This window comes from Desulfurivibrio nitratireducens (assembly GCF_044068515.1).
Classification (GTDB): domain Bacteria; phylum Desulfobacterota; class Desulfobulbia; order Desulfobulbales; family Desulfurivibrionaceae; genus Desulfurivibrio.
This window is the reverse complement of record NZ_JBIPKI010000003.1, coordinates 54,039-98,815: the sequence shown is the minus strand read 5'-3', so window position 1 is coordinate 98,815 and position 44,777 is coordinate 54,039. Positions and strand designations below refer to the sequence as shown.

The 44,777-nt window shown below is 60.6% G+C and carries 39 protein-coding genes (1 of these 39 only partly in view); 30 read left to right on the top strand and 9 right to left on the bottom strand.

Annotated elements, in window-relative coordinates; translation table 11 throughout:
* Positions 1-94 precede the first annotated feature (94 nt).
* Positions 95-1,288 carry a multiheme c-type cytochrome gene (locus ACHHTY_RS02640; protein ID WP_395492502.1) on the bottom strand — a complete coding sequence of 398 codons (1,194 nt, stop codon included), beginning with the start codon at positions 1,286-1,288 and terminating at the stop codon, positions 95-97.
* A 605-nt stretch (positions 1,289-1,893) separates the two neighbouring features.
* Complete coding sequence (locus ACHHTY_RS02635) at positions 1,894-3,192, bottom strand: porin family protein (RefSeq protein ID WP_395492501.1); 1,299 nt, start codon at positions 3,190-3,192, stop codon at positions 1,894-1,896.
* A gap of 551 nt (positions 3,193-3,743) precedes the next feature.
* On the opposite strand from ACHHTY_RS02635, the gene ACHHTY_RS02630 reads away from it, so the two are divergent.
* On the top strand, positions 3,744-4,595 hold the full coding sequence (locus ACHHTY_RS02630) for a universal stress protein (protein ID WP_395492500.1): 852 nt from the start codon (positions 3,744-3,746) through the stop codon (positions 4,593-4,595).
* Between the two features lie 137 nt (positions 4,596-4,732).
* The gene (locus ACHHTY_RS02625) at positions 4,733-6,886 is read left to right on the top strand and encodes a SulP family inorganic anion transporter (RefSeq protein ID WP_395492499.1); all 2,154 of its coding nucleotides are present in this window, start codon (positions 4,733-4,735) and stop codon (positions 6,884-6,886) included.
* Between the two features lie 56 nt (positions 6,887-6,942).
* On the opposite strand, the gene ACHHTY_RS02620 is transcribed toward ACHHTY_RS02625, so the two are convergent.
* Positions 6,943-7,281 carry a P-II family nitrogen regulator gene (locus ACHHTY_RS02620; RefSeq protein WP_395492498.1) on the bottom strand — a complete coding sequence of 113 codons (339 nt, stop codon included), beginning with the start codon at positions 7,279-7,281 and terminating at the stop codon, positions 6,943-6,945.
* 56 nt (positions 7,282-7,337) lie between these two features.
* On the bottom strand, positions 7,338-8,552 hold the full coding sequence (locus ACHHTY_RS02615) for an ammonium transporter (RefSeq protein WP_395492497.1): 1,215 nt from the start codon (positions 8,550-8,552) through the stop codon (positions 7,338-7,340).
* Between the two features lie 267 nt (positions 8,553-8,819).
* Here ACHHTY_RS02615 and ACHHTY_RS02610 point away from each other — a divergent pair, with 267 nt between their 5' ends.
* The 20 genes from ACHHTY_RS02610 to ACHHTY_RS02510 all read left to right on the top strand — a co-directional run bounded on the left by ACHHTY_RS02610 (position 8,820) and on the right by ACHHTY_RS02510 (position 30,282).
* On the top strand, positions 8,820-9,104 hold the full coding sequence (locus ACHHTY_RS02610) for a hypothetical protein (RefSeq protein ID WP_395492496.1): 285 nt from the start codon (positions 8,820-8,822) through the stop codon (positions 9,102-9,104).
* Between the two features lie 16 nt (positions 9,105-9,120).
* Complete coding sequence (locus tag ACHHTY_RS02605) at positions 9,121-9,711, top strand: hypothetical protein (RefSeq protein WP_395492495.1); 591 nt, start codon at positions 9,121-9,123, stop codon at positions 9,709-9,711.
* A 144-nt stretch (positions 9,712-9,855) separates the two neighbouring features.
* Positions 9,856-10,911, top strand: a complete 1,056-nt coding sequence (locus tag ACHHTY_RS02600) for a radical SAM protein (RefSeq protein WP_395492494.1) — start codon at positions 9,856-9,858, stop codon at positions 10,909-10,911.
* A 232-nt stretch (positions 10,912-11,143) separates the two neighbouring features.
* Complete coding sequence (locus tag ACHHTY_RS02595; protein ID WP_395492493.1) at positions 11,144-11,617, top strand: LEA/WHy family protein; 474 nt, start codon at positions 11,144-11,146, stop codon at positions 11,615-11,617.
* 120 nt (positions 11,618-11,737) lie between these two features.
* A complete protein-coding gene (locus ACHHTY_RS02590; RefSeq protein ID WP_395492492.1) occupies positions 11,738-12,280 on the top strand; it encodes an acyl-CoA thioesterase in 543 nt (180 codons plus the stop codon).
* 383 nt (positions 12,281-12,663) lie between these two features.
* Positions 12,664-14,139, top strand: a complete 1,476-nt coding sequence (locus ACHHTY_RS02585; RefSeq protein WP_395492491.1) for an alginate export family protein — start codon at positions 12,664-12,666, stop codon at positions 14,137-14,139.
* A gap of 104 nt (positions 14,140-14,243) precedes the next feature.
* Positions 14,244-16,064: an indolepyruvate ferredoxin oxidoreductase subunit alpha gene (gene iorA, locus ACHHTY_RS02580; RefSeq protein ID WP_395492490.1), complete on the top strand. Its 1,821-nt coding sequence runs from the start codon at positions 14,244-14,246 to the stop codon at positions 16,062-16,064.
* The gene (locus tag ACHHTY_RS02575; protein ID WP_395492489.1) at positions 16,061-16,645 is read left to right on the top strand and encodes an indolepyruvate oxidoreductase subunit beta; all 585 of its coding nucleotides are present in this window, start codon (positions 16,061-16,063) and stop codon (positions 16,643-16,645) included. The genes iorA and ACHHTY_RS02575 overlap by 4 nt, the downstream gene beginning before the upstream one ends.
* Positions 16,646-16,849: 204 nt before the next feature.
* A complete protein-coding gene (locus ACHHTY_RS02570; protein ID WP_395492488.1) occupies positions 16,850-18,151 on the top strand; it encodes a phenylacetate--CoA ligase family protein in 1,302 nt (433 codons plus the stop codon).
* 21 nt (positions 18,152-18,172) lie between these two features.
* A complete protein-coding gene (locus tag ACHHTY_RS02565) occupies positions 18,173-18,604 on the top strand; it encodes an ACT domain-containing protein (protein ID WP_395492487.1) in 432 nt (143 codons plus the stop codon).
* 69 nt (positions 18,605-18,673) lie between these two features.
* A complete protein-coding gene (locus ACHHTY_RS02560; RefSeq protein ID WP_395492486.1) occupies positions 18,674-19,819 on the top strand; it encodes an ABC transporter substrate-binding protein in 1,146 nt (381 codons plus the stop codon).
* A 233-nt stretch (positions 19,820-20,052) separates the two neighbouring features.
* Positions 20,053-20,943, top strand: a complete 891-nt coding sequence (locus ACHHTY_RS02555; RefSeq protein ID WP_395492485.1) for a branched-chain amino acid ABC transporter permease — start codon at positions 20,053-20,055, stop codon at positions 20,941-20,943.
* 4 nt (positions 20,944-20,947) lie between these two features.
* Entirely contained in the window at positions 20,948-22,030 is a 1,083-nt protein-coding gene (locus ACHHTY_RS02550) for a branched-chain amino acid ABC transporter permease (protein ID WP_395492484.1), read from the top strand.
* Between the two features lie 152 nt (positions 22,031-22,182).
* Positions 22,183-22,947, top strand: coding sequence for an ABC transporter ATP-binding protein (locus ACHHTY_RS02540; protein WP_395492483.1), 765 nt, complete (start codon positions 22,183-22,185; stop codon positions 22,945-22,947).
* Positions 22,948-23,055: 108 nt separating this feature from the next.
* On the top strand, positions 23,056-23,781 hold the full coding sequence (locus ACHHTY_RS02535) for an ABC transporter ATP-binding protein (protein ID WP_395492482.1): 726 nt from the start codon (positions 23,056-23,058) through the stop codon (positions 23,779-23,781).
* A 226-nt stretch (positions 23,782-24,007) separates the two neighbouring features.
* Complete coding sequence (locus tag ACHHTY_RS02530) at positions 24,008-25,306, top strand: phenylacetate--CoA ligase family protein (protein ID WP_395492481.1); 1,299 nt, start codon at positions 24,008-24,010, stop codon at positions 25,304-25,306.
* A gap of 125 nt (positions 25,307-25,431) precedes the next feature.
* Positions 25,432-26,616: a pyridoxal phosphate-dependent aminotransferase gene (locus ACHHTY_RS02525; RefSeq protein ID WP_395492480.1), complete on the top strand. Its 1,185-nt coding sequence runs from the start codon at positions 25,432-25,434 to the stop codon at positions 26,614-26,616.
* Between the two features lie 44 nt (positions 26,617-26,660).
* A complete protein-coding gene (locus tag ACHHTY_RS02520) occupies positions 26,661-27,884 on the top strand; it encodes an MFS transporter (RefSeq protein ID WP_395492479.1) in 1,224 nt (407 codons plus the stop codon).
* A 279-nt stretch (positions 27,885-28,163) separates the two neighbouring features.
* A complete protein-coding gene (gene nhaC / locus ACHHTY_RS02515; RefSeq protein ID WP_395492478.1) occupies positions 28,164-29,576 on the top strand; it encodes a Na+/H+ antiporter NhaC in 1,413 nt (470 codons plus the stop codon).
* Between the two features lie 187 nt (positions 29,577-29,763).
* Positions 29,764-30,282 (top strand): hypothetical protein, encoded by a 519-nt coding sequence (locus ACHHTY_RS02510; protein WP_395492477.1) that lies wholly within the window; start codon positions 29,764-29,766, stop codon positions 30,280-30,282.
* 31 nt (positions 30,283-30,313) lie between these two features.
* On the opposite strand, the gene ACHHTY_RS02505 is transcribed toward ACHHTY_RS02510, so the two are convergent.
* The 3 genes from ACHHTY_RS02505 to ettA all read right to left on the bottom strand — a co-directional run bounded on the left by ACHHTY_RS02505 (position 30,314) and on the right by ettA (position 33,404).
* On the bottom strand, positions 30,314-31,111 hold the full coding sequence (locus ACHHTY_RS02505; RefSeq protein WP_395492476.1) for an amidohydrolase family protein: 798 nt from the start codon (positions 31,109-31,111) through the stop codon (positions 30,314-30,316).
* Positions 31,112-31,175: 64 nt separating this feature from the next.
* Positions 31,176-31,619, bottom strand: a complete 444-nt coding sequence (locus tag ACHHTY_RS02500) for a LexA family protein (protein ID WP_395492475.1) — start codon at positions 31,617-31,619, stop codon at positions 31,176-31,178.
* A gap of 99 nt (positions 31,620-31,718) precedes the next feature.
* Entirely contained in the window at positions 31,719-33,404 is a 1,686-nt protein-coding gene (gene ettA / locus ACHHTY_RS02495; protein ID WP_395492474.1) for an energy-dependent translational throttle protein EttA, read from the bottom strand.
* 362 nt (positions 33,405-33,766) lie between these two features.
* Between ettA and ACHHTY_RS02490 the strand changes: the two genes are divergently transcribed.
* Positions 33,767-35,176: a DEAD/DEAH box helicase gene (locus tag ACHHTY_RS02490; RefSeq protein WP_395492473.1), complete on the top strand. Its 1,410-nt coding sequence runs from the start codon at positions 33,767-33,769 to the stop codon at positions 35,174-35,176.
* A 196-nt stretch (positions 35,177-35,372) separates the two neighbouring features.
* On the opposite strand, the gene ACHHTY_RS02485 is transcribed toward ACHHTY_RS02490, so the two are convergent.
* Together ACHHTY_RS02485 and ACHHTY_RS02480 are read right to left on the bottom strand one after the other, a co-directional pair.
* Positions 35,373-35,813: a bactofilin family protein gene (locus ACHHTY_RS02485; protein ID WP_395492472.1), complete on the bottom strand. Its 441-nt coding sequence runs from the start codon at positions 35,811-35,813 to the stop codon at positions 35,373-35,375.
* 12 nt (positions 35,814-35,825) lie between these two features.
* On the bottom strand, positions 35,826-36,728 hold the full coding sequence (locus ACHHTY_RS02480; RefSeq protein WP_395492471.1) for a M23 family metallopeptidase: 903 nt from the start codon (positions 36,726-36,728) through the stop codon (positions 35,826-35,828).
* A 271-nt stretch (positions 36,729-36,999) separates the two neighbouring features.
* Here ACHHTY_RS02480 and ACHHTY_RS02475 point away from each other — a divergent pair, with 271 nt between their 5' ends.
* The 7 genes from ACHHTY_RS02475 to ACHHTY_RS02445 all read left to right on the top strand — a co-directional run.
* Complete coding sequence (locus ACHHTY_RS02475) at positions 37,000-37,365, top strand: Smr/MutS family protein (protein WP_395492470.1); 366 nt, start codon at positions 37,000-37,002, stop codon at positions 37,363-37,365.
* Positions 37,366-37,508: 143 nt separating this feature from the next.
* Positions 37,509-37,727, top strand: a complete 219-nt coding sequence (locus tag ACHHTY_RS02470) for a hypothetical protein (RefSeq protein WP_395492469.1) — start codon at positions 37,509-37,511, stop codon at positions 37,725-37,727.
* 423 nt (positions 37,728-38,150) lie between these two features.
* Positions 38,151-40,904, top strand: a complete 2,754-nt coding sequence (locus ACHHTY_RS02465) for a cation-transporting P-type ATPase (RefSeq protein WP_395492468.1) — start codon at positions 38,151-38,153, stop codon at positions 40,902-40,904.
* Positions 40,905-40,967: 63 nt separating this feature from the next.
* On the top strand, positions 40,968-41,555 hold the full coding sequence (locus ACHHTY_RS02460) for a hypothetical protein (protein WP_395492467.1): 588 nt from the start codon (positions 40,968-40,970) through the stop codon (positions 41,553-41,555).
* Positions 41,556-41,672: 117 nt separating this feature from the next.
* Positions 41,673-42,452 carry a cysteine peptidase family C39 domain-containing protein gene (locus ACHHTY_RS02455; protein WP_395492466.1) on the top strand — a complete coding sequence of 260 codons (780 nt, stop codon included), beginning with the start codon at positions 41,673-41,675 and terminating at the stop codon, positions 42,450-42,452.
* Between the two features lie 33 nt (positions 42,453-42,485).
* Entirely contained in the window at positions 42,486-43,946 is a 1,461-nt protein-coding gene (locus ACHHTY_RS02450) for a RimK family protein (protein WP_395492465.1), read from the top strand.
* Positions 43,947-44,038: 92 nt separating this feature from the next.
* Positions 44,039-44,777: the 5' portion of a carboxylate-amine ligase gene (locus ACHHTY_RS02445; protein ID WP_395492464.1), read on the top strand. It continues 518 nt past the right edge of the window; only the first 739 of its 1,257 coding nucleotides appear in the window; it begins with the start codon at positions 44,039-44,041; its stop codon lies off the right edge, out of view.

Genomic DNA, 44,777 nt, shown 5'->3' with positions numbered 1-44,777 from the left:
GCTAAGAATTAAAAACGAGTTTTTTCAAGAACGACCAAGCAGGCTGCCGGCTCAAGGTCGGCAGCCTGCTTAACATCAATGCTTATTCTGTTCTTTATTTTTTAGAGGTTTTCAAGCGATCTTCTAATTCTTTCAGTTTCTTATCTCTTTCGGCATCACTGCGAAGGCGTTCAACTTCGCTTCTAAAGGCCATCAACGCAAAGGACTGATCCGTCCAGCCTAGTCTGCCGGCCCATAGCGCGCTCATATGATATGCTCCTTTTCGGGCGCGGTTAGTGGCCATAACAATCTGGAAGAATGAACTTTCTGCATAGGAAAGCTGCCCCGCGATGGGATGACTGTTGGTAACATCCATTGTAGGCCTAATCAAGCCATCCCTTCTTAAGTTGCCTATCGACTTTCTGGCCTCACCCAGCCGTTCCAAGGTAAAGCTGGCGATCCGGTCAGCATTGCCTAGCCATTCGTAAGCTTTTTCTTCAGAATGACAATTTTTACAACTGTTCTCTACCATAAAGGTTACTTGTTTCTCATAATCCGGGTTTCTGCTGCCATATAAATCATGGGCCATGCCGCCCCTGGTATTATGAGTTCCCTGGGGCATATGGCAGGTTACACAAACCGGGGTGCCCAGAGGATCAGTTTCTTGCCGGGCCCAAAATTCTTTGGTTGATCCACCCAGGTCATATTCATTTCCATGCGCTGCCCACAGTATTCCATGCTTAGATGTTGCATACGCTTCATTCTGCGGGTGCCCAGGACCGGTGTGACACTTGCTGCATGCATCAGGATGCCTTGCCTGCTTTAAGCTGAACTCATGACCGCTATGACAGGTAGCGCAATTTCCTTTTGATTGGTCTTCTGCTACATATCCAACGCTGTGGCAATTTGCACAACCCCAATCTTTAGGCCCGCCCTCAGGATAAGCTTGCCATTTATATTCCACTGTCTTGCCATGGTATACATGGCTATCCTTGCTCATGGCATGTACCAGTGCAGTACTATGAGTGCTTTTTGAGAAATCTTCATATACCTTGCTGTGACAAGTAGCACAGGTCCCCGCTGAAGGTTTCTTTATATTATTGGGATCTTCGCCATGACACGCATTGCAAGAAACGCCTTTCTCCGCATGTTTACTCCTTTCCCACTGTTTCAAAAGTCCGATGGGCTGCCCTTCTTTCCACTTTTTATCTAATTTTTCAATTTTTGCCTCAGAAGCAGACGCTGAGAAAAACATAGCGCCAGTCAAAATCAGCAATAGTGTTAAAATAAATGACCAGCTCTTTCTCATGCTAACATCCTCCTTTTCGGGGGAAACTCCCTTTACGCTTCTTCCATAAACCAAAACTAGATCTCTACTTGTCTTTACCCCCTTTCTTTGTTTAGCGATGGTTGATTAATTATTCCTAAACCTTAACCACAATCCTGATTTGTTTTTACTCCTTTTACCTCCTTATTTTATTGATTAATTAAGAAATCGCTCATGTCGGACTTGGGAGAAAAAGGGGGCAACTACTGTCCACATAACACCCATCCGAGGCGATTTTGTTGATTATGCCATTCATTGCCGTCACGGGCTGTCAAGTATTAATTTCCAAACAATGAATTGTTATTCATTTAGCAGTTTCAGGTTAAGTTCCATGCTTAGCAAAAGAATACCGCATTGTTTCTTGCTCCCATACCGGCTTTACACAACTTTACTCAACTTCGTGAAGCTTAACAGCAATCGCCCGCTAGGTTATGAACTGAACTTTCGGACTTGTTCTAACCAGCCGATGACACCCCGGTCGAATTCTTTTCCGACCGGGAGTTATTGTGCTGTTCTTGAAACTTACTGGTATGGGTTGGGAAATTGAGTCCGTCCCCATTTTCGCTATTTTTGCCGGCTAACCATGCTTAGAAGGCGATTTCAAAGCGATGGCTCAGGCCCCAGTATGGCTCGTTTTCCCAACCGCTGGGGAGGCTGCTGGGCTTGGCGTAAATGCCGTCGACATGGTAGGTGGTACTGGCATTGATCTTATAAGCCAAGCTGGCATCAACGGTGGCCATTTTCCAATTATCCCCGGTACCCAGATTGCGCCGACCATCTTTGCCGTTAAGGTATGCCAGCTTGCCGCCCAGGGTCAACTCGGGGCTCAGCTTGTGGGACGCGCCAACGCCGATGGCATATTCACGATCATCAGAGTTCCAGCCGACATTGCTGTGGCCCAAACCATGACCGCCATCGGTGTTGTAGAACATGGTAATATAGTCGAAGTTAGCGCCACCACCACTGACCCAACCATTTTTGGCCAGGACGCCGCCTGCGGTCAGAGTTGTATCCCCCATGGCATACTCAAGGCCGAGGAACATGGCGTACACGTTGCTGCCAACGGGATCTCCTGTCGGTGTACCAGCAGGGGCGTTAGGCCCCTTCCAGCGGTCTCCAAACGTAAAGTCGACTTCGGCTTTAACGGTCAGGGCATCGACTTTGTAGGTGGTAAAGGCGAAGAGCTCTTGGCCGCTGTTGCCATTGGTCCACTCTGCTTCGGTGTGACGAACCTGGACGGCAGCATGGAGATCGGGGGTGTTGTAGCGCATGCCAACGGCGTAACGTGTTTGGTCATCATCTTTAACACCCGTAAGATCCGCGGGGGATGCCTCCTTGTCTTTCTGATAGTAAGTCCATGCGGACACTTCCTCGTTAACCCGGTAGAAGGCCGTCAAACGCTCGGGCCGGGAGTCCCAGGATTTCAACTTATGACCCCAGTAGCCCGCCTGACGGCCAGCGATAACCGTGACATCGCCGACGGGAACTCTGACAAAGAAATAGTCGGTGCCCACATTGCTGTTGCGATCGCCGCCCCACTGGTACATGGCGCGATCGGCGCTATCATTGGCAGCGAAAAGCAGACGGGCATGCAGGGAGGTGCCGCCGGCGGCCTTGGCGTCAAAATAGAGCCGCATACGATGCTGGAGTTGACGGTTTTGGTCGTCATCCACGTTGCCGAACTTGGCATCTTCCCGCCAGAAGCCGCGCAGACGGGCATCGCCGCTCAGGGTGATGCTGGTTTCGCCCTTGCCGGCTACTGAGGCTTCGGTTTCGGAAGCGCCGAGGCCGATCAGAGCCGGAGTCAGAACCATGGCGCCCAGGGCCAGGGCCAGGGGGAGGCGGGCGTAGCGCCGCCGTACGGTGGAAGCTTTGATCTCCTTCATAAAACTCTCCTTTTTCCTTGGTTTTGCACACGGCCGACGCCTGCTAAGCGTCCGCCCCACTTCACATCCTTACCCGGCTGGGCTTTACGGCCTTTGCTGAAGAGGAAAAGCCCCAGCCATAGAATTTCATGCTCAAAAGTGTCTGGCTCAGGTGAGACTCTTTAGTAAAAACGTACCTTATTGTTTCTTGCTCCCATAACGGCTTTACACAAATTTACACAACATTACAGAAGTTTACATAAATCACCCGGCAGTGGATGTCATCTTATGGACACCATAGGGGTTGAGGCAGAATGGTTTGAGGCGTAGGGGGGAAATAGATGAAAGGGAAAAGCGTACATGTGACGGCGGCAGCCCTGAAATGCTTAACTTGCCGCCGACAACGGTGCGGTCTTATCGGGCAAACCCTTGGGCGGGGTAACCGACCGTGATCGCTGGGCAGCGGAATCAGCGGCGGTGAGTCTGCTCTGATAAATTTTTCTAAATCGCCTGATTCTTTATGCTAGACTTGCAATAGCGCATTTATCGCATATCACCCCCAAGGAGCCGCCATGGAACGATTTTCAACCAGTCTGCTGGGCCAGGCCGAGACCGTGCTGCTGGCTACTGATGGCTCTCATTTCAGCGATGGCGCTCTCCAGGAGGCGATTTTCTTCGGTCAGGCGTGCCGGGCCAAAGTGATTGTCCTGCATGTGGTCCAGGTCGAGGCCGAATCAATCCGGGCCGCCAATTCAAAGGTCATGCAGCGCCAGCAGGAGTTGGCCCCTTACCTGGATCAGGTCCGCAAAATGGCCCGGGACAGCGGGGTGGAAATCGAGATCGTGGTGGTGGGCGGCGGCAATCCCGAAAAAACCATCGTCGAACAGGCCCGCTTACGCAAGGCCGACGCCATCCTCATGGGCCGGCATGGCAAAACCGGTCGCCTCTCCTTGCTGGTGGGGAGCATGACGGCCAAGGTTATCGGGCAGGGCTTTCCCCGGGTGCTGGTGGTGCCGAAGGATTTCCTCATCACCGGGGCGCACATTCTCCTGGCCCTGGACGGTTCCCCCAACAGCCGCCAGGCAGTGCAAGAGGCCCTGAGCCTGGGGAAAACCTGTACAACCCTGCAGCGGCTGACGGTGATGGCGGTGGTCAAAAAGGACGATAATGCTCCTCAGGCTCGGGAACTGGTCGACGAGGTCTGTGGCCAATGCCTCAGCGCGGGCCTGCGGGTGGCCTGCGATCCCCTGGTGCAGACCGGCAACCCGGCGCCGCTGATCGTGGAAGCCGCCAGGGAGCGGAAAGTTGATATGATCCTGATGGGCGGAGGGGGCAAAAGCTTCATGGGCAAGATATTGATGGGCAGTGTAACCAAGCATGTCATCGGTGGGGCCCCCTGTGCGGTACTGGTGGTGACGGCCTGAGATAGGCGGTTTTCCCGGCGGTTGAGTCCTGCTAGTCTCCAGGATAGTCCCAACCGGCGCATATCCCGGGGGGCTGGATCATTCAGTCCGGTTGCCGGGAGATTGGCCAAACCTTAATTTCATGCGGCAGATTGCTCATGTCTAACAAGTTGCTATTGCGTTTTTTCCCCTTTCTCCAGTGGTTTCCGGTTTCCGCCGGCGTGCTGCGGGGCGACCTGGTGGCCGGTATCACCGGCGCCCTGGTCCTGGTACCCAAGGCCATGGCCTATGCCCAGCTCTCCGGCCTGCCCCTCTACTTTGGCCTCTACGCCGCCTTTGTGCCCGCCATTCTCGGGGCTTTGTGGGGCTCCTCCCGGCAACTGGCCACCGGGCCGGTGGCCATCGTCTCGCTGATGACCGCCGCCGCGGTAACCCCGCTGGCCCTGCCCTATTCCGAAGAATATATCGGTCTGGCGCTGCTGCTTACCCTGCTGGTGGGCCTCATCCAATTGACCCTGGGCGTGGTCAAGCTCGGCACCATTGTCAATTTCGTCTCACACCCGGTTATCCTGGGCTTCATGAACGCCGCCGCCATCATTATCGGTCTATCCCAGCTCGACATGCTGCTGGGAATTCCCAAGGGCCGCAGCGACTTTTTCCTCCAGGACATCTGGGAAATGCTGAAATTTCTCCCCCAGGCCCACCTGCCCACCCTGGCCATGGCGATTTTCGGCCTGGTCCTGATGCTGGTGATGAAAAAGATTTCGGTGCTGGCCAAGGCCAGCGTCCTCATCGCCGTAGTCGTCACCATCATGCTCAGCTATATCGTCGGCTTCGAGCACAAAGCCACGGCAACGATTGACCATATTGCCACCCCGGAGGTCCGCGAACTGGTGGCCGCTTACGACGAAACCGCGCTGCGGATCAGGGAGGCCAGCGCCGCCGCCACTGGCCTGGCCGGCCAGCTGCGCCAGGCGCAGAAGGAGCGCGAAGCCCGGCTGGCGGCGGATCTGCGCCACCGATTGGATTTGACCAAACTCGACATCCAGGCTCTGGAGGCGCAAAACGGCCAGCGCCTGCAGACTATCCACCGGCTCTATTTCCTCCGCGGCACCATCGACGAAGAGATGCCCGAGCTTCTCTATCAGGCGGACAATATCCCGCCCCAGCTCGTCAGTGATGGCCGCAAGTGGCATATCAAGAAAATCGTCAATGGAGAAATCCAGCTGGTCGGCGGCGGCGATGTCGTCGGCCAGGTTCCCGCCGGCCTGCCTTCGTTCCGCCTGCCCACCCTCAGCCTCGATGCCGTGCTGCAACTGCTGACCGCGGCCCTGATCATCGCCCTGGTGGCCTTCATGGAGTCCATCTCCATGGCCAAGGCGATGGCCAGCAAGAACAAACAGCACATCGACCCCAACCAGGAACTGATCGGCCAGGGCATGGCCAATATCGGCGGCTCCTTTTTCCAGGCTTATCCGGCCAGCGGCTCCTTCACCGGCTCGGCCATCAACCTGCAGGCCGGGGCCAAGACCGGTTTTGCCATGGTTTTCAACGGCCTTTTTGTCGCCGCCACCCTGCTCTTTCTCACCCCGCTGCTCTACCATCTGCCCAAGGCCGTCCTGGCCGTGATCATCCTGCTGGCGGTCACCGGCCTGGTCACCCCCCAGGCCCTCAAGCATACCTGGAAGGCCAGCCGGGCCGACGGCATCGTGGCCCTGGTAACCTTCACGGTCACCCTGCTGGCCGCGCCCCACCTGGACAAGGGGATCATTATCGGCGCCGCCCTCTCCATCGGGCTCTATCTCTATCGCAGCATGGCACCGCGGGTCGCCATCCTCGGCCGCCACGAAGACGGCACCCTGCGGGATCTCAAGGTCAACCCCAACCTGACCACCTCGCCGCTGGTGACCTCGATGCGCTTTGACGGCTCGCTCTATTTCGCCAACATCGCCCACTTTGAGGATGCCGTTTTGGAAGCGGTCGCCAAAAACAAAGAGGCCAAATATCTGCTGGTGGTCGGCGACGCGATCAACTACATCGATTCTTCGGGGGAGGAGATGATCCACCATCTGGTGGCTCAATTGCGCGAATCCGGGGTGGAAATCGTCTTTTCCGGGCTGAAAAAGCAGATTCTTGACGTGATGCGGGCCACCGGGCTCTACAACCTGATCGGAGAACAGAACATCTTCTCCACCGAGGATCGGGCTCTGACCGCAATCTTTCAGCGCCTGGGCGATGAGGCGGCCAATGACGCCCTCTTATCCCGTCTGCAAGGACTTAATGTCCTGCAACAGCAGGGGGACAAAAGCTGATCCCAGGCTTTGCCGGCCTTCCTGCTAGGTTATTTATTTTCCGGGTGTTTTGGTGCTTAAATAGCCTCGGTGCCGGTCTCGCCGGTGCGAATCCTGATCACCTGTTCCACCGGAAGGATGAAGATCTTGCCGGCGCCGATCTTGCCGGTGTTGGCGGTCGCCCGGACAACCCGCACTACCTCGGCGGCCTGCTCGGTTTCCACGACAATTTCGACTTTGACCTTGGGCACGAAATCCACCACGTATTCGGCCCCCCGATAGATTTCGGTGTGGCCCTTCTGGCGGCCGTAACCCTTGACCTCGCTGATCGTCATACCCTTGATGCCCATGGCGGTCAGGGCTTCCTTGACGGCATCAAGCCGGGTCGGCTTGATAATGGCCTCTACTTTCTTCATCCCTGCCTCCTGCTGAACGGTTGGGTCGGGCCGGGGTCAAGCCCCGGCCCGATCCGTTAAAGGGAATATCCGATTTCACTGTGCTGGGAAAGATCAAGGCCCTGGACTTCGTCTTCCGTTTCAACCCGCAGGCCCACCAGGGCATCGACCACCTTGAGGATGATCAGGGTGACCAGCATGGAAAAGACGATGGTCACCAGGGCATCAAAGGCCTGGATGGCCAATTGGCCCGGATTGCCGAAAAAGAGCCCGTCGGCCCCGTCGGGATTGACCAGGGTCGAGGCGAAAAGACCGGTGGCCAGGGCACCCCAGAGCCCGCCGACCCCGTGGACTCCCACCACGTCCAGACTGTCGTCATAACCCAGCCGGTGCTTGAGCAGGACGGCCAGATAGCAGAGACCCCCGGCGACCAACCCGATGATCACCGCCGAAAGCGGTCCGACGAAACCGGCGCCGGGAGTAATCGCCACCAACCCGGCCACCGCCCCGGAGGCGGCGCCCAGGGTAGTGGGCTTCTTGTGGATCAACCACTCGGCCACCACCCAGGAGAGAACCGCCGAACCGGCCGCCACCTGGGTGACCAGCAGGGCGTTGGCGGCAATGCCGTCGGCGGCCAGGGCGCTGCCGGCATTGAAGCCGAACCAGCCGAACCAAAGCAGGCCGGCCCCGAGGACGGTCAGGGACAGGTTGTGGGGCTGAATCGGCTCTCGCCCCCAACCGTGCCGGCGCCCGAAAACCAGGGCCGCCACCAGGGCCGCCGCCCCTGAATTGATGTGAATGACTGTCCCGCCGGCAAAGTCGAGCCCGCCCCGTTCCCCCAGCCAGCCGCCGCCCCAGACCCAGTGGCAAACCGGGAAATAGACCAGGGTTACCCAGAGCACGGTGAAGAGCAGAAAGGCGGGGAACTTGATCCGCTCGGCAAAGGCACCGGTGATCAGGGCCGGAGTGATTACCGCGAACATCAACTGGAAGGCGACGAAAACCAGGTGGGGAATGGTTTCGGAATAGGGACCCGGCTCCATGCCCACTCCGCGCAACCCCGCCCACTCCAGGTTGCCGATCAGGCCCCCGACGTCGGGGCCGAAGGCCAGAGAATAGCCGTAGAGCACCCAGATCACCGCCACCACCCCCAGGCAGATAAAACTTTGCAGCATGGTGCTCAAGATGTTTTTCGAACGGACCATGCCGCCATAGAAAAGGGCCAAACCCGGGGTCATCAGCATGACCAGGGCGGTGGCCACCAGCATGAACGCGGTGTCGCCGGAACTCATTTTCTGCCTCCCTACCGATTTGAAATGATCTGAAAAGAATGGACCTGCCGGCCGGGCAAGTCAGCAAAAGTCGTGCCGGATACAGGCGGGGCCGGTGTTTACCAGCAGTTCAATGAAGTTGTCTCCTCAGCTCACAAAATTTGGGGCGCTGGCGCACCACAAAAATGTCATCTCTCCTGTCGCGACACGACAAATTTGTTAAAACCTGCTCTCCGGGGCGCAACACATAATTTTGCAATTTGCGCCGCGGCCGGATAGCATAACCCCATGGCAGGCATAGAAATAAACGGGAAACCCATGCAGCCCAAAATCGTTATCCGGAGCGAGAAAGCCGCTGACCTTGACGCAATCAGGGATGTGACCGTCTCCGCCTTCAAGACCCTGGCGATCAGGGGTTATCCAGAGCAGTTCATCATCGCTGCCCTGCGGGCCGCGCAGGCCCTGACGGTACCGCTGGTCGCCGAAGTTGATGGTCGGTTTGCGTTTGCCAGGCTATGCCGCAGGGGACCGTCACCTTCCATGCAGCGTTTAAAGCGGATGGCCGCCAGGTGAGGACCGACGACGCTTTATGTTGATGCTTCCTGCCAGCTCCTTTTGGTCCCATTTTCTGCGGGTGAACCGGTTGGACCGCCACTGTCGCTGGCTGGGGCTGCCCGGCATGGAGTTCAGGGCACGGGCGGCCTGGTGGGGCAAAGCCGCCCGCCCCGCCCCCCATGAGGGCATTGACCTGTTGTTCCTGGTCGACTCCCGGGGGCGGCGCCTGGCCTTGCCGCCCCAAGCCCTGGTGGTGCCGCTGTGGGAAGGGGAAGTGGTGGGGCTGCTGGATGACTTCCTGGGCCGCACCGTGGTGGTGCGCCATCCCTGCGCCGATGAGCAGGGCCGAACCCTGGTGTCCCTTTACGCCCATGTTGAACCCCTGGTTGGCCAGGGGACTCGGGTAAGGCCGGATTTCCCCGTGGCCCGGATCGCCCCGGGCAAGCAGCGGGGCAAATCAGGCCCCCCGGCGCACCTGCATATCTCCCTGGCCTGGCTGGCGGCGGGCTACCCGGTCAGGGAATTGAGTTGGCCAACCCTTTGGCAAAACCAGGCGGTGGAGCTGATCGATCCCCTGCCGGTCTTGCCGGCGCCGGCCGGGTCGGCCGGCTCCAGTTGCCAATAAACACTGGCGGCGTAAAGCTGAATTTGGCATAGTTAAGTCAGTCTCAGCCTGCCGCCCCAACCCGGTCTGCTCGTATAAGCCGGTTCAACAAGCCAGGCCTTTATCACCCAAGTCGCGCCAGCCAAGGAGGTCCCCCCAGTGACCATGCCCGACCTTCTTGCCCTGCAGATCGAGCCCAGCACTTTCTGCACCCTCCGCTGCCCCACCTGCCCCCGGACTGCCTTTGCCAAGCACTGGCACAATATTCATTTCCCTTTGGCTGAAATTGATAAGCTCGCGCCCCTGGCGGCTCGGGCGGAAATCGTGCTGCTCCAGGGCTGGGGGGAACCTCTCTGCCATCCCGAGATCGATGAGATCATCCGCCGGCTTACCGAGGCCGGGGCCAATTGCGCCCTTACCACCAACGGCTGTCTGCTCGATGATAAGCGGAGCGAGGCCCTGCTGGAGGCCGGCCTCGCCCACTTGACGGTTTCCATCAGTGGCGCAACCCCCGAAACCCACGCCGCCCTGAGGCCGCCGTCGGATTTGCACGCCCTGCTGGAGCGGATGCGCCGCTTCCGGCAACTTGCCGACAAGATGGGGAAAAAGCCGCGGCTGACCCTGAGCTTTCTCCAGCAGGACGCCAACATTCATGAGTTGCCGGAAGTATTGGCCCTGGCCGACCGTTACGGCCTGGACCATTGCCTGGCGATCAACGCCACCTATCTGCCGACTCCCGACCACGCAAAGCAATACGTCAAGCGGGGGCTCCGGACCGCTTGGGCGACCAAGCACGCCTTCTGGAAAGCGATCTGGAGCGGCCGGGAATATACCCCGGCCCAAACCCAACCCCGGGAACGGGATGTCTGCGCCAACGATCCCCTCCGCTGCCTGACCATCGGGGCGGACGGCTCTCTCAGTCCCTGCATTTTTCTGCAGCTTCCCCTGAAGTCCAGGCCTCCCGAACACCCCCCGCTGCTGGTGCTGGGCAATATCTTTCAGGAAAGCATTGAGGAAATCTGGAACAGCCCGGCTTACCGGGATTTCCGCCGAGCCTTCGCGATCCGGCGGCAACTTTACGACGAGCTTCACGAGGAGATCTTAAACAGCGACGATCAAAAGCAAAAAACCCTGGAGGCGCCGGACCTCATCAAAAGAATTTTCGCCGCAAATCCGGTCCCGGCCGTTTGTCGCCAGTGCGCCAAAATGCAGGGACTCTAACCCGTTCGCTGTCCCGGGGTCATTTAGGGAAACAGCCTTGTTTATACGATGAAGGTCGGCTCGATTGCGCTATTCTTGAGAAAATAAACCTGCCACCATTTATGATCTGATATACTTGCAAGCAGATCTTCACCACGGCTGGCGGGGAAAATCACCCCCTTGGGAGCTACCAGAGGCGGCGAGAGCCGGCCGGCCAGACTAAACCATGGTTAACTGACCCGAAGGAACGATCATGCGCACTTTGCTCGTTGTTGGCGTCTTCCTGTTGCTTGCCCTCCTGTCGGCCGGTTGTGCCACCCTATCGCCCGGCTATGAAAAACCCCAAATCAACGTCACCTCTTTTGCCGTTGCCCCGGAGTCGGCGGGCCTGGCGCCCCGTTTCAACATCGGGATCCAGGTGATCAACCCCAATCGCACCGCCTTGCCGCTCAGGGGCATGACCTATGCCCTGGAGATCGAAGGCAACCGGGTACTGAGCGGGGCGACCGCCGATCTGCCCCGGGTACCCGCCTACGGCATGGCTGATTTCATGATTGAAGCCAGCCCCGATTTATTGGGCAGCGCCCGGTTGCTGGGGGATCTGTTTGCCCGCCAGCGGGACAGTTTCGCTTTCACCTTCAAAGGGCGCCTCGATGTCGGCAGCCTGATGCCCTTCATCCACTTTGAGGAATCGGGGCGCTTCGGCCTGGCGGCTCCGACCCGCTGATCACCCCCGGTCTGCGTCCCGGGGATTCCGCCCCAGCGCAAATCAGTTTGCCATATGCTCAACCATCAGGGCCGGCCCGGCCGCCAGGCCGGGGCCCAAAACCGATCGGAGAAAAAATCGATGACCGGGCATCCAGATCGCGGGGCCCCGCCGGCCCCCAAAGCCGTGGGAGAAAGCCGGGTTATCATGGCCCACATCATGCTGCCCCAGGACGCCAATCCGGCCGGGATCGTCCACGGCGGGGTGGTCATGAAACATATCGATGACGCCGCCGGGGTGGTGGCTCTGCGCCACACCCGCGGCAACGTGGTCACCGCCTCCATCGACCGGCTGGATTTTCACACCCCGGTTTTCATCGGCAACCTGCTGATCATCAAGGCCAGCCTGAACCTGGTCGGCACCACCTCGATGGAGGTCGGGGTCTGCGTGGAAAGCGAGGATCTCAAGACCGGGGAAGTCCGGCATACCGCTTCGGCCTACCTGACCTATGTCGCCCTGGACGAAAATCACCGTCCCCGGCCGGTGCCGCCCCTGCAACTGGAAAGCGACGACGACCGGCGCCGCAACCGCCAGGCCCAGGACCGGCGCAGGCTGCGCCTGGCCGAAAAAAAACACGAAACCAGTTGCCGCAGCCCCGAGGCCTGCCGCCTGCCGCCCGGTTGATTGCCGGGCCCGATCTCCCCTGCTCCCAGCCCCGCAAGGCCGGTCCCCAGCCGGCCCCGTCTTGCTCCCCACCCTTGAGACTCAGGTTCGCCCCCCCTTCGACGGACCAGGCCGGCCGCCCTGCTGCCGGTTGCGGTCATCGCCACCGAGCCTTGCTGCTTGTTCAAAAAGCGCCGCCACCATGATCCGGACGGTGGCGCTCCGCCCAATCCCCCCTAAATCATCTGACCGTTAATACGATATTATTGCTTTACAAGCGGCGCTTATTTTTAAATTGGCAAAAAATAAAATCCGTGTTAAGAAGCCGTGTTGGGGGAAATGAACAGCAATTCAATTGCTTGGGTAGCACCTACTATTAACCAGGAGAGAAGGGGGAAAGGCTTATGATGAAAAAAATTTCCACATTGGCGCTGGCCGGGCTGATCTGCTGGCCGGGACTGGCGGCGGCCGACACCGATCGGGTCGCCGAAATCGAGCGCCAGATGACTGAAATGCAAAGGGCCTTCCAGGCCCAGATGGAGGCCATGCAGGCCGAAATCGCCGACCTGAAAAGCCAGCAAGAAGAAGTCAGCCAGGAAGTGGCCGCCAGCAGCGAAGCCGTTTCCAGCCGGCTGGCCTCCTCCGCCTGGACCGAGAACATCAACTTCGGCGGCGAGGTGGTCTTCCGCGGTTACTATCTCCGCAACACCTGGACTTTCGATGACGATTTCAAGGCCGACGACCGGGATGCCTTCCGCCTCAAGGGCAGTCTCTGGGCCAACTACCAGGCTACCGAGGACGTCAACATCAAAATCCAGCTTACCAACCAGAGCTGGGGCGAAGGCGCCGGGGTCGGCGACAACAACGACAACAAGGTCTTCCTCGACAACGCCTATATCAACGTCAAGAATCTGCTCGGCCTGCCCCTGGAAGCCACCCTGGGGCGCCAGAACGTGATCTACGGCAGCGGCTTCGTTATTCTCGACGGCCAGTCCCAGTACGGCTCCACCTCCATCTACTTTGACGGGGTCAAGCTGCGCTGGCACCTCAACGAGCAGATGACCCTGGACGGCCTCTACCTCAAGGACCGGGAAAACACGCCCGGCCATACGAACAGAGACGATATCACCCTGTCCGGCCTCTACTTCATCAACAAGGAGTGCTTTTTCACCGGCATGCGCCAGGAGCTTTATGTGCTCAACCGGGAAGACGAGACCCTCGGCAAGGATATCTGGATGTACGGCGCCCGGCTTTCCGACCGCTTCGACAACGGCATCGACTACTCCCTGGAAGGCGCGATCCAGAAAGGGGATGCCCGCTGGGATGAGCTCAACAACCGCACCATCGACCAGGACGCCTACGGCCTCAAGCTCGATGCCGGCTACACCTTCAAGAATGCAGCCTGGAAGCCTCGGCTCTACACCAACTATACCTACCTGAGCGGCAACAAGCTCGACACCGACAAGAACGAGCAGTGGGACGTCTTCTACGGCGGCTGGCCGCAGTGGGGCGACCTGCTGGCCTGGCGGTATCTCAACGTGCCGCCCAACAACCTCAGCCAGGTTTACAGCACCTTCGCGGATTACAGCAACGTGGTCGGCGAGGCGATCTACTCCAACATTCAGATCATCACCCTGGGCGCCTCGGCCAGCCTGACCCCCAAACTCTCCGCCAACCTCTCCTACTCCGACCTCCGCTTCAACCATACCAATCCCGGGGTATCCAAGGATTTCGGCGACTACTATCAGGCTACTTTCCGTTATCAGTATACGCGCAACCTGAGCTTCTCGCTCTACAGCGCCCTGCTTGATCCGGGCGACGCCTTTGTCAACGACGACAACGCCGCCGAGGTCTTCTGGGAAGCCGCCTACCGTTTCTAAAATCGGCTTAAGCCGTACGGCCTTTAACAGGAAAAAGGGGGGCAGCAGCATTGCTGCCCCCCTTTTTCAAAACTTAAACAGCTTCAGCTACAGAGGAACAGATCGTGACCCAGCAGCAAACCGCCCCGGAAAAACTCTGGCTTTCGGGCAACGAAGCCCTGGCCCTCGGGGCCCATGAAGCCTCGGTCCGGGTGGCATCCGGCTACCCCGGCACCCCCTCCACCGAAATTCTCGAAAACGTCGTCAATTATGCCGAGATTTACACCGAGTGGGCCCCCAACGAGAAGGTCGGCCTGGAAGTGGCCATCGGCGCCTCCTTCGCCGGGGTCCGGGCCCTGGCCACCATGAAGCACGTCGGCCTCAACGTGGCCGCCGATCCCCTCTTCACCGCCTCCTACACCGGGGTGCGCGGCGGCCTGGTGATCGTGGTGGCCGACGATCCCTCGATGTACAGCTCCCAGAACGAGCAGGACAGCCGCAACTATGCCTGGGCCGCCAAGCTGCCCATGCTGGAGCCCAGCGATCCCGCCGAGGCCAAGGAAATGCTCAAGCAGGCTTACCGGCTCAGCGAACAGTTCGACACCCCGGTGCTGCTCCGCAGCTGCACCCGGGTCTCCCATGTCAAGGGCGTGGTCACCGCCGGCGCAATCGAGGCCCCGGCCCTGACCCCGGGGCTCGAGAAGCTGCCGGCCAAACTGGTCATGCTGCCGGCCAATGCCAGAGCCCGCCGGGTCGCCGTTGCTGAACGCCAGCGTCAACTGGGCGAGTTCGCCGAAACCTTCAGCGCCAACCGGGTGGAGGAAGGCGATGGCAAAATCGGTTTTATCGCCGCCGGCACCTCCTATCTCTATGTCAAGGAGGCCTTTCCCGAGGCGGCGATCCTCAAGCTCGGGATGGTAAACCCCCTGCCGGAAAAACTGATCCGCGACTTTGCCGCCGGAGTGGACAAGCTCTATATCGTGGAAGATCTCGATCCCTTTCTCGAAACCCAGATCAAGGCCCTGGGCATTGCCTGTACCGGCAAGGAAGTGATCCCGGCCATCGGTGAATTGAGCCCGGCCATCGTGCGGCGGGCCATCACCGGCGAGGCTGCGGCTGATCTCTTTGCCCCGGTGGAATTGCCGCCCCGGCCGCCCAACATGTGCGCCGGCTGCCCCCATCGCGGCCTGTTCTACAATCTCAACCGGCTCAAGGTCTACGTGTCCGGCGATATCGGCTGCTACACTCTGGGCTTCCTGCCGCCGCTGTCGGCCATGGACACCTGCGTCTGCATGGGGGCCAGCATCGGCATGGCTCATGGAATGGACAAGGCTCTGGGCGAAGAGGGCCGGGGCAAGGTGGTGGCGGTGATCGGCGATTCCACCTTTCTCCACACCGGGATCAACGGCCTGATCAATTCGGTTTACAACCGGGGTTGTTCGACGGTGATCATCCTCGACAACCGGATTACCGGGATGACCGGCCAGCAGCCCAACCCGGCCTCCGGCACCACCATCGGCTACGACCCCGCCCCGACCATCGATTTTCCCGAACTCTGCCGGGCCATCGGGGTCAAGCACGTGCGGACGGTCAATCCCCATGAAATCGAGGCCACCTATCAGGTTCTCAAGGAGGAGATCGAACGGCCCGAGGTTTCGGTGGTCATCACCCGCTTCCCCTGCGTCTTGACCGTGGAGGAGAAAAAGCGGCGCAAGTATCCTTTCCATACCGTGGTCGACAACTGTACCGGCTGCACCATGTGCCTGCGCCTGGGCTGCCCGGCCATCAACTGGCAGCCGCTGACCCCGGCAGAGGCCGAGGCCATGGGGAAAAAGGAAAAGCAGCGAGGCTATTCCCTGATCAACGAAGACATGTGCATCGGTTGCGGCCAATGCCTGGCGCTCTGCAAATTTGACGCCATCAGTGAAGGGGAGGAGAAGGGATGAGCCAATCAGGAAACATTCACTTTGTCGGAGTCGGCGGCCAGGGTATTCTGCTGGCCAGCGAAATGACCGCCTACGCCCTGCTGGCCGCCGGTTTTGACATCAAGAAAAGCGAGGTCCACGGCATGGCCCAGCGCGGCGGTTCGGTGGAGGCTCACCTGCGCTACGCCAGCGACAAGGTCTATTCGCCCCTGATCGAGCCGGGCACCGTTGACATTCAGCTGGCTTTCGAAACCATGGAGGCGGCCCGCTACCTGCCCTATCTCAGTCAGCGCAGCAAGGTGATCGTCAACACCCAGCGGATCATGCCGCCGGCCGTAGCCACCGGCAAAATGCGCTATCCGGAAAACTGCCTGGAGGCCCTGACCGCCAAGGGCATCGAGGTAATCCCGGTGGATGCCTATGCCATCGCCAGGGAACTCGGCAATATCAAAGCGGCCAACGTGGTGCTGGTTGGGGCCCTTTCCAGCTTTCTGCCCCTGGAAGGAGAGATCTTCCAGGAGGTCATTCAGACCCGCTTGCCGGCCAAAATTCAGGCGGTCAACCTCGAGGCCTTTGCCGCCGGTCGCCGGCTGACCCGGTAAAGCGCCGGCGACGCCGCATCTGGCGCCGATCGGTCCGGCCGGGCCCTTGCCCCGCCTGGCCGGCGCTGATCGAAAACTTCGCCCAAGCTCAGCCAGCGGTTGGGTTGGCCGGGCAGGGCCATGCAACCAGCAGACCCGCTCCGGCGACCCGGCGTTTTTGGCCCCAGCGATTGGCAGAGCAAGCGGAAAAGTGGAGAAAACGAGATGATCTGGAACGAAGAACAAGAAACCCTGCCGCGGGAAGAGCTGGAGCGGCTCCAGCTCCGGCGCCTGCAGGCCCAGGTGGAACGGGTTTACGCCACCGTGCCCTACTACCGTCAAAAGATGCAGCAAGACCGGGTGACCCCGGCGGATATCAAGCAACTGGCCGATATCCGGCGGCTGCCCTTCACCACCAAGGAGGATCTCCGCCGGAATTATCCCTTCGGGCTCTTCACCGTGCCCATGGAGCGGATTGTCCGGATTCACGCCTCCTCCGGCACCACCGGCAAGCCGACGGTGGTGGGCTACACCAAGCGCGATCTCAGGCTCTGGGCCGAGCTGATGAGCCGCACCCTGAGCGCGGCCGGGGTCACCAGCCGCGACATCGTGCAGAACGCCTACGGCTACGGCCTGTTCACCGGCGGTTTGGGCGCCCACTACGGGGCCGAGAACCTCGGCGCGGCGGTGATTCCCATTTCCGGCGGCAACACCAAGCGCCAGATCCAGATCATGCAGGATTTCGGCACCACCGTGCTGCTTTCCACCCCCTCCTACGCCCTCAATATCGCCGACACCATGGCCGATCTCGGCATCAAACCTGCCAGCCTCAAGCTGCGGGTGGGGGTTTTCGGGGCCGAACCATGGAGCGAGAACATGCGGGCCGAAATCGAAAGCCGCCTCAAGATCAAGGCCATCGACATCTACGGCCTTTCCGAGATCATCGGGCCCGGGGTGGCCGCCGAATGTATCGAGGAACAGAAGGGCCTGCACATCATGGAGGATCATTTCCTGCCGGAAATCGTCCACCGCGACACCTTCGATCCCCTGGCCGTGGGCGAGGAAGGCGAGCTGGTCTTCACCACCCTGACCAAGGAAGCCTTCCCGGTCATCCGCTATCGGACCAAGGACATCGCCCGCCTGATTCCCGATGTCTGCTCCTGCGGCCGCACCTTCTACCGGATGCCCAAAGTTACCGGGCGCACCGACGACATGATGATCATCCGCGGGGTCAATGTCTTTCCCTCCCAGATCGAAGAGGTTATCATGGGCGTGGAAGGAGTGGAGCCCCACTACCAGATCATCGTCACCCGCCAGGGTTCCCTCGACAACCTTGAAGTCCAGGTGGAAGTCAGCGAAAACATCTTCTCCGATCAGGTAAAAAACCTGGAAAATCTAAGCAAAAGAGTACAGAACAATATCAAGGACCTGCTCGGGATCACCTGCAAGATCAGCCTGGTGGAGCCCAAGACCATCCAGCGCAGTGAAGGCAAGGCCCAGCGGGTTATCGACAAGAGAAAGATTTAACTCTATGCCGGGAGGCTGACCATGCAAGTGAGACAAATCGCCATCTTTCTGGAAAACCGCTCCGGCCGGTTGGCCGACATTACCCACACCCTGGCCAGAAACGACATCAATATCCGGGCCCTTTCCCTGGCCGACACCGCCGATTTCGGCATTCTGCGGATGGTGGTCAGCGATACCGACAAGGCGGCCAAGGCCCTCAAAGAGGACGGCTTCACCGTCGGGGTCACCGAAGTGACCGCCGTCGAGGTGCCGGACCAGCCCGGCAGCCTGAACGCCATTCTCCAGGTGGTCAACAAGGCCAAGCTCAACGTGGAATACATGTATGCCTTCACCCAGCAGAGCGGCGACACCGGCCTGCTGCTCTTTCGCTTCGACGACCCCGAGGCGGCCCTGCGGGCCTTCCGGGAGGCGGGCTGCAAGCTGCTCAGCGATGAAGAAGTCCACCGGCTCTAAGCCGGAGTTTTTGGCTCGATACCGGCTCAACATCATTATTTAACGAGGGAACAACAAGGAGGGCTTTGCATGAAAAAGACAGCCGTTACAATTATCACCCTGTGGCTCACCCTGACCATGTCGGCCGTTATGGCCATTGCCGAAACCATCAAAGTCGGGGCCATTCTCGCCGTTACCGGCGGAGCTTCGTTCCTCGGCGCCCCCGAGGCCCGGACCCTGCAAATGCTGACCGAAGAAATCAACGCCCAGGGCGGCATCAACGGCAAGAAAATCGAGCTGATCCTGCGCGATTCCGCCGGCAGCCCCGAGCGCTCGGTTTCCTTTGCCCGCCAGCTCATCGAGGAACAGCGGGTATTTGCCATCATCGGGCCTTCCACCAGCGGCGAAACCATGCGGATCAAGCAGATCGCCGAAGAGGGCAAAACCATCCTGCTCTCCCTGGCCGCCGCCGAGGCCATCGTCAACCCCCTGGCCCGCTACGTCTTCAAAACCCCCCAGAACGACCGCTTCGCCGCCGCCCGGATCTTCATGACCATGAACGAGCTGGGAATCGAAAAGATCGCGGTGGTCAGCGGCAATGACGGCTTCGGCCAGGCCGGCCGGGGCCAGCTGGAACAGATCGCCCCCGACTTCGGGATCAAGATCCTGGCCAACGAGGTTTATGACAGCCGGGCCACCGATCTCTCCGCCCTGGTCACCCGGCTGATGTCCAACCGGGAAGTCGAGGCGGTGGTCAACTGGTCCATCGTCCCCGCCCAGGCCATCGTCGCCCGCAACATGCGCCAGGCCGGCTGGGATGTGCCCCTCTTCCAGAGCCACGGCTTCGGCAATATCCGCTACGTCGAGGTGGCGGGAGCCGCCGCCGAAGGCATCATCTTCCCCGCCGGCCGGCTGCTGATCGCCGAGGTGCTGGATGATGAACATCCCCAGAAGGAAGTGCTGCTCAAGTACAAGAACGATTACGAGTCCAGGTACAACGAACCCGCCTCCACCTTCGGCGGCCACGCCTACGACGCCCTGATGATCCTGGCCCGGGCCATCGAAGAAGCCGGAACCGACCGGGAAAAGGTCCGCGACGCCATCGAAAACATGCAGGGCTTTGTCGGCACCGGCGGGATCTTCAACTTCTCCCCCACCGACCACAATGGTCTGGATATCGACGCTTTTGCCATGCTGACCGTCAAGGACGGCAAGTTCGTCAAATACGAACCCTGATCCCGGCTCCCGGCGGCTCAGGCTGAACATGGCGCCGGAACCGACCAGGCAAGCTTTAAAGCACAGGTCCCCCGGAGTACCCGGAGCATCAGGGAGCAGAATGCCATGCTCTCCCTGGCCGGGTAGGCCGGGGGCGCCGGGTTCGGCTTATTCTTGCACCCCGGCCGGTTGCCGCGACCAGGAACCGGCCGGGTGACTTTTTTAAATTCCCCACCGCAGGCTCAAAGTAAAAGATGACCGTCGAACTTTTCGTCCAATACCTGTTTGCCGGCGTCACCTACGGCATTATCTATGCCATCGTGGCCATCGGTTTCAACATCATTTACAACACCACCGGGATCATCAACTTCGCCCAGGGCGAATTCGTGATGCTGGGCGGGATGATCGCCATTACCCTCAACGGCATCGTCCCCCTGCCCCTGGCCATCGCCGGTTCGGTGCTGATCACCATGGCGGTGGGGGCCATGGTGGAGGTCACCTTCATCCGCTGGCTGAAAAGTCCCTCGGTGCTGCGGATGATCATCATCACCATAGGGGTGTCGATCCTGATCCGGGAAGTGGCCCTCCATATCTGGGGGGAGGGCGTCCGGGCCCTGCCCTACTTCGTGGGCAACGAAATCACCACCGTCTCCATTCTCGGCGCCCGGATTTCGCCCCAGGTGCTCTGGATCATCGGGGTCTGCACCGTCATCGTCCTGGCCCTGAGCCTCTTTTTCCGCTACACCATGCACGGCCAGATGATGCGGGCCTGCGCCGCCAACCGCACCGCCGCCACCCTGTGCGGGATCAGCGCCAAGAACATGGTCACCTTTTCCTTCATGCTTTCGGCCGGGATCGGCGCCCTGGCGGGCTGCGTGATGAGCCCCGTCACCTATACCGAGTACGACATCGGCACCGGCCTGGCCATCAAGGGCTTCACCGTGGCCATCCTCGGGGGGCTGGGCAACAGCATGGCGGCGGTGGCCGCCGGCCTGCTGCTGGGCCTGCTGGAAGCCTTCAGCGTCACCGTGGTGCCCCTGGCCTACCAGGATGTAATCGCCATCGCCATCCTGCTGCTGATTATTTTCGTCCGGCCCCACGGCTTGTTCGGGCGCAAGGACGCGGCCGGGCTCAAGGAGTTTTAAGACGATGAAGCATTACTTTCCCATCGCCCTGCTGCTGGCCGGGATCATCCTCGCCCAGCAGCTGACCCTCTGGACCGACACCCAGTTCTACCTGACCCAGCTCACCATGGCCGGCTATTATTCGCTGCTGATCATCGGGCTCTGTCTGCTGCTGGGCTACGCCGGCCAGATTTCCCTGGGCCATGCCGGTTTCTTCGCCATCGGGGGCTATCTCTCGGCCATGCTCACTACCCGCGACCTCGTGCCCTACCTGGACCATCCCCTGATCGCCTTCAGCGACCGGCTGGGGCTGCTGATGAGCCGCCAGGATTACTTCGGCGGCGAGATTCTCCATTTCCATCCCTGGGCCGCCGGCGGCATCGCCATTGCCGCCGCCGTGGTCGTCGCTTACTTGATCGGAGTGCCGGTTCTTAAGCTCAAAGGCCATTACCTGGCCATGGCGACCCTGGGCTTCGGGATCATCATTTACCGGGTGGTGCTGGCCACCCCCATTTTCGGCGAGGCGGACGGGATTTCGGAAGTCCCGGCCTTCCCCCTGCTGGCCGGACTCAGCATCAGCGGCGACTTCGGCAGCCGGGTCAGCAATTACTACATCGCCTGGGGCATGGTAATTATCGTCATGTTCCTGCTGCTCAACCTGATCAATTCCCGGGTCGGCCGGGCCCTGCGGGCCATTCACGGTTCAGCAGACGCCGCCAACGCCATGGGGGTCGATACGGCCGGCTACAAGCTGCGGACCTTCATTCTCAGTGCGGTGCTGGCCGCCCTGGCCGGGGTTTTTCTCACCCATTACAGCAGTGGGATCGGTCCCAGCGAGGCCGGGGTCATGCAGTCGGTGCGCTATGTCGCCATCGTGGCCGTCGGCGGCATGGCCAACCTCTGGGGCGCCCTGGTCATGGGAGTGGTGCTTAATTTCATGTCCCTGCGCGGGATGTTCGGCACCTATGATGACGCGGTTTTCGGGATTATCCTGATTACGATCATGCTTTTCGCCCCCCAGGGCCTGCTGCGGCTCAGCCTGCTGGCCCAAATCGGCAAGCTGGCCCAAAACATCCGCAACCTGGTGCCGGCCAAGCGCAAACCTTGAGCCGCCCAGCTGACCGCAACATTTTTTTGGCAGCCCACCGCTAACCGTGCTTCCTTAGTTTCGTGCCCGGAAGAGCGGTGGCGAGAAAAAATCAGTTAACCAACCTGGACGACCGGACCCGCTGGCCGGGACCGAGCCGACAAAGAAAAAAGATGGCATTGCTTGAAATAAAAGAGCTGAATCGTCGCTTCGGGGGCCTGCAGGCCCTCAGTGAGGTGGACTTCGCGGTGGAGCCGGGCATCATCAAGGCGGTGATCGGTCCCAACGGGGCCGGCAAGACCACCCTGTTCAACGTGATCGCCGGCTCCCTGCCCCCCACTTCCGGCAGCATCCATTTCCAGGGGGAGCAAATCTCCGGCCGCCGACCTTTTCAGATCGCCCGGCTGGGAATCAGCCGCACCTACCAGAACATCAAGCTCTACTCCGGAATGACTGCCCTGGAAAATGTGATGATCGGCCGCCATATCCGGGGCCGGGCCGGCTTTATCGCCGGGATGCTCCATCTGCCCTGGACCTGGCAGGAAGAACGGGAAATCCGCGCTTATTGCCAGGAATTGCTGGAGATGCTGGAGATCGGCCACTTGGCCGGAGTGGAGGCCACCAGCCTCTCCTTCGGCCAGCAGCGGGCGGTGGAAATGGCCCGGGCTTTGGCCCTGGAGCCCCAGCTGCTGCTGCTGGACGAACCGGCGGCAGGCCTCAATATTTACGAAACCGCCGAGGTAGGCCGCCTGATCAGCAAGATCAACAGCCAGGGGATTACGGTGCTGCTGGTGGAACACGACATGTCCCTGGTCATGGATATTTCCCACGAAATCGTGGTCCTCTCCTTCGGCCGCAAGATCGCCGAGGATGTCCCGGCGGCCATCCAGCAGGATCAGGAAGTGATCAAGATTTACCTCGGGGAAGCCGAAGATTAAAAACGCTGCCAGTCCGTTTATCTTTTTGAGGTCGTAAACACTCAGCCCCGGACGGGCCCCGAGCGGGCAGGATCAGGGGGCTGGCCGGCGTTTACGAGGAGGAAGAGGATGCTTAAAATCCGCAACCTGGAGGCCGGCTACGGCAAGCTCCGGGTGCTTAAGCGCATCTCGCTGCACGTCAACCCCGGGGAGATCGTCACCCTGATCGGGGCCAACGGAGCGGGTAAGACCACCCTGCTTTACACCATCACCGGCCTGGTCCGGGCCACCGCCGGAGATATAATCCTCCAGGGCCGCGAGATCACCCGGGAGCGGCCGGAAAAAATCGTCGCCATGGGTTGTTCCCTGGTCCCGGAAGGGCGCCAGGTGTTTGTCACCATGACGGTGCGGGAAAACCTGGTCCTGGGGGCCTATGTGCAGCACAAGAAGGGCAACCGGGAGTTTATGGCCCAACTGGAAGAGGTTTACGAGCTTTTCCCGGTCCTCCGGGAACGCCGGGACCAGCTGGCCGGCACCCTGTCCGGCGGCGAGCAGCAGATGCTGGCCATGGGCCGGGCCCTGATGGCCCAGCCGGCCCTGATCATGCTGGATGAACCGTCCACCGGCCTGGCCCCCTTGATTGTCAAAAACATTTTTGCGATCATTACCAAGCTGCGAGCAGCGGGCAACACCGTATTGCTCATCGAGCAGAATGCCAAGGCGGCCCTGAAAATCGCCGACCGGGGTTATGTCCTGGAAACCGGGAAAATCATCCTGGAAGGTCCGGCCGAGGCCCTGCTGGCCAACCGCGATGTGCAGCGGGCCTACCTGGGCCGCGACCTTGCCCGACCGTAAAGGTCGCAGCAGCACCACATCTTCGGGCGATCAGCCCCGGCGATATAGCGCTGCTATAATCTTCGGGGCCGCTTGCCCGAATCTGCGGCACTGCTGCGACCTTTACGGCCGGGCGGGGAGGAAGGGCAAGATCTGCCCTGGACGGACAAGGGTATAATTGGTTAATTATCAGCCTGTAAGCTCTGCGGGTCGTTGAAGGCTGCAATTTTAATTGTGAGGGCAATGCATGTACTGGAATCAAGCCAAAGAGTGCATGAATCGGGAGGATCTCAAGCAGCTGCAGTTGGAGCGGCTGCAGGCCACCATTTTTCGGGTGGCGACCAATGTCCCGTTTTACCGGCACAAGTTTAAGGAACTGGGGGTGGACCCGGACGGTTTTCGCTCGCTGGACGAGTTGCGCTCCCTGCCCTTTACCACCAAGCAGGATCTGCGCGACAACTACCCCTACGGCCTTTTCGCCGTGCCCCTGCGGGACGTGGTCCGGGTCCATGCCTCCTCCGGCACCACCGGCCAGGCCACCGTGGTCGGCTACACCCGCAACGATATCAAGACCTGGGCCAACCTGACTGCCCGGGTCCTCACCGCCGCCGGGGTCACCAACGACGACGTGGTCCAGATCGCCTTCGGCTACGGGCTGTTCACCGGCGGTTTCGGTCTCCATTACGGGGCCGAACTGGTGGGGGCCTCGGTTATTCCCATTTCCAGCGGCAACACCCGGCGCCAGATCCAGATCATGCAGGATTTCCGTACCACCGCCCTGATCTGCACCCCCAGCTACGCCCTGCTGCTGGCCGACAGCATCGAGGAAGCAGGAATTCCGCTCAACTCCTTCTCTTTGAAGTACGGCCTTTTTGGCGCCGAACCCTGGTCCGAAGGGATGCGCCAGGAGATCCAGAAAAAGCTTAATATCATCGCCACCGACAACTACGGCCTTTCCGAAATCATGGGACCCGGGGTCGCCGGGGAATGCCAGCAGCGCAATGGGCTGCACATCAATGAAGACCATTTTCTGGTGGAGATCATCGATCCCGAAACCCTGGAGCCGGTGGCCCCGGGGGAACTGGGCGAGCTGGTGCTGACCACCCTTACCAAGGAGGCCTTCCCGATCATCCGTTACCGGACCCGCGATCTGACCCGCCTCATCGAGGAGCCCTGCCCCTGCGGGCGCACCCTGCGGCGGATGGAACGAATCACCGGCCGCACCGACGATATGCTGATCGTCAAAGGGGTCAATGTCTATCCCTCCCAGATCGAAAACATCCTTTTCGACATCGAAGGCACCAAACCCCACTACCAGATCGTGGTGGAACGGGAAGGCCGCCTCGACAAGATTACCGTTCTGGTGGAGGTAATGGAGTCCATCTTCTTTGACGAAATGCGCAAGCAGGGAGAGATCATCAACAACATCAAGCACAAACTGGCCTCGGAGCTCGGCATCGGGGTGGAAGTGCGCCTGGTGGAGGAAAAGAGCCTGGAGCGCTCGGAAGGCAAGGCTAAACGGATTGTCGACAAAAGAAAACTGTAGCAGCAAAACCCGGAACCCCGCCGGCGGTTGCCGCAAGCGCCGCGGCGGATGACCAGCGGGTCGCGGCGCAAACCTGGCCGTCCCGCTCCCCGGTCAAGATACCCAGCAAAAAGAGGGCTGTACCCATGGCTATTTCCCAGAAAATGATCACCTTTGCCGAACGCTCTTCCTGGATCCGCAAGATGTTTGAGGAAGGGGCCAAACTGAAAGCCCGCCACGGGGCGGAGAACGTTTTTGACTTCAGCCTCGGCAACCCCGACCTGCCTCCCCCGCCCCGTTTTGCCGAGGTGCTCAAAAAGGTGGCCGGCGCTGAAGGCCCGGGGGCCCACAGCTATATGCCCAACGGCGGCTATCCCTTCGTCCGGGCGGCGGTGGCCGAGCAGATCTCCCGGGAACAGGAAATTACCGTGGGCCAGGAAGAGCTGCTGATGACGGTGGGCGCGGCCGGCGGACTCAACGTGGTCCTCAAGGCCCTGCTCGATCCGGGGGATGAAGTGATCATCCTGGCCCCGTTTTTCGTCGAGTACAACTTTTACGTCGACAACCACGGCGGCACCACCAGAATCGTCAACACCAATGCCGATTTCAGCCTGGATCCGGCCGCCGTCGCCGCCGCCCTGACCCCCCGGACCAAGGCCATCATCATCAACAGCCCCAACAATCCCACCGGCCAGATCTACTCGGCGGCCGAGCTGGCCGCCCTGGCCGAGGTCCTGGACCAGGCGGAGCAGACCATCTACCTGATCGCCGACGAGCCCTACCGCAAGATCGTCTTCGACCAGCACACGGTGCCCAGCGTCTTCAAGGCTTACCGCCACAGCCTGGTGGTTTCCTCTTACTCCAAGGATCTCTCCCTGCCCGGCGAACGGATCGGCTACATCGCGGTTCATCCCGAAATCGAGGCCAAACAGCAACTTATCGGCGCCATGACCCTGGCCAACCGCATCCTGGGCTTTGTCAACGCCCCGGCCCTGATGCAAAGGGTGGTAGCCGAACTGCAGGGAGTCACGGTGGATTCCACCATCTACACCCGCCGCCGGGAGCTGTTCTGCCGGGTGCTGAGCGAGGCCGGTTACGAATTCGTGCCCCCCAAGGGCGCCTTCTATCTCTTTCCCAAATCACCGCTGGCCGATGACACCCGCTTCGTCGGTCTGCTGGCCGAGCAGAAGATCCTGGGGGTGCCGGGCCGGGGTTTCGGCCTGCCGGGCTATTTCCGGCTCGCCTTCTGCGTTGAGGATGACGTCATTGCCCGTTCCGCCGCCGGATTCGCGGCGGCAATGGCGGCAGCCCGCCAGGCGGGCCCGGCCTGAGGCCGGTCGCCCCCGGCACCGACTTCCACCATTAAGAGACCAACTTGTCTTCCCCGGACCGCACCATCCATTACGGCTGGCACATCGTCTGGGCCGGCACCTTTTGCGTTTTTGCCTGCCTGGGCCTGGGCCGCTTCGCCCTGGGCATGATCCTGCCCGCCATGGGCCGGGGCCTGGAGCTTTCCTACAGCCAGATGGGGCTGATCGGGACCATGAATTTCGTGGGCTACCTGGCCGCCGTCCTCTTTTGCGGCGCTTTAGCCGAACGGCTGGGCTATCGCCTGCTGATCACCATGGCCCTGGGGTTGATCGGCAGCACCATGATCCTCATCGGCCAGAGCAGTTCCCTGCCCCTGATCCTGCTCCTCTACGCCCTTTGCGGGATGGGCAGCGGGGCCGCCAACGTGCCGATGATGGGTCTGATCGCCCACTGGTTCCACCGCAGCCAGCGGGGCCGGGCCACCGGCTTTGTCGTCATCGGCAGCGGTTTTGCCATCCTCCTCTCCGGCAAGCTGATCCCCTTCCTCAACGATCTGGCGGGGGAAGAGTTCGGCTGGCGCCTGAGCTGGCAGGTCCTGGGAGGAATTATCCTCCTGGTCGCCCTGCTCTGCCTGGCCGTTCTCCGCAACAGCCCCCGGGATAAAGGGCTACGGCCCTACGGGGAGAAAACCGGCCCCGGCGAACCAGCCGGCGCTCCCGAGGAAAGCCGGATCAGCCCGAAAATCATCGCCCACCTGGGCGCCATCTATTTCCTCTTTGGCTACACTTACGTAATCTACGCCACCTTCATCGTCACCACCCTGATCAACGAGCATGGCTTTTCCCCGGCCAGCGCCGGTAATTTCTGGGCGGTGGTGGGCTTGCTGAGCCTGCTTTCCGGCCCCCTGTTCGGGACCCTTTCCGACCATATCGGCCGCCGGAAAACCCTGGCCCTGGTTTTTGCCATCCAGACCACGGCCTACCTGCTGGTGGCGGTCCACCCTCCGCCTGCCCTGCTCCTGCTCTCCATCACCTGCTTCGGCCTGGTGGCCTGGGCCATCCCCTCGATCATGGCCGCCATGGTGGGAGACTACGCCGGACCCTTCAAAGCTGCCCGCATCTTCGGCCTGATCACTTTCATCTTCGCCATCGGCCAGATTGCCGGCCCGGCGATGGCGGGTGTACTGGCCGAAAACTCCGGCAGCTTTGCCGGCAGCTTCCTGATGGCCGGTCTCTGCACCATCCTGGGCATGCTCCTGGCTCTGCGCCTGCGCCCCCTTGCCAGTTAACCCTGCCCCCGGCGCTGGCGATGATTGCCCGCAACCAAAACTTCTCCTCGATGATGCAAAAATAACCAAGCAGGACAAACCGTCACCCCTGCTTGATTATCAGATCATTAATCAAATGATCGGCCTCAACCCTTCAATGACCATTAACCTTTACATAATGGTTAAAGTCTTTATGCCCAAGCATCCTTGAAAAACACAAGGCATTCTGAGTATAATATTTGTTTAAATAAAAAAATTATTCGAATCAGTTAAAGTAAAAAAAATCAATCCGGATCAATTGTGAGTAAAAAAGAAGAAATAGTCACTCCGCCATTATGGCTGGCGCTTATTCCCGTGATGGTGACGGGGGCGGCGCTGGCTTATTCAGTTTTTATCCTGGACGCCCAACCCCACTTCTCGTTGTTCCTGGGCGGAGTTACCGCCGGACTTTGCGCCTATTTTCACGGCTTTTCCTGGCTGAAAATCAAAGAAGGCTTCAAGCAGGCCATCGCCCGCACGATTCCCTCGCTGATTATCCTGCTGATTATCGGGATGCTGATCGCGGTGTGGATCGCCAGCGGAATTGTCCCGGCCATGATGTATTTCGGTCTGGAGTTCATGTCAGCGCACTGGTTCTTGCCCCAGATCCTGCTCTTCTGCAGCGCGATGGCCCTGATCACCGGCAGTTCCTGGTCAACGGTCGGAACCATCGGGGTAGCGGCAATCGGGGTGAGTGAAGGCCTGGGGATTCCGCCGGCCATGACCGCCGGGGCCGTGGTGTCTGGGGCCTTTTTCGGCGACAAGATTTCACCCATGTCGGATTCAACCAACCTGACTCCCTCGGTGCTGGGAGTCAACCTGTTTGATCACATCAAGCATATGCTCTATACCACCGTGCCCATCCTGCTGATCTCGCTGGGTTTTTTTACTCTCCTGGGATTCATCGTCGCCGGCGACGGCAACGGCACCGATATCTCGGCCTATACCGAACATATCCGGCACCAATTCAACCTTTCGCCCTGGCTGTTTATCCCGCCGCTTATCGTAATTTTTATGATCTACAGGAAGATTCCGGCCATTCCCAGCCTGATCGCCGGGGTGGTTCTGGGAGGAAGCGCCTACCTGATCCTCCAGGGAGGAAGCCCGGGCGGCTTATCCGATCTCATCCACTATGGGGTGGTAATGGAGACCGACAATGCCGAAATGGATGCCCTCTTTTCCCGGGGCGGCATGGAAAGCATGTACAGCGTGGTGATCCTGGCCCTGGTCTCGCTGGCGCTGGGGGGAATTATGAGCCACACCGGGATGCTCCACAGTATGGTGCTGCGGCTGGCCAGCTTGCTGAATTCCGCCGGAAACCTGACCGCCACGGTGATCGGAACTTCGGTCCTGGTCAACCTTTTCAGCGCTAACCAGTACCTGGCCGTCATCCTGCCCGGGCAAATGTTTGAAGAGTGCTACCGGAAGCTGAAGCTCAAGCTCAAGAACCTGACCCGAACCCTGGAAGCCGGCGGCACCCTGACCGCGCCGCTGGTTCCCTGGAACAGCAGCGGGGTTTTCGTCTTTATCACTCTGGGAGTTCCGGTTCTGGCCTATGCCCCTTACGCGATATTGTGCTGGCTCACCGCCATTATTGCCATGGTGTTCGGTTATGCCAATATCAGCATGACAAAAATTAAAGCCCCGCAGGAAGAACCCCAGGACCAGCAATAACCTCGCAACCGGCCCGGCAGTGCGACGAGTTGATTGCCGATTGGCCCGGTTTGCATTATACAAGGCCCAGCAAAACCGTGCGCCGGGGCAAAAAAGGGGCAAAGCCTGCCTTGACCGCAAACCTTGCCGCCATTACCGCCATTGGCCCTGCCCTCGCGGCCAACCAACCATCCAGGGAGATGAATAAATGGCCTCACTCGTAGATCGCATTATCCGGGCTGCCAAGCTTGACCCGGATCTGTACCGGGAAGTAAAGGAAGACGACAACGCCCTGGGGCCGGCCTTGAACGTGGTGATTCTCTCCAGTCTGGCCGCCGGTATCGGTTCTCTTCGCCTGGGCTTGACCGGGTTTCTGGTGGGCACCGCTGCCGCCTTTGCCGGCTGGTTAATCTGGGCCCTGGTTATTTATCTCGTCGGGGCCCGGATCCTGCCCGAACCCCGCACCAAAACCAGCATCGGCCAGTTGCTCCGGGTGACCGGTTTTGCCAGTGCCCCCGGCATCATCCGGGTGCTGGGGGGGCTCCCCTACGTGGGCGGGATCGTGATCTTCGTCTCCTCCCTCTGGACCCTGATGGCGATGATCGCGGCCACCCGCCAGGCCCTGGATTATCAAAGCGCCTGGCGCACGGGCGGGGTATGTCTGCTGGGCTGGGTTGTGCAGGGGATGGCCATCGCCCCCTTTCTGCTCATGGTGGCCGCGGAATAAGGGGCAAGCCACGACGGCAGGCGGGGGCCGGTCAGGCCGCGGCCGCCAGCAGCTTGGCGCCGTTGCGCCAGAGGATTTTTTCCAGCAGCCGGGCAGGAAGATGCAGGTCCCGCAGTTCTTTTAGCACCGTCTGCTGATCGGCCCAGGGGGAATCGGTGCCGAAGAGGAGGTAGTCGCCGGGGTGGCTGAGAATAATCCGGCGGGCCCGCTCCGGCTCCAGCATGTGCAGCACGTAGGAAATATCCATGTAGAGGGGGCGGCCGGCCAGTTCCTGCTCCACCTCCTCCCACTGGTCCCAGGCCCCGAGGTGGGTGGCGATCAGCTTCAGGTCGGGAAAACGCTCGATCACCCGGACGATCCGGTGCGGGGCGGCGATGGGGTCGCGGGGAAAGCCGATATCAAAGCCGGTATGCATCACCAGGATCAGGTTTTCCGCCGCGATCCGCTGGTAGATGGGCCACATCCGCTCATCATCGAGGGTGAATTCCTGGTAGTAGGGATGCATCTTGATCCCGCAAAAGCCCGCCGCCCTGATTTGGCCGATCCGGGCCGGGGCTTGCCGGTCGGCGGGATGGACCGAAGGGAAGGGGATGATCCGGGGCGACCGGATGGCCTGCGACCAGGCCAGGATCGAATCGAACTGGCCCGGGCGGGTGGCGATGGAGCAGATCACGCTCTCGCTGACCCCGGCCTCATCCATCTTGGCCAGCAGCGAAGCCAGCCGGCCGTCGCTGAACGCCTTGACCTTGCCCGCCTCTTCCAGGGCCGGAATCGCCCGCAAGGCCACCTGGTCGGGAAAGGCATGGGTATGAAAATCAATAATCCGCATCAGTACCAGGTTTCGTCAGGTTGCTCTTTGCCCGCGGCCAACCAAGCGCCAGCCGGTCCGGGTTTTACAGGGAATGGACGACATGCACCACCACCCCCCAGATCTCACAGGAACTCTCCTCGGCCAGCACCAGGTCGGGGTAATCCGGGTTTTCCGCCACCAGCCGACAGCGGCCCTCTTTTTTAAGCAACCGCTTCACGGTCAGTTCACCATCAACCACGGCAATCACCACTTTACCGCTCACCGGCTCCAGGGAGCGGTCCACCACCAGGATGTCGTTGTGGTGAATACCGGCCCCGATCATGGAGTCGCCGGCCACCCGGACAAAGAAGGTGGCCGCCGGGTTGGCCACCATCAGTTGGTTCAGGTCAAGCCGCCCCTCGATATAATCATCAGCCGGGGAGGGAAAACCGGCGGCGACCCGGCAGACAAAAAGCGGGCAGCGCAATTCTCCCCCCGGGGAAAAGGCATACACGGCGGTAACATGGGTTTGGGCGCTGGTGATCATATTTCCCCATATAGCGGGTTGGGCGGTTTGTTGAGCCTGTTTGGCCCGGCGGCTTAAAGGGCCGGTGGGCGGCCGGGGTTAATTGTCGGGGCGGACCGTTCAGGCCCGGGTCAGGTGACGGTATTTGATCCGGTGGGGCTGGTCGGCCTCGGCCCCCAAGCGCCGGCGGCGGTCCTCCTCGTACTCGGAGTAATTGCCGTCAAACCAGACCACCTGCGAATCACCCTCAAAGGCCAGGATGTGGGTGGCGATGCGGTCGAGAAACCAGCGATCATGGCTGATCACCACCGCGCAACCGGCGAAATTCTCCAGGGCCTCTTCCAGGGCCCGCAGGGTGTTGACGTCGAGATCGTTGGTGGGCTCGTCCAACAGCAGCACATTGGCCCCGGACTTGAGCATCCGGGCCAGGTGAACCCGGTTGCGCTGGCCGCCGGACATCACCCCGACCTTGCGCTGCTGTTCGGTGCCGGAAAAGTTGAAACGGGCCACGTAGGCCCGGGAATTGATCTCGCGGTTGCCCAGGGTGATGGTTTCCTGGCCCTCGGAAATCGCCTGCCAGATGGTTTCCTCGGGCTTGAGGACATCCCTTTCCTGGTCGACGGCGGCGATCTTTACCGACTCTCCCAGGCGGATACTGCCGACATCGGGCTGCTCACGGCCGGTGATCAGCTTGAACAGGGTGGTCTTGCCGGCCCCGTTGGGGCCGATCACCCCGACAATTCCGCCGGGCGGCAGGGTAAAGGAAAGATCGGCGAAAAGCAGCTTGTCGCCGAAGGATTTGGCCAGCTTTTCCGCTTCGATCACCGTCTTGCCCAGGCGAGGACCCGGGGGGATGTAGATTTCAAGATCGCGGGTCCGCTTTTCCCCTTCCTGACCCAACAGATCCTCGTAAGCCTTGATCCGGGCCTTGGCCTTGGCGTGCCGCCCCTTGGGGGTCATCCGGATCCATTCCAATTCCCGGGCCAGGGTCTTCTGCCGGTCGCTCTCCTGCTTTTCCTCCTGGGCCAGCCGCTTTTGCTTCTGCTCCAGCCAGGAGGAATAGTTGCCCTTCCAGGGAATGCCGTGGCCCCGGTCCAGTTCGAGAATCCAGCCGGCGACGTTGTCGAGAAAGTAACGGTCATGGGTCACGGCGATGATGGTCCCGGCATAGCGCTGGAGGTGGTGTTCCAGCCAGGCCACGGTTTCGGCGTCGAGATGGTTGGTGGGCTCGTCGAGCAGGAGAATGTCCGGTTCCTGCAAGAGCAGGCGGCAGAGGGCCACCCGCCGCTTCTCGCCGCCCGAGAGCACCTTGATCGCGGTATCGCCGGGCGGGCAACGCAGGGCGTCCATGGCCATCTCCAGGCGGGCGTCGAGATCCCAGGCATCGAGGGCGTCGAGTTTTTCCTGGACCGCCGCCTGGCGGGCGATCAGCTTGTCCATGGCCGCATCATCCATGGGCTCGGCGAACTTGAGATTGATCTCGTTGAACTCGTTGACCAGATCCACGGTTGCCTGCACCCCCTGCTCAACGATCTGGCGGACGGTGAGATTCTCGTCCAGCCGCGGCTCCTGGGCCAGGTAGCCGACGGTGTAGCCCGGAGAAATATGGGTTTCTCCATTGAACTCCCTGTCTTCGCCGGCCAGGATCCGCAACAGCGAGGACTTGCCGGAACCGTTCATCCCGATTACTCCGATCTTGGCCCCGTAAAAATATGAGAGGCTGATATCCTTGAGGATCGGCTTTTTATCATAAAATTTGCTTACTTTGATCATCGAATAGATAATCTTGTCCGGCTCGTTAGCCATAATTTTACCCTCTTGATTATTATGCGCTCGCACGCCCGGCCTGGGGCAGACGCCCCGGCTGGTCTCCGCCCGGCCCTTTTCCGCTCGGGCCGCCGCTCAATTCCGGACGGCGGTTCATAAGCCGCTCAGTTTAACCTTAAATCGACCGATTTGGCAACCAGGCTGATAGCAGGGAAGGCCGAGGCCCTGCTATCAGCCGTGGACCTGCTCCGGGGCAACCGGCCAAAAAGCGACTAATTGGTTGAAAAAAAAAGCATTGTGCTGCATCCTGACCTGCAAAGGGCGACCTCGGCGTTATCCAGCCCGGACCTTAACGACCCCCGGGCCATGGCGACCGAACGGCAGCAACCAAGGAGCAGGACATGATCCGAAAATCCGCCGACGATCAGGATGATGCCGGTCTGGCCCCCCCGCCGCCGCTGGTTCTGACGGTGGACCGCGAGGCCCAGCTCAGCGGAGCCGACCGGATCCTGCTGAACGCTCTCAAGCAGCAGTTGACCCTGGAAAATCCCCAGTACCGGGACGCCCGCAAGTACGGGCGCTGGATCGGCAAGCACCTCCAGCCCCAACTCCGTTTTTTCAGCGCCATCCCGGACGGCATCGCCTTTCCCCGCGGCTTTGCCAACCAGGCGGTGCTGCTTTGCCGACGCTTGGCGGGCCGCGACCCACAAATCATCGACCGGCGACGGCAGTGCGAGCCCCTCCCCCTCACTTTTCAAGGCCGGCTGCGCCCCTACCAGCAGCAGGCCTTAGAGGCGATATTGAGTCGTGACTTCGGGGTATTGGAGGCCGGGACCGGCTCCGGCAAAACCGTGGTCGCGGCGGCGGTGTTCGCCGCCCGCCGCCAGCCCACCATCATTCTGGTCCACACCAAGGAACTGCTCTATCAATGGGCCGAGCGCCTGGCCGAGTTTCTCGGGGTCGAGGTCGGCCTGCTGGGCGACGGCCACCAGCAGATCAAGCCGCTGACCGTGGCCATCGTCAATTCGGCCCGCCGCCGGACTGAGGATCTGCCGCCCTATTTCGGCCAGATCTGTGTCGATGAGTGCCATCGGGTGCCCTCTTCCCTCTTCACCGAGGTGGTGACCGCCTTCGACTGCCGCTTCATGCTGGGCCTTTCCGCCACTGCCTTCCGCCGCGACGGCTTGACCAAGCTGATCAATTTTTACCTCGGCGACTCGGTTCATCGCATCGCTACCGGCGATCTCCAGCGGAGCGGGGCCATTCTCAAGGCCCGCCTGATTCAGCGCCCCACCGGCTTCCGCTATCCCTACCGCGGCAACTACCAGGCCCTGATGAAGGCCCTGACCGCCGACCAGGCCCGCAACCAGTTGATCGTCGCCGACATCACCCGGGAGCTGCGGGAAGCGGCAGAGCAGAACGGGGCCGGGCAAGGCACGATCCTGGTGGTCAGCGACCGGGTCCGGCACTGCGAGGAACTGGCGGCTTTACTCGACCAGCAGGGGATCGAAAACCGGGTGCTGACCGGGACCACTCCGGCCGAGGAGCGCAATCAACTGGTCGCCGCCCTCCAGGAGGGCCGGGTGCGGGTGCTGATCTCCACCGTTCAGCTCATCGGGGAAGGCTTCGACTGTCCCGGTCTGCGCAGCCTCTTTCTCACCACCCCAATCAAGTTCACCGGCCGCCTGCTCCAGGTGGTGGGGCGGATTCTGCGCCCGGCGGCCGGCAAAGAACCCAAGGTCTACGATTACGTGGACCCGGTAGGGGTCTTGCAGTACTCGGCCCAATCCCGGGCCCTGACCATGCAATAGGCCCCGGCTCAGCCGCCCGCCGGGCTTACCAGCCCAAATAATGGTTGCGGCAGATTTTTCGGTTAGCAAAAAAGCCCGACCCCCTGGGAAAGGGGATCGGGCTTAGGGATACTTTTATTGAACAAAGCGAGTCAGGGGCAGTGGCTTCGGACGGCCGGCGCTGCTTGACCAGGGGCCGCCGAAAATCGGCGCCGCTTCAGGCAGCGGCGGCCGGTTCAGCCTTGTCGGCCGGTTCCTGCTCATCCTCAACGGTCGCCGAGGAACCCTGCCCCGAGGGCAACTCCTTGTTGCGGGACTTGATTTCCCCGCTCAGACAGGCCCCTGATTCAACCTCCAGGTCGCTGGCTTCGACTTTGCCGTTGATCACCCCGCTGGCCGAGATCTGGAACTTTTTGACGCTGACGTTGCCCTCAACCCGACCCGCGCAGATAAAGGTGTTGACCAGCACGTCTCCGACCACCAGGCCTTTCTCGCCCATGATCAGGTAATCGCCGCGGATGTTGCCCTGAACCCGGCCATCGAGCCGCAATTTGCCTTTGAAGGAAATATTCCCGTCCAGCTGCATTTCCTGGCCGATAATGCCGGTAACCATTCCCGGCTCGTCCTTGTGAGCGCCGCCTTTCTTCCAGAAAGCCATAATCGCTGTTCCCTAGCGAACTTCCTGACCGCGCACTGAACCGCCGCGGGCCGGGATGGTTCCGTCCAGCACATCCGCCACCCTGACAAAAGGGTAAGGATCGATGGGCTTGTCGTTATGCAGGATGGTGTAATGGAGATGGGGGCCGGTGCTGCGGCCGGTATTGCCCAGCTGGGCGATAACCTGGCCCCGCTCGACCCGATCGCCGGCCTGGACCAGGCGTTTTTGCAAGTGCAGGTAGCGGGTCTGAAAATCGTTGCCGTGGTCGATGACCAGATAATGGCCGTTGGCCCGGTTGTAGTTGCTGGCCGTTACCAGCCCGGCGGCCGGCGCCTTGATCCGGGTGCCGACCCGGTTGTGGATATCGAGGCCGTCATGCATGGCCGGCCGGCCATGAAAAGGGTCGGACCGGCGACCGAAAGGCGACGTCAGGGTACCGGGAACCGGAGTGCCCAAAGGCACCGACTTGATGAAGTCGAGATAATGGTCAACCTTCAAGGTAAGACCTTGATAGGATTCATCACCGAGTGAGATGTAGGGGCCGCCGGTGTTGCTGGGTCCCTCTCCGGCCGCAAGATCAATTCCCACGGCGCTGAGGATCGATTCGATGATCTCGCTGCGCTGGCGCAACTCATCCAGGGCGTTATCGAGCAACATTCGTTGCTGCTCTTCCTGGTCGACGGCTACGGCCAGCACCTGGCGATGGCTTTCCTGGACCTTGGCCAATTCCTGCTTGATCACCGCTTTTTTGGCCCGCAGGGCGACATTCTCAACCGTCGCCCACCAGCCCACGCCACTGACCAGGACCAGGGCTCCGAGCACCAGGCTCAAAATCCACACAGTTTTTTTCTTGATATAAAAGGAACGAGTCATTCCTCTCTCGCTGGTGACCATGAAATGCAGTTTGGTTTCCATGCGATCTCCCGATTCTGCTTCGGCCTCAAAGCCATGCTGCTCTCTATAAATAATAATTGCGTCATACTAGCAAGAACCTCCGCTCCAAACCATAAAAAAATGACCAAATCGGAATCCTTCACCTTTCCGTGAGGTCAATTTTCCATTAGGATGGTTAAGTTCTTGAAAAACGCGGCTACCGCTCCTCCATAAAAATCGGCCACCTCGCGCCATGACCGCCACCAAGACCACAACCGGCCCAAAACAGCCAACGGCAGCGAAATTTGCCGATTTGATCGACCATTATCTCGACGATGGGCTGGAAGCCGCGGCAGCGAGAAACGGCCGGCCCCGGCCCTCTTTGGCCCAACGGCTGCAAAGCTACCCCCCGGTCCAGGAGGAACTTGATCTCCATGGCCTGAAGGCCGAGGAGGCGGAAAAGGCCTTGCGCCGCTTTGTCGAGCACTGCCTGAGCCTCCGTCTGGCCACCCTTCGGATCATTACCGGTAAGGGTTTGCACTCCCCCGGGCCCCCGGTCCTGCCGCCGGTGACCGAGGCCGTCCTGCAGGCTATGAAGCAGGAAAAAAAGGTTCTGGCCTATCGCTGGGAAAAAAAGCGCTCCGGCCGGAGCGGCGCCTTGATCGTCTACCTGCCCTGACCAGGCAGGTTGAAGTCATAGGGGCGGTTCCTCCAGCCCGGCGCGGGGAACCGACCGCCAGAGGCCAACTGTTGTGGTCAGGGAATCTTAATCCCGGCGGAAACCTGGGGGAGATGGTTATAAGGTGCCGAGGAGGCAATCTCATGCTGGTTAAAGAAGTTGTTTTTTTTACCCCCTACCCCTTTGCCGTGGGGCAAAAAATCCGCATTACGAGCGGACCGCGCCAGGGAGACTGGGAGGTGATGGCGATAAGTGAAAAAAAAATAACTCTGCGTTGCCCCGTCTCGGGACGGCAATTTACCTGGAACCGCTTCTGTTACCTGAGCGAGACCCACGGAAACCAGCAATGGCCGCAAACTTAACAGGAAAAGCCATGCTGACGGAGCCGGAACGGCACCAGGTCACCCGCCTCGCAGGCTGACCATTCCGTCAGCCTGCTTTGTTTAAAGCATATCCCGTGCCAATTTCGCGGCCGGGTTTCTTTCTCTTTGATTGCCCATTGCCAGCGGCGGGCAGACCAGCGGTTGCTCCCTGCCGGCGCTAACCTGGACCGCCTCCTGGCTGACAAAAAATGTCGGTCAATTTGACTTTTTCCGTCAATTGCCGACCTTTAAATGACAGGATGTAATTCCGCCCCGAAGAGTTGGGTGGCGATAGCGATCAACGAACAAAAAGCCATCCTGCGTGGTCCCGTATCGGGACGGCAATTTACCTGGGGCCGCATTTGTTGCCCGAGCGGGCCAGCACTGCCAGCAATGGCCGCAAATATTACGAGGTTAACCAAGATGACGGAGCCGGAACGGAGAGCAGTCACCACACCCTGGCATGCCCTGGAGCCTGACCGTGCCGCCAGCCAACTGAAAGCCGATCTCGACCAGGGTCTGGATTCGCAGGAGGTCGCCAGGCGCCTGGAGCAATACGGCCCCAACGTTCTGACGCCGCCCCACAAAAGAGGACCCCTGCTGCGTTTTCTGCTCCAGTTCCACAACGTCCTGATTTACGTCCTGATCGGGGCGGCCGTGGTGACCATGCTGATGCAACACTGGCTCGACGCCGGGGTTATCATCGGGGTGGTGGTGATCAACGCCCTGATCGGTTTCATCCAGGAAGGCAAGGCGGAACGGGCCCTCGAGGCCATCCGTAAAATGCTTTCGCACCAGGCCCTGGCCCTGCGGGGGAGCAAGCGGATGGTGATCGGCGCGGAGGAACTGGTGCCGGGTGATATCGTTTTTCTCCAGTCCGGCGACAAGGTGCCGGCGGATCTGCGCCTCTTCAAGATCAAGGATTTGCGCATCGACGAGGCCTCCCTGACCGGCGAATCGGTTCCGGTGGAAAAGGACCCGGAACCGGTTGAGGAAAACTCCGCCATCGGCGACCGTTCCTCCATGGCCTATTCCGGCACCCTGGTCACCTACGGCCAGGGCACCGGGGTGGTGGTGGCCACCGGAGATGACACCGAATTGGGCCGGATCAACAAGATGCTGGCCGGCGTTTCCCCGCTGACCACCCGCCTGCTGATTAAAATGGCCGAATTCGGGCGCAAGCTGACCGTGGCCATTTTCGCCATGGCCGGCATCACCTTTGCCTTCGGCTACCTGCTGAAGGACTACGGGGCCGACGAGATGTTCCTGGCCGTGGTGGGCCTGGCGGTGGCCGCCATCCCCGAAGGGTTGCCGGCCATCATCACCATCACCCTGGCCCTGGGAGTCCAGGCCATGGCCGGCCGCAAGGCCATTATCCGGCGCCTGCCGGCGGTGGAAACCCTGGGTTCGGTAACCATTATCTGCTCGGACAAAACCGGCACCTTGACCAGAAACGAAATGACCGTCCAGGAAGTGGTCACCGCCGACCAGGGCTTTGCGGTTTCCGGGATCGGCTATGCCCCCCGCGGCGCCTTCAACCTGGACGGCGGCGAAGAAGGCCAGGATGTCAGCCCCGGTGATTATCCGGTCCTGGAAGAACTTTGCCGGGCAGCGATGCTCTGCAACGACGCCGAGATCGTCTCCGGCGAAGAAGATGATTCCTGGCAGGCCAGCGGCGATCCCACCGAAGCGGCCCTGGTGACCATGGCCCTGAAAGCCGGCCTGGAGAGCGACGGCCTGCGCAAAAACTATCCCCGTACCGACCTGATCCCCTTTGAGTCGGAACACAAGTTCATGGCCACCCTCCACCACGATCACCAGGGCAACGCCATGATTTATCTCAAGGGGGCCCCCGAAGTGGTGCTCAACATGTGCACCCGCCAGCGGCTCAATGACCAGGACGAGGAGCTGGACCGGGAATTCTGGGAAGCCCAGCTGGACCAGATCGCCGGCAAAGGCCAGCGCCTCCTGGCCCTGGCGACCAAGACACCGGAGGCCGGCCAACGCGAACTGCACTTCGCCGACGTCGAGAACGGCATGACCCTGCTGGGCCTGGTGGGGATCATCGATCCGCCCCGGGACGAGGCCATCACCGCGGTGGCCGAATGCCGCTCCGCCGGGATCCGGGTCAAGATGATCACCGGCGACCACGCCGTCACCGCCCGGGCCATCGCCGCCCGCATGGGCATCGGCGAGGATCCCGAAGCGGGCAAGGCCATCACCGGCCGGGAACTGGAGGAAATGAGCGACGATGATCTGCGACCCAAGGCTCTGACCACCGATGTCTTCGCCCGGGTAAGCCCCGAACACAAACTGCGCCTGGTCAAGCTGCTCCAGGAGAGCGGCGAAGTGGTGGCGATGACCGGCGACGGGGTCAACGACGCTCCGGCCCTGAAGCAGGCCGATGTCGGGGTGGCCATGGGCATCAAGGGCACCGAGGTGGCCAAGGAAGCGGCGGAGATGGTGCTCACCGACGACAATTTCGCCGCCATTGCCCACGCGGTCCAGGAAGGCCGCACGGTTTACAACAATATCCGCAAATCCATCGCTTTCATCCTGCCCACCAACGGCGGCCAGGCCGGGGTGATCATCGCCGCCGTCATGGCCGGCCAGATTCTGCCGATTACCCCGGTCCAGATCCTCTGGGTCAACATGGTAACCGCCGTAACCCTGGCCCTGGCCCTGGCCTTTGAGCCCGCCGAACCCGATGTCATGAAGCAGCCGCCCCGCGACCCGCAAGCGGCTATTCTCGATGTTTTTCTGGTCTGGCGGGTGGTTTTCGTCTCCCTGATCATGGTGGGCGGAGTGAGCGCTTTTTTCACCTGGAAAGTCAACCAGGGGGTGGATATCGAGGTCGCTCGCACCACGGCGGTCAACACCTTGATCATGTTTCAAATTTATTACCTGTTCAATACCCGCTCCCTCCACCGCCAGATCAACAGCATCCGGCTGTTCTACGAGAACCGGTTCGTCCTGATTGCGGTGGCAGCGGTACTCATGCTGCAGGCCATGTTCACTTATGCCCCTTTCATGAACAAGCTTTTCGGCACCGCGCCCATTGATGGCGGAGACCTGCCGTTGATCGTGACCACCACCGCCAGTGTCTTTGTGCTGGTGGAAGGAGAAAAATATATCATGAACCGCTGGCGCCGCCGACGCGGATCGGCTCCGGTTTAGGCCCCTCGGGTCCCACCGGTCCCCGACCCGGACAAGGTATTTCCCCCATACGAGGCTGAATCCATGGAAAATCGCATCCAGGAACTGATTGAGAAGATCAAAGGCCTCGAGAAGGAACTGACCGAGGAGATCCAGAAAAAGGAAGAGGAGTTCACCTACCAGATAAAAGGACGCCGGATCATCTTCAGCCGCGAGGTGCGGCAGCGCCATCGTTTGCTGGTCATGACGATCCGGCGCTTTCTCCGCCAATCAAGCCTGCTGGCCATCCTTACCGCCCCGGTGATCTGGGCCTGCCTGCTGCCGGCCGTGCTGCTGGACCTCTTCGTCAGCATCTATCACGCCATCTGCTTCCCGGTCTACGGTATCCCCAAAGTCAAGCGCGGCGACTACATCGTCATCGATCGCCACGCCCTGGGCTACCTCAACGCCATCGAAAAGCTCAATTGCGTTTACTGCGGCTACGTCAACGGCCTGCTGGGCTATAGCCGGGAAATCGCCGCCCGCACCGAGCAGTACTGGTGCCCGATCAAGCACGCCCGCAAGGTGGCGGCAATCCACGGCCGCTATCGCCGCTTCCTCGAATACGGTGACGCCGAAAACTACCGGCGCCGGGTCGAAAAAATCCGGCGTGACTTCAGTGATCTCGGCTGAACCCGGCCTGGAGTGTGCCCCTCTCCGGCCGTCACCCGCCCAGGCATATTTAATTGCGCCGGGGCGATGATTTTCTGTTTGCATTTTCCCCCGGGCCCAGTATCAGATAAGGCAGACATGGAAAGCAAACTGCGCCTGGATATCCTGCCCCAACCCGATGATGCCACCTGCGGCCCCACCTGCCTGCAGGCGGTTTATCGTTACCATGGCGATGACATCACCCTCGGGCAGGTCATCGACCAGGTCCGGATTCTCGAAGGCGGAGGCACCCTGGAGGTCCTGCTGGCCTGTCACGCCCTTAAACGGGGTTATCGGGCCACCATTTACACCTATAACCTCCAGATCTTCGACCCCAGCTGGTTTGACGGCCCCCATGTCAACCTGGCCGCCAAACTGCAGGCCCAATTGACCGGCAAACGCAAGCGCAAGCTGGCGGTGGCCACCGAGGCCTACCTGGAATACTTGCGCCTGGGCGGCCGGATCCGTTTCCACGACCTCAACTCCGGCCTGATCCGCAAGTATCTCAAACGGGGAATCCCCATTCTCTGCGGTCTGTCGGCCACCTACCTCTATCACTGCCCCCGCGAGATCCAACCCCGGCCCGACCACCCCGGCATGGAATACGACGATATCCACGGCAGCCCCACCGGCCATTTCGTGGTGCTCTGCGGCTATGACCGGGAAACCCGCCAAGCCCTGGTGGCCGACCCCTTGCGCCAGAATCCTCTGGGGGCCGGCGGCCATTACTATGAAGTCGGGCTCGATCGCCTGGTCGGGGCCATTCTGCTGGGCATCATGACCTATGACGGCAATCTATTGCTCCTGGAACCGGCAATGGCCGCTGAACGCCCGGCGGCCAAGCCCCCCGCCGGACCACTATCCCGAAACAACCCTTAATTTTTTGCCCCAAGCGGAGGAACCTGTTCAACCATGCGCACCACCCTGGTCATTGTCGATAACCCCAAAAGCTGGCCCCTGGATCTCAAGGGAGTGGAAGTGATCCCGGCCCGCCACTATCTGACCGATCCTTCCTATACCTCGCTGCGGCACACCAAGGTTTTCAACCTGTGCCGCTCCTACCGCTACCAGACCGTGGGTTATTACGTGTCGCTGCTGGCCGAGGCCCGGGGCCACAAACCCATCCCCCGCCTGGCCGCCATCCAGGATATGAAACTGCAGACCATGGTCCGTTTCGTTTCCGAGGATCTCGATGAACTGATTCAAAAAAGCCTGGCCCATATCCAGTCCGAACGTTTCACTTTAAGCATCTATTTCGGCAAAAACCTGGCCAAACGCTATGACCGGCTGAGCGCCAAGCTCTTCCGCACCTTTCATTCCCCCCTGTTGCGGGCCGAATTCATCTATCAGAAAAAATGGGTTTTGCAGAGCATCCACTCCATCGCCGGCAACGATATTCCCGACCAGCACCGCCAATTCGTCATCGACGTGTCCCACGAATTTTTCGCCGGCCGGCACTCGCTGCCTAAGCCGGTCAACACCCGCTACGACATTGCCATCCTCCACAACCCCGAGGAAAAATCCGGGCCATCCAATGACCGGGCCCTGAAAAAATTCATCAAGGCGGCGGCCGCCCTGCAGATGAGCGCCGAGCTGATCCGCAAGGATGATTTCAGCCAGCTGGCCGAATACGATGCCCTCTTCATCCGCGAAACCACCAGCGTCAATCACCACACCTACCGTTTTGCCCGCCGGGCCGCCGCCGACGGGCTGGTGGTGATCGACGACCCCGAATCGATCCTCAAGTGCACCAACAAGGTTTTCCTGGCCGAGATTCTCCAGCGCAACCATATTCCCACCCCCCGGACGATGATCGTCCATCGGGACAACCTCAAATCCGTGCCCACCGAGCTGGGCCTGCCCTGCATCCTCAAAAAACCGGACAGCTCCTTTTCCCAGGGGGTGGTCAAGGCCGCGACCAAAGAGGAGCTGCTGGAATTCGGCCATAAACTGCTCCACGACTCCGACCTGATCATCGCCCAGCAGTTTCTGCCCACCGACTACGATTGGCGGATCGGGGTTTTGGACAACATCCCGCTTTACGCCTGCAAGTACTACATGGCCAAACGCCATTGGCAGATCATCCAGCACCGGGCCGACGGCAGCAAGAGCGAGGGCAACGTCGATACCCTGCCGGTGGCCGAGGTTCCCCCCCGGGTCCTCAAAACCGCCCTCAAGGCCGCCGGCCTGATCGGCAACGGCCTCTACGGGGTGGATCTCAAGCAGGTGGGCCGGCAGGTTTACGTGATCGAAGTCAACGACAACCCCAGCATCGACGCCGGCCTCGAGGACAAGGTACTCAAGGACGAACTCTACCGCCGGATCATGGCCTCCTTTCTCGAGCGGATCGAACGAGGCAAGAAAGCCCGGTAAGCATGGCGCCCGGCTGAACCAAGCGCTGGACGCCAACGCGGCGACCCAAGGCCCAACCTCCACCCCAGCCTGCTCGGAACTCGGTAGTCATTATGAACCAGGACCCCATAGATCCTCCCGCCCCCCTGCACCTCTTTGCCGCCGTGGGCATCGAGTTGGAGTACATGATCGTCGATGCCGACTCCCTCGACGTCCGCCCCCTGACCGACCAGGTCCTGCGGGCGGTGACCGGATCCTGGCAAAGCGACTTCGTCAAGCCCGGGGTTTCCTGGTCCAATGAACTGGCCCTGCACGTAATCGAACTGAAAACCACCCGGCCCCTTGCCACCCTGGCCGGGGCAACGGTCCCCTTCCAGGACGACATCGGCCGGATCAACGCTATTCTCAAACCCCTGGGCGCCCGTCTGCTGCCCGGCGGCGCCCACCCCTGGATGGATCCTTGGCGGGAAATACGGCTCTGGCCCCACGACCACAACGTAATATATGAAAATTACAACCGGATCTTCGACTGCCGGGGGCACGGCTGGGCCAACCTGCAAAGCTGCCACATCAACCTGCCCTTTGCCGGGGATGACGAATTCGGCCGCCTGCATGCCGCCATCCGGGTGCTGCTGCCGCTGATCCCGGCCCTGAGCGCCTCCACCCCGGTGCTGGAGGGGGTCATCCAGCCCTCCCTGGACCAGCGCCTGGAGTATTACAAGACCAACTCGGCCCGGGTGCCTTCCCTGACCGGGGCGGTGATTCCGGAGCCGATCTTCAGCGAAACCGATTACCGCCGGGAAATTCTGGCCAAAATGTATGCCGACATCAAACCCCTGGACCCGGCCGGGG

What these genes read in the sequence shown, in the direction of transcription:
- ACHHTY_RS02465 (WP_395492468.1), top strand. Translation starts at nt 38,151, where the DNA reads ATGACGGAGCCGGAACGGAGAGCAGTCACCACACCCTGGCATGCCCTG.
- ACHHTY_RS02540 (WP_395492483.1), top strand. Translation starts at nt 22,183, where the DNA reads ATGGCATTGCTTGAAATAAAAGAGCTGAATCGTCGCTTCGGGGGCCTG.
- ACHHTY_RS02490 (WP_395492473.1), top strand. Translation starts at nt 33,767, where the DNA reads ATGATCCGAAAATCCGCCGACGATCAGGATGATGCCGGTCTGGCCCCC.
- ACHHTY_RS02500 (WP_395492475.1), bottom strand. Translation starts at nt 31,619, where the DNA reads ATGATCACCAGCGCCCAAACCCATGTTACCGCCGTGTATGCCTTTTCC.
- ettA (WP_395492474.1), bottom strand. Translation starts at nt 33,404, where the DNA reads ATGGCTAACGAGCCGGACAAGATTATCTATTCGATGATCAAAGTAAGC.
- ACHHTY_RS02640 (WP_395492502.1), bottom strand. Translation starts at nt 1,288, where the DNA reads ATGAGAAAGAGCTGGTCATTTATTTTAACACTATTGCTGATTTTGACT.
- ACHHTY_RS02635 (WP_395492501.1), bottom strand. Translation starts at nt 3,192, where the DNA reads ATGAAGGAGATCAAAGCTTCCACCGTACGGCGGCGCTACGCCCGCCTC.
- ACHHTY_RS02455 (WP_395492466.1), top strand. Translation starts at nt 41,673, where the DNA reads ATGGAAAGCAAACTGCGCCTGGATATCCTGCCCCAACCCGATGATGCC.
- ACHHTY_RS02630 (WP_395492500.1), top strand. Translation starts at nt 3,744, where the DNA reads ATGGAACGATTTTCAACCAGTCTGCTGGGCCAGGCCGAGACCGTGCTG.
- ACHHTY_RS02480 (WP_395492471.1), bottom strand. Translation starts at nt 36,728, where the DNA reads ATGGAAACCAAACTGCATTTCATGGTCACCAGCGAGAGAGGAATGACT.
- ACHHTY_RS02460 (WP_395492467.1), top strand. Translation starts at nt 40,968, where the DNA reads ATGGAAAATCGCATCCAGGAACTGATTGAGAAGATCAAAGGCCTCGAG.
- ACHHTY_RS02525 (WP_395492480.1), top strand. Translation starts at nt 25,432, where the DNA reads ATGGCTATTTCCCAGAAAATGATCACCTTTGCCGAACGCTCTTCCTGG.
- ACHHTY_RS02470 (WP_395492469.1), top strand. Translation starts at nt 37,509, where the DNA reads ATGCTGGTTAAAGAAGTTGTTTTTTTTACCCCCTACCCCTTTGCCGTG.
- ACHHTY_RS02595 (WP_395492493.1), top strand. Translation starts at nt 11,144, where the DNA reads ATGCGCACTTTGCTCGTTGTTGGCGTCTTCCTGTTGCTTGCCCTCCTG.
- ACHHTY_RS02625 (WP_395492499.1), top strand. Translation starts at nt 4,733, where the DNA reads ATGTCTAACAAGTTGCTATTGCGTTTTTTCCCCTTTCTCCAGTGGTTT.
- ACHHTY_RS02560 (WP_395492486.1), top strand. Translation starts at nt 18,674, where the DNA reads ATGAAAAAGACAGCCGTTACAATTATCACCCTGTGGCTCACCCTGACC.
- ACHHTY_RS02530 (WP_395492481.1), top strand. Translation starts at nt 24,008, where the DNA reads ATGTACTGGAATCAAGCCAAAGAGTGCATGAATCGGGAGGATCTCAAG.
- ACHHTY_RS02565 (WP_395492487.1), top strand. Translation starts at nt 18,173, where the DNA reads ATGCAAGTGAGACAAATCGCCATCTTTCTGGAAAACCGCTCCGGCCGG.
- ACHHTY_RS02615 (WP_395492497.1), bottom strand. Translation starts at nt 8,552, where the DNA reads ATGAGTTCCGGCGACACCGCGTTCATGCTGGTGGCCACCGCCCTGGTC.
- ACHHTY_RS02600 (WP_395492494.1), top strand. Translation starts at nt 9,856, where the DNA reads ATGCCCGACCTTCTTGCCCTGCAGATCGAGCCCAGCACTTTCTGCACC.
- ACHHTY_RS02505 (WP_395492476.1), bottom strand. Translation starts at nt 31,111, where the DNA reads ATGCGGATTATTGATTTTCATACCCATGCCTTTCCCGACCAGGTGGCC.
- ACHHTY_RS02570 (WP_395492488.1), top strand. Translation starts at nt 16,850, where the DNA reads ATGATCTGGAACGAAGAACAAGAAACCCTGCCGCGGGAAGAGCTGGAG.
- ACHHTY_RS02510 (WP_395492477.1), top strand. Translation starts at nt 29,764, where the DNA reads ATGGCCTCACTCGTAGATCGCATTATCCGGGCTGCCAAGCTTGACCCG.
- ACHHTY_RS02555 (WP_395492485.1), top strand. Translation starts at nt 20,053, where the DNA reads ATGACCGTCGAACTTTTCGTCCAATACCTGTTTGCCGGCGTCACCTAC.
- ACHHTY_RS02605 (WP_395492495.1), top strand. Translation starts at nt 9,121, where the DNA reads ATGTTGATGCTTCCTGCCAGCTCCTTTTGGTCCCATTTTCTGCGGGTG.
- ACHHTY_RS02550 (WP_395492484.1), top strand. Translation starts at nt 20,948, where the DNA reads ATGAAGCATTACTTTCCCATCGCCCTGCTGCTGGCCGGGATCATCCTC.
- ACHHTY_RS02450 (WP_395492465.1), top strand. Translation starts at nt 42,486, where the DNA reads ATGCGCACCACCCTGGTCATTGTCGATAACCCCAAAAGCTGGCCCCTG.
- ACHHTY_RS02485 (WP_395492472.1), bottom strand. Translation starts at nt 35,813, where the DNA reads ATGGCTTTCTGGAAGAAAGGCGGCGCTCACAAGGACGAGCCGGGAATG.
- ACHHTY_RS02610 (WP_395492496.1), top strand. Translation starts at nt 8,820, where the DNA reads ATGGCAGGCATAGAAATAAACGGGAAACCCATGCAGCCCAAAATCGTT.
- ACHHTY_RS02620 (WP_395492498.1), bottom strand. Translation starts at nt 7,281, where the DNA reads ATGAAGAAAGTAGAGGCCATTATCAAGCCGACCCGGCTTGATGCCGTC.
- ACHHTY_RS02535 (WP_395492482.1), top strand. Translation starts at nt 23,056, where the DNA reads ATGCTTAAAATCCGCAACCTGGAGGCCGGCTACGGCAAGCTCCGGGTG.
- ACHHTY_RS02585 (WP_395492491.1), top strand. Translation starts at nt 12,664, where the DNA reads ATGATGAAAAAAATTTCCACATTGGCGCTGGCCGGGCTGATCTGCTGG.
- ACHHTY_RS02590 (WP_395492492.1), top strand. Translation starts at nt 11,738, where the DNA reads ATGACCGGGCATCCAGATCGCGGGGCCCCGCCGGCCCCCAAAGCCGTG.
- ACHHTY_RS02575 (WP_395492489.1), top strand. Translation starts at nt 16,061, where the DNA reads ATGAGCCAATCAGGAAACATTCACTTTGTCGGAGTCGGCGGCCAGGGT.